This is a genomic window from Microbacterium sp. SCN 71-21, from assembly GCF_001725695.1.
In the GTDB taxonomy this organism is placed as follows: Bacteria; Actinomycetota; Actinomycetes; order Actinomycetales; family Microbacteriaceae; genus Microbacterium; species Microbacterium ginsengisoli.
The window spans coordinates 1-55,979 of the sequence record NZ_MEGA01000012.1 but is presented as its reverse complement, the minus strand read 5'-3'; the positions used below and the strand labels follow the sequence as shown (position 1 = coordinate 55,979).

Sequence of the window (55,979 nt, the reverse complement as noted above, 5' to 3'; positions counted from 1 at the left end):
GTCCCGGGGCCCTCGCCGTGCCCGAAGGCTACTTCTTGGGGTTCTCGTCGTCTTCCGCGAGGACCGAGGTCGGTCGAGCGGGGATCTCGCCGTGCTGCTCGTCAGCGGGGCGCAGCGGCGCCTCCGGGTGACCGGCACGCTCGTGCGAGGCCTGGATCTCGGCGTCCTCCTCGTGCGCGAGGTGCTCGAGCTCGTGGTGCTGATGCGCCACCGCCTCCTCGAGCTCGGTCTGGGTGACGGGCGCGAGCCGGTCCTCGAAGAACCAGCGCGACAGCGACGCACGGAACTTCTCGTGCCACGGGATCTGGCCCTGAGCGTTGGGACGCACCACCAGCGGCGCGGCCGTCTCGTAGCCCACGAGCTTCCAGCGCTCGTACTCGTCGAGCGGCTGGTGCACCTCGATGAACTCACCACCCGGGAGGCGGACGATTCGTCCGGACTCGTAGCCGTGGAGAGCGATCTCGCGGTCCTTCTTCTGCAGCGCGATGCAGGTGCGCTTCGTGACGAAGTACACGAGGATCGGGCCGAGGATCAGCAGCGCCTGGAGGGTGTGGATGACCCCCTCCATCGTGAGGGAGAAGTGCGTTGCGATGATGTCGGAGGATGCCGCTGCCCACAGCACCGCGTAGAACGTCACACCCGCCGCGCCGATCGCCGTGCGGGTCGCCGCGTTGCGGGGACGCTGAGCGATGTGGTGCTCGCGCTTGTCGCCGGTGATCCACGCCTCGATGAAGGGGTAGATGGCGACGAGCACGATGAAGACCACCAGCACCAACAGCGGCAGGATGATGTTGAACGACCAGGTGCGGTCGAGCCAGACGAACTCGAGGTGCGGCGGCACGAGACGCAGGGCGCCGTCGGCGAAGCCGATGTACCAGTCGGGCTGCGTGCCGGCCGACACGGGGGAGGGGTCGTACGGTCCGTAGTTCCAGATCGGGTTGATCGTGAACAGGGAGGCGATCAGCACGATCACGCCGAACGTGATGAAGAAGAACCCGCCCATCTTCGACGCGTACACCGGAAGCATCGGGAAGCCCACCACGTTGGAGTTCGTGCGTGCGGGGCCGGCGAACTGGGTGTGCTTGTTGATGATCATGAGCACGAGGTGCAGCGCCAGCAGACCCACCAGGATCGCCGGCAGCAGCAGGATGTGCAGCGTGTAGAGGCGTCCGACGATGGCCTCGCCCGGGAACTCGCCGCCGAACAGCAGGAACGAGATCCACGTGCCGATGAGGGGGATGCCCTTCACCATGCCGTCGATGATGCGCAGACCGTTGCCCGAGAGCAGGTCGTCGGGGAGCGAGTAGCCGGTGAATCCCTCGCCCATCGCCAGGACGAACAGGATGAATCCGATCACCCAGTTCAGCTCGCGGGGCTTGCGGAACGCCCCGGTGAAGAACACGCGCAGCATGTGCACGCCGATACCGGCGATGAACACGAGTGCTGCCCAGTGGTGGATCTGTCGGACCAGCAGACCGCCGCGCACGTCGAACGAGATGTGCAACGTCGAATCCAGCGCCGCGGACATCGAGATGCCCTTCAGCGGGATGTAGCTGCCGTTGTAGTGCACTTCGGCCATCGACGCCTGGAAGAAGAACGTCAGGAAGGTGCCGGACAGCAGCACCACCACGAAGCTCCACAGCGCGATCTCGCCGAGCATGAACGACCAGTGGTCGGGGAAGATCTTGCGACCGAGCTCCTTGACGAGGCCCGACAGGCTCGTGCGCTCGTCGATGTAGTTCGCCGCGGCGCCGACGAAGCGGCCGCCCAGAGGCTTCTCCTTGGACTCCGCCTGGAACTCAGTGGTTGCGGATGCGGTGCTCAATGACGCTCCCAGAAGCTCGGGCCGACGGGTTCGTGGAAGTCGCTCTGCGCGACGATGTAGCCCTCGCTGTCGACGGCGATCGGCAGCTGCGGCAGCGGACGCGCCGCCGGGCCGAAGATCACCGCGGCGCCGTTCGACACGTCGAACTGCGACTGGTGGCAGGGGCAGAGCAGGTGATGCGTGAGCTGCTCGTACAGCGCGACGGGGCAGCCGACGTGCGTGCAGACCTTGGAGTACGCGACGATGCCGTCGTACGACCAGGACTTGCGGTCATCGGCCTCGTGCAGCTGGTCGAGCGGAAGGCGCATGAGGAGCACGATCGCCTTGGCCTTCTCGTCGAGGTAGCCGTCGGCGTGCGACAGCTGTGCGAGGGGCTCGGGAATGACGTGGAAGGCGGAGCCGATGGTGACGTCCGACGCCTTGATCGGAACGCCGCTCGGGTCGTGCGCCAGACGCATGCCCTGCTTCCACATGGTGTGGCTGAGGGCCTCCACCGGGTCGACGTCCTGAGGTGCGAGCCCGCGGAAGAGGGTGATGCCCGGCAGGATCGAGGCGATGACGGCGGCGAACAGCGAGTTGCGGATCATCGCGCGCCGGCCGAAGCCGGACTCCTCGTTCGCGGCAGCGAATGCGGCGACCGCGCCCTCGCGCGTCGTGTCGCGACCGCGCGTGGCGTGACGGGGCTCGATGTGCTCCTTGTCCGACATGATCGCCTTGGACCAGTGGATCGCGCCGATGCCGATCGCGAGCAGGGCGAGGGCGATGCCCAGGCCGACGAAGAGGTTGTTGTCGCGCACCGCGATGAGCGAGTGGTCTTCGATCGGGAAGAGCATGTACGCCGCGATGGCCCAGATGGAGCCGGCGAGCGACAGATAGAACAGGATGTAGACCGTGCGGACGGCCCGCTTCAGCGCGGCCGGGTCCTTGTCGGTCATCCGCTCACGGTGCGGCGGGAGGCCCGGGTTGGTCACCGGGTCCGTCTCGGCCACGGCGAGACCGCTCGACGGCTTCCAGGAAGCCCTCTCGTGCTCGAGCGGATCGACCTCGTGTGCCATGGTGCTCCTCGTACGTTACGTCTGCTGTGCTGTGTTGGTGCGGGTCAGTTGGACTTCGCGGTGATCCACACCGTGATGGCAATCAGGGCGCCGATTCCGAAGATCCAGATGAACAGACCCTCAGAGACAGGGCCGAGCCCGCCCAGGTCGTAGCCGCCCGGCGAGTCGTTCTGCTGCAGGTAGAGCAGGGCGGAGATGATGTCGCGCTTGTCCTCGGGGCTCAGGTTCATGTTGTTGAAGACCGGCATGTTCTGCGGTCCCGTGACCATCGCCGCGTACATGTTGAGCGCCGTCGTGGAGTGCAGGCTCGGGGCGTACTTGCCCTCGGTGAGCGCGCCGCCGGCACCGGCCACGTTGTGGCACATGGCGCAGTTGATGCGGAACAGTTCCGCGCCGTGCGCGACATCGCCCTGACCGTCGAGGATCTGCGACTCGGGGTAGGTGGGGCCGGGGGAGACCGACTGCACATAGGCCGCGAGGGCTGCGATCTCGTCGTCGGTGAACTGCACCGGCTTCTGCGGAGCCTGCGGCGAGTTGGCCTGCATGGGCATGCGGCCGGTCGAGACCTGGAAGTGCACGGCGAGCTCGCCGACGCCGAGCAGCGACGGTCCGTTCGCGGTGCCCTGGAGGTCGAGACCGTGGCAGGTGGCGCAGTTCGCCTGGAAGAGCTTCTTGCCGTCGTCGACGGTGAGGGTCGACGCCTTGGCGCTCGTGCTGGTCTGGTCGGTGGTCGCGGCGACGGCTGCCGAGGCGCCGGCGTAGATGCCGCCGGTCAGCAGGAGTCCGATTCCGATCAGCGCGGCAGCGGCCAGGGGGCTGCGACGGCCTGCTTTGCGGGGCTTGGGGGTACGTGCCATGAAGGTGCCGCTCCAGTTACTTCAGGAAGTAGATGACGCCGAACAGCACGAGCCACACGACATCGACGAAGTGCCAGTAGTACGAGACGACGATCGCCGTCGTCATCTCCTTCCGGCCGAAGTTCTTGACCGCGTAGGCGCGACCGATCGTCAGCAGGAAGGCGATGAGGCCGCCCGTGACGTGCATGGCGTGGAAGCCGGTGGTCAGGTAGAACGCGGAGGCGTAGGCGTTGGCCGTGATGGGCATGCCCTCGGTGACGAGCTGGGCATACTCCCACACCTGACCGGAGACGAAGACCGCACCGAGCGCGAACGAGAGGAAGAACCACTCGGTCATGCCCCATCCAAGGATGCCGCGCTTCTTCGTCGAATACGGCTGCAGGCGCTCGGCGGCGAACACACCCATCTGGCAGGTCACCGACGAGAGCACGAGGATGACCGTGTTCACCGTCGCGAAGGGGATGTTCAGGTGAGCGCTGTTCTCGGCCCACAGCTCCGGCGACGTGCTGCGCAGCGTGAAGTAGATCGCGAACAGGCCGGCGAAGAACATGACCTCGCTACCGAGCCAGACGATGGTTCCGACGGCGACAGGGTCGGGGCGCTTCACTGTGCGCAGAGCCTGGGAGTACGTCGCTGGGGTCGTCACGCTCCCCATTATGACCGATGTTGCGGGCCGAGTATTGCACCCGCGAGGTTGGCGGAGCCCGTGGCGCGACTGAGGGAAACCTAAGTAGCAGCGGCGAAGCGCCTTCGGAAAACCGAGGTGCGGCGTGCACGCCGCCCGCCCTGCCGCGGCGGGGCCTGACCGGCCGCCTTCAGTAGGATCGAAGCCGTGTCGACCTCTCCCTCGTGGCCTTCGATCCTGACCGCCCTCCTCGCCGGCGAGAACCTCAGCGTGTCGGAGTCGACGTGGGCCATGCAGGAGATCATGGCGGGACGCGCGACCCCCTCCCAGCTCGCCGGATTCCTCGTCGCCCTGCGCGCGAAGGGTGAGACCGTCGACGAGGTCGTGGGCTTCCGCGACGCGATCCTCGACGCCGCCCTTCCGCTGCCCGTACCCGCCGCCGTGCTCGACATCGTCGGCACCGGCGGAGACCGTTGGGGCACGGTCAACATCTCGTCGATGTCGGCCGTCGTGGCCGCGGCATCCGGAGTGCCGGTGGTCAAGCACGGCAACAAGGCCGCCAGTTCCAAGTCGGGCTCGTCCGACGTGCTCTCGGCCCTCGGCGTCGATCTCACCCTCGCGCCCGACGAGGTCGCCGAGGTGCTCGGCGAGGCGGGCATCACGTTCGCCTTCGCGGCCGCCTTCCACCCCGGGTTCCGTCACGCCGGTCCGACGCGGGCGGAACTCGGCATCCCGACCGTCTTCAACTTCCTCGGACCGCTCTGCAACCCGGCGCGGGCCGAGGCGAACGCCGTCGGCGTCGCGACTCTCGACCGCGTGCCGCTGATCACGGGCGTCTTCCGCACCCGCGGCGCCACCGCGCTCGTGTTCCGCGGCGACGACGGGCTCGACGAACTCACCACGACCGGCCACAGCCGCATCTGGGAGGTCTCGCTCGGCGATGTGCACGAGCACGACCTCGACCCGCGCGACATCGGCATCCCGCGCGCTCGCATCGAGGACCTTCTGGGCGGCGACCCCGTGCACAACGCGGACGTCGTCCGCCGCACTCTCTCCGGTGAGACCGGTCCGGTGCGGGACATCGTGCTGCTGAACACGGCCGCCGGCATCGTCGCCTACCGTCTGTTCCAGCAGCCCACCGAGGCCCACCGGCCGATCCTCGACCGGCTCGCCGAGGCCGTGGAGCTCGCCGGAGCCGCCATCGACGACGGGCGCGCGACCGCGACGCTCGAGCGGTGGGTCGACGCGACGCAGCGTCGCTCGGCCTGACGGCGCGCCGCTCAGCCCGGTTCTGTGCCGGTCGGCTCCGCTCAGCCCGCGGTCGCCGCCAGGGCGTCCGCGGCGCGACGGAACGACGTACCGATGCGCCAGGTCTCCACGAACGCGGCGCTCTCGTCGGGGTCGGGAACGTGGAGTCGCTGCGGCCGGGGGAGGGGAAGGTCGCGGACGACCCGCACCACGGTAGGGGCGACGGCGAGGTAGTCGGCGCCCGCGAGCACCTTCTTCGCGACGCCGGGGGTCATGCCGCGTGTCTCGGCGGCGGCCGCGGTGATTCCGGCGAGGTCGCCGTGGGCCGCGAGCAGCGTCGCCGCCGATTTCTCCCCGATGCCGGCGACGCCGGGCAGCCCGTCCGAGGAATCGCCGCGCAGCGTCGCGAAATCCGCGTACTGGTCGGCGTGTACGCCGTAGCGCGCCACGATGTCCGCGTCGCGCAGCTGTTCGAGGTTCGACATGCCGCGTGCGGTGTAGACGACCGTCACGTCCGCGTCGTCGTCGATGAGCTGGAAGAGGTCGCGGTCGCCCGTGACGACGTCGACCGGCAGGCCCGCGCCGGTCGCGAGGGTGCCGATCACGTCGTCGGCCTCGTGCTCGGCCGCACCGACGATCGGGATGCCGAGGCGCGTGAGCGCCTCGCGGATGATCGGCACCTGGCGCTCGAGCGGATCGGGCACCTCCTCCACGTCGGTGCCGCCGGCCACCACCTCCACGACGCGGTGCGTCTTGTAGCTCGGAATCAGCTCGACGCGCCACTGCGGACGCCAGTCGTCGTCCCAGCAGGCGACGAGGTGCGTCGGAGAGTAGAGCGTCGCGAGGCGCGCAATCGAGTCGAGGAGGCCCCGCACGGCGTTCACCGGCGTGCCGTCGGCGGCGGTCACGGACTCCGGCACCCCGTAGAACGCGCGGAAGTAGAGGCTGGCGGTGTCCAGGAGCATGAGTCGATCGGATGCCGCGGCCACGTCGCGTCCCTTCGTCAGGCGCGCTCGGTCAGGGAGAGATGCACGCGCTTCAGATCCTCCAGCATGGCGCCGACCAGAATCCACTGCGGGCCCGGCTGCACCAGTTCCAGCGGCGCGGTCAGCGCGGGCTCCTCGGGCGCGGCATCCGCCTGCTCGCCCGTCAGGCGCACGTCGTGCGCGACCCGGCGCAGCTGCAGCGCGATCGCGGGCAGAGCGGGGTCGGGTGTGGCGTCGTCGCTCGCGTGGTCGTAGACGGCGCGGGTCATCCCGATCAGCTGCGTCACGATCGGGGTGAACACGTCGAGGTCATCGCGGAGGGCGGCGACCTGGGTGCGCAGGCTGCGTCCGCGCGGATTGAAGGTGAGCGATTCGGATGCCGCGGCGAGCGCGTCACTGGCCCGGCTCTGCACCGGGCGCAGCAGTCGGGCGCCGATCATGAGTTCTTCGCGACCCGCTGCCGTGGGTGGGTGATCGAGGGCGTCGGCGAGCCGCTCGAATGAGAGGGCGAGCTCTTCGCGCAGACGTCGCACCTGCTCCCGTGCCGGCGCGAGCGCCACCGGGGGCACGATGGCGAGGTTCGCGATGATGCCGACGATTGCGCCGATCACCGTCTCGATGATGCGGTCGACCGCGTACTCGGGTGTGGTCGCGCCGAGGGAGAGGACGAGAATCGCGCTGATCGCGATCTGGTTCGCCGTGCCGACGGTCATCCGCAGCGACCAGGCGAGGAGGAGGCCGACGGCGGCGGCGACAAGGACGACCGCGGTCGCACGGCCGAACGCGATGCCGAGCACCGAGGCGAGCACGACGCCCGCGATCACGCCGACCGAGCGCTCGATCGCGCGGGCGACCGACTGAGTGAGGCTCGGTTGCACCACGAGAAGCGCCGCGATCGCCGCGAACACGGGAGCGGGGCCGTGGACGAGCCAGCCCGCGAGCAGCCATGCGACGGCGACGGCGACGGCCGACTTGCCGACCTGCAGGAGGGACGGGCGGGTGGCTGAACGCACGTCGAAGGCGGTGGGCACGGGACGCATCACGGTTTGCGTGCGCGCACGGCGGCGGAGGCGGCCGTCGCCGTCATGCCGAGATCGCGCTCGGGGAGGACGATGTCGAATCCGTTCCAGGTGCGCCGAGTGGCCTGCAGCGACTCGACGGTCACCCCCCGAGGTCGTTGGGAGAGGTAGGCATCGGCGCTGCGCAGGCGGATGCCGAGCGCGGGCCCGGCGACACCGACACGGTCGATGTCCCGCCAGGCGAGGCTCGCGCCGTCGCCCAGACGGATGCCCGCGTCGTCGACGCGAAGCAGGCGACTGCGCCGCCATTGGCCGATGAGCGAGTAGCCGCCGCCGACGCCGAAGACACCGACCGCAGCGACGCCGACGACGAGGGCTGTCAGGTTCTGCTGGTTCAGCAGCACGATCACGATGCCCATCGCCGCCGCGATCGCGCAGGCGATCGCGAGGATCACGAGCCGTCCGCGGGGGCCGATGATGACGAGAGGAGGGCGGACGTCCGACACGAGTCCAGCATAGGCACGGTTGTGCATAAGTGTGTGACTTATATTTTCGCCATATAAGTTATAGACTTATGGCATGTCCTACGCGGTGACCATCGATATCGTCGGCTCACGATCGCTCCACGACCGTCCGGCAGCCCAGCGCGCCATCGATGACGCCCTCGAGTTCGTCGATCAGGACGTCCCGCCGCTCACCGCGGTGCGGCCCACCGTCGGCGACGAGCTGCAGGGCGTCTACGCCGGCCTCGACGACGCCCTCGCCGCGACCCTCATCCTGCGCCTCGCGCTGCCCGACGAGGTCGACTGCCGATTCGGTCTCGGTGCCGGAGACGCCGGCCGGGTACCCTCGCGCCGCGCGAGCGAGCCGGAGCTCGGCATCTCCGAGGGAAGTGCATGGTGGGCGGCTCGCCGTGCCATCGAACGTGCGCACGCTCTCCCGGCGTCGGGTGTGGCGGGCGGCCGATCGTGGTACGAGGGGCCGGGTGCGGCATCCGTCAACGCCTATCTGCTCACGCGCGACCAGATCGTGTCCACGATGACCGGCCGTGCGCGCCGTCTCGCCCTCGGGGCGTGGCGCGGCGAGCGCCAGGCCGACCTCGCTCGCCGTGAAGGCGTCAGCCAGTCCGCGGTGTCGCAGATGCTCGGCCGATCGGGCGGAGCGAGTCTGGTCGCCGGACTCCATCTCCTGCGCAGCGGGTCTAGCGTGGATCGCGACGCCTGACCCGCCGAGGAGCACCATGACCGTCGCACTCACCCCCGCTCAGCGCCGCCTGCTCGACGCGCCGAACTACGGGGCTCTCGGCACCGTGCGACCCGACGGCGTCGTGCAGGTGAACCCGATGTGGTTCCTGCTCGACGGAGACACGATCGCGTTCACGCACACCACACGCAGACAGAAGTTCCGCAACCTGCAGCAGAACCCCGCGATGGCGCTCATGGTGTTCGACCCCGACCACCCGTACTCCTACGTCGAGCTGCGCGGAGAGCTCGTCGAGGTGCGCCCCGACCCGGGCGGCGACTTCTTCGTGGTGCTCGGCAAGCGGTACGGGAACGCGGACCAGCAGCCGCCCGCCGATCGGGCCGACCGGGTCGTGCTGGTCATGCGCATAGACGCCGTCGGCGGGCAGTGACCCCGACACATCCTCGTCATCTGGGCGCGGCATGATGTCCGGGTGACTCTCCCCGCAACCTCCCTCGATGCCTCGCTGCCCGAGTGGCTGCTGACTCTGCTGCCCGAGCTCCCCGACGTCCTGCCGACCGCCGAGGAGCGGATGGACCTCGTCAACGACCTCGCCGACCGCAACTGGCGCGCCGGCAACGGCGGCCCGTTCGCCGCGATCGTCGTCGACGCCGACTCGGGCCGGCTGGTATCCGTCGGTGTCAACGTCGTGCTGAGTTCGGGCATCAGCGGGATGCATGCCGAGGTCATGGCGCTGGGGCTGGCACAGCGCACCCTCGGCCGCTGGGATCTGGGCGAGGGCGGCGCCGAGCTCGAGCTCGTGGTCAACTGGCGCCCGTGCGTCATGTGCTACGGCGCCACGATGTGGAGCGGCGTGCGCAGCCTCGTGGTCGCCGGCTCCGGTCCCGAACTCGAAGAGCTCACCGGTTTCGACGAGGGTCCTGTCGTCACCGACTGGGACGCGCAGTTCGAGGCGCGCGGCATCCGCGTGCGCGAGGGCGTGCGGCGCGCCGAGGCCCTCGACGTCTACCGCGCCTACGGCGCCGCCGACACCCTCGTCTACAACGCCCGCGGCCTCGCCGAGTAGCCGTCGGGCAGCCGGCGGTCGCCTGCGCCGGGCGTAGGCTCGGAACATGCTCGCCACCGTGATCCACGACGCCCGCGACATCCGCGTCGAGAACGTGCCCGACCCGACGCTCTCCACCGGAGGCGATGCCATCGTGCGGGTCGTCGCAGCCTGCGTCTGCGGCTCCGACCTCTGGCCGTACCGCGGTGTCGTGCCGACCTCCGAGCCGCATCGCATCGGACACGAGTTCATCGGCGTCGTCGAGGCCGTCGGCCCCGACGTCACGAGCGTCGCCGCCGGCGACTTCGTCATCGCGCCCTTCTACGTCTGTGACGGCACCTGCGTGAACTGCCGCAACGGCGTCAGCACCTCGTGCCTGCACGGAGGCTGGTGGGGCAGTGACGACCAGGTGGGCGGCTTCGCCGACGGCGGCCAGGGCGAGTACGTGCGCGTGCCGCTCGCCGACGGAACGCTCGCCGTCGTGCCCGGACCCGTCACGGAGGATGAGATCCCCGGACTCCTCACCCTCAGCGACGTCATGGGGACCGGCCACCACGCCGCCGTGTCGGCGGGCGTGCAGCCCGGGGACAGCGTCGCGGTCGTCGGCGACGGTGCCGTGGGTCTCTGCGCGATCATCGCGGCGAAGCGACTCGGGGCCACCACGATCATCGCGATGTCGCGTCACGCTGATCGGCAGGCGCTCGCCCGCGAGTTCGGTGCCACTCACATCGTCGAGGAGCGCGGCGACGCCGGGATCGAGGCCGTGCGTGCCCTGACCGGTGGGATCGGCGCGGACCGCGTGCTCGAGTGCGTCGGCACCAAGGAGTCGATGGACCAGGCGCTGCGCTCCGCGCGACCCGGGGGCATGGTCGGCTACGTCGGCGTTCCCAACGGCGGTCCGGAGCTCCCGGTGCGCACCATGTTCAACCGCAACGTCGGCGTGAACGGCGGTGTCGCCCCCGTGCGCGGCTACATCGACGAGCTGCTTCCCGACGTGCGCTCCGGAGCGATCCGACCGGGCAAGGTCTTCACCCTGCAGCTCCCGCTCTCGGAGGCCGCCGAGGCCTACGCCGCGATGGACGAGCGTCGCGCGGTCAAGGTGCTGCTGCGGCCGTGAGCCGCGGCATCCGATCGTCTCGAACCGACCCCGCGGGGTCAGGCACGCGCCGCGACCGCGGCGACGTCGACGCCTGACGGCAGTGCGCCGAACAGCGCGCCCGCGGCGGGTTCGTCGCCGAGACGGCCGGCGATGAACGCGTCGGCGACCGCGGCGGGGGAGTGCCGGGCGACGAGCGAGGCCTCAAGGCTGAGCGCGAGCGCGCCGACCAGGGCGCGCGCCGAGATGTCGGCCGAGGCCGGGTCGGCGACGGCCGCCCCCACGCGCGCGCGGGTGCGATCGAGGTGGGCATCGAGCAGCGCGGACGCCCCACGGGCGCGTCCCACCTCGTGGTCGAACGCCTCCCAGGTCTCGGGCTCGCGCACGAGCGCGCGCAGCACATCGAGGGCGATGACGTTGCCCGACCCCTCCCAGACCGCCATCACCGGCTGCTCCCGGTAGCGCCGCGCGAGCGGGAAGGCCTCCGTGTAGCCGTTGCCGCCGAGGCATTCGAGCGCCTCGTAGGCGTGGGCGGGGCCGCGCTTGCAGATCCAGTACTTGGCGACAGGGGTGGCGAGGCGGCGGAACGCGATGGCCGCGGCATCCGCGTCGTCGTCGTAGGCGCGCGCAAGGTGAAGTGCCGTGATGGTCGCGGCCTCGGTCTCGAGCTGCAGGTCGGCGATGACCGCGGTCATCGCGGGCTGGTCGATGAGCGTGCGGCCGAACGCCGCGCGGTGCCGCACGTGCCACGCCGCCTCGGCGACCGCCTGTCGCATGCCGGCGGTCGACCCGAGCACGCAGTCGAGGCGGGTGCCCGCGACCATGTCGATGATCGTGCGCACGCCGCGCCCCTCGTCGCCCACGAGCACCCCGACGGTGCCGTCGAACTCGATCTCGCTCGACGCGTTCGCGCGGTTGCCGAGCTTGTCCTTCAGGCGTTGGATCACGAACGGGTTGCGGGTGCCGTCCGGGAGCACGCGCGGCACGAGATAGCAGCTCAGTCCGCCCGGCGCCTGTGCGAGCACCAGGAAGCCGTCCGACATCGGTGCGCTGCAGAACCACTTGTGGCCGGTGAGTCGGGCGGTGCCGGAGGCTGCGGGCGTCGCCCGCGTCGTGCCGGCCCTCACATCCGAGCCGCCCTGCTTCTCGGTCATCGCCATGCCGAACAGCGCGCTCGACTTGCCCGCCCGAAGCTCCGGCTCGTACGCGCGGGAGTGCACCCGCGGCATCCAGTCGGCGCCCACCTCGGGATGCTGGGCGAGCACCGGCGCGACCGCGTGGGTCATCGACACCGGGCAGGCGTGGCCCGGCTCCACCTGCGCGTACAGCATGAACGTCGTGGGCCGGGCGACGTTCGCGCCGGGACCCGGACGAGCGGATGCCGCGGTGTGCGCGCCGTCCGCGACGGCCGCCGCGATCACCCGGTGGTACGCCTCGTCGTAGACGACCTCGTCGACGCGGTTGCCCCACCGGTCGTGGGTGACCAGCTGCGGCTCCCGCACGTTCGCCCGTTCGGCGTCGGCCTGGAAGGAGGCGGCGCCCACGCGGCATCCGGTCGTGTGCAGGTCGTCGACGTGCGCGCCCGCATCGAAACGGACCACGGCCTCGACGAGAGCGACGTTCGTGCCGAACTCGTCGAGATCCGTGCGCGGCGGCGCCTGATTCGTCACGGTGTGGGTGGCCACGGTGTCTCCTTCGCCTCGTCGCGTCGGTCGTGCGAGTCGAGGCTATCGGGGTCGGTCGCCGCCCGCGCCGCGCGGGTCGGTCAGTGCCCGCGCGACGTCGTCAGGAGGCGGGCGTCCAGGTGGAGACGCGGTCGAGCTCCGCGACCTCGGCCGCGGTCAGCTCCACACGGGCGCCGTCGAGCAGGTCGGGCACCTGCGCGACCTGCGATGCGCTCGCGATCGGCGCGACGACCGTCGGTTGCGCACGCAGCCAGGCCAGTGCCGTCGCCGCGATCGAGACGCCGTGGGCGGCGCCGATGCCCTCGAGCGCGTCGATGATCGCGAGACCCTGCGTCGTCGCATACTTCGCCGCGCCCTGCGCGCGGGGCGAGGCCTGGCCCGCGGCATCCGTCGACCGGTACTTGCCCGTCAGGAATCCGCTCGCGAGCGCGTAGTACGGCACGAGACCGAGGTGGTTGCGCTCGGCGACCGGGATGATGCCCGCCTCGACGTCGTTGCGATGCACGAGGTTGTAGTGCGGCTGCACCGCGACGGGCAGGGCGACGCCGGTCTCTGTGGCGATGTCGATCCACTGCTGGATGCGCTCGGGCGAGTAGTTCGAGACGGCGACGTAGCGCACGAGACCGTCGCTGACGAGCGCGCCGAAGGCCGCGACCGTCTCCTCGAGCGGCACGGTCTCGTCGTCGAAGTGCGCGTAGTAGAGGTCGATCGCCTCGACGCCGAGTCGGCCCAGCGACGCCTCGGCGGCGGCGCGGACGGTACTCGCGGCGAGTCCGCGGAAGTCGGGGTGCTGGCTGACCTTCGTCGCGACGGTCACGCCCTCGGGCTTCCGGTCGGCGAGCCACGCGCCGATGATCGTCTCGCTCTCGCCGCCGCTGTTGCCGGGCACCCAGGCGCTGTACGAGTCGGCGGTGTCGATGAAGTCGCCGCCGCCTGCGCTGAACGCGTCGAGCACGGCGAATGAGGCGTCGCGGTCGGCCGTCCAGCCGAACACGTTGCCGCCGAGGGCGAGGGGGAGGATGTCGAGGTCGCTGGTTCCGATGCGCGTCATACTCGCGACAAGGCGGGCGGGCCGGGCGGTATTCCCGGGATGTCTCCACGATGACGCCGGATGTCGCGGCCGCCCCGGCGCCGTACGATGGCTCGGTGCCCCACGCCAAGATCCTCCTCTTCTACCGGTTCGCGCCGCTCGCGGACCCGGAGGCCGTGCGTCTGTGGCAGCGCGACCTGTGCGAGTCGCTCGGGCTGCGCGGGCGCATCCTGCTCTCGACCCAGGGCATCAACGGCACCGTCGGCGGCGATCTCGCCGCGATGAAGCGCTACGCGCGCAAGCTCAAGGAGTATGCGCCCTTCCGCGGCATCGACCTGAAGTGGTCGGAGGGCACCGGCCTCGACGCCGACGGCCGCAGCCTCGACTTCCCGCGCCTGTCGGTGAAGGTGCGCGACGAGATCGTCACGTTCGGCGCGCCGGGAGAGCTGCGGGTCGACGCGGACGGCGTGATCGGCGGCGGCACCCACCTCACGCCCGGCGCCCTGCACGACCTGGTGGCGCGGCGCGGAGACGACGTCGTGTTCTTCGACGGACGCAATGCCTTCGAGGCAGAGATCGGCCGATTCCGTGGGGCGATCGTGCCGGATGTCACCACCACCCGCGACTTCGTCGCCGAGCTCGACTCCGGTCGCTACGACCACCTCAAAGGCAAACCCGTGGTGACGTACTGCACCGGCGGCATCCGCTGCGAGGTGCTGTCGAGCCTGATGGTCGCCCGCGGATTCGGCGAGGTGTACCAGCTCGACGGCGGCATCGTGCGCTACGGCGAGAGCTTCGGCAACACCGGCCTGTGGGACGGATCGCTCTACGTCTTCGACGGGCGCGGATCGGTCGCGTTCGGCGAGCGGCCCGCCGTGATCGGCGCATGCGCCACCTGCGGCGCGCCGGAGTCCCGCATGGTCAACTGCGCCGACGACGCCTGCAAGGTGCGGGTCGTGCAGTGCGCCGCCTGCAGCGAGACGGATGCCGCGCGGTGCGCGTCGCACGCCGTCGTCGCCGCCCGCTGAGCTTCCTCGTCCACCCCCACAAGGAGAACCATGACCACTCAGAACCTCGCCCGCTACGTCGATCACACGCTGCTCAAGCCCGAGGCGACGTCCGCTGATGTGGCGGCGACCATCGCGGAGGCGGCCGAGCTCGGCACCTACAGCGTGTGCCTGTCGCCGTCGGTTATCCCGGTCGAGGTGCCCGAGGGTCTCAAGCTCGCGGTCGTGGTCGGATTCCCGAGCGGCAAGCACCACTCGTCGATCAAGGCGGCCGAGGCTCGGCTCGCCGCGTCGCAGGGCGTCGACGAGATCGACATGGTGATCGACGTGGGTGCCGCGATCGAAGGCCGCTACGACGCCGTCGAGGGCGACATCCGTGCGGTTCGGGATGCCGCGCCCCGGCCGGTGGTGCTGAAGGTCATCATCGAGTCGGCAGCGTTGTCCGATGACGCGATCGTGGCCGTGTGCCAGGCGGCAGAGCGGGCCGGGGCCGACTTCGTGAAGACGTCGACCGGCTTCCACCCGACCGGGGGCGCGACGGTGCATGCCGTGCGCCTCATGAAGCAGACGGTCGGCGATCGCCTCGAAGTCAAGGCGTCGGGCGGCATCCGCACGCGCGAGGACGCTGAGGCCATGATCGCGGCCGGCGCGACGCGTCTCGGGCTCTCGAGCACGCGCGCGATCCTCGCCGACGAGACCGCGGCGGCCGGCTACTGAGTCCGGGCGCTGCGCGGGTCCGGCGGGGGAGTCAGAGCTCGATCTCGTAGTGCACGAATCCGGTGTCGGCGGCAACGCGGTCGTAGAGGGTGCGCGCGGTCGTGTTGCCCTCGGCGGTGAGCCAGTAGACCTTCGCGGCGCCGTGTTCTGCGGCCCAGTCGCGCACGTGCGCGATCAGTGCGCGGCCGGCGCCCGTGCCGCGGGCGTCAGGTGAGACGTAGAGGTCTTCGAGGTAGCAGTAGTCCCCGAGAGCCCAGGTCGAGGCGTGGGTGAGCCAGTGCACGATGCCGATCGGCGTGCCGTCGTCGTCTCGCGCCATCGCGCCGTGCACGGTGGTGCCGGGTGTCGTAAGGGCGGTGAAGGTGGCGTCGCTCACGTCGGCGGCGAGGTCGGTCTCGTAGAACTCCAGGTAGCCGGCCCAGAGCGGCTCCCACGCGGGGCGGTCGTCGGGATGCAGCGGGGAGATCGTGACCATGGCGCCAGCCTAAGGGGGCGCGGCGTGTGGGAACGGAGGGCCTGCAAGACTGGAAGGCGTGCCTGACGAGAACTCCGAGACATCCGCCCGTCGATACGTCGTCGCCACCGACGGCGCGTGCAAAGGGAACCCCGGCCCCACGGGGTGGGCGTGGGTCGGCGAGGACGGCGAGTGGGCCGCGGGTTCGCTGCCGGAGGGAACCAACAACATCGGCGAGCTGCTCGCGCTGTTGAACGCGATCGTCGCGCACGCGGATGTCGACGAACTGATCGTGCAGGCGGATTCGAAGTATGCGATCGACACCTATGTGTCGTGGATGGACGGCCACCGCCGTCGCGGCTGGGTCACGAGTGCGAAGAAGCCGGTCGCCAATCGCGACATCCTCGAGCAGCTCATCGCGGCGCGCGACGCCCGCCGGTCGGCCGGCCGCCCGGACGTCGTGCTGGAGCATGTGCGCGGCCACGCCGGCCACCGGCTCAACAGCTGGGCGGACGAGTGGGCGGACGAGCGTGCGGTGCGTGCGTCGCAGCACGGCGCGGCCGGGGAGCAGCTGGTGTGGACCTCGCATCGGGGTCTCGACCGGTTGGATGTCTCGGTCGACCCGCCGCGCGCCGCCGCGGACCGCGTGCGCCGCTGATCGGCGCGCCCCGCGATCACGGTGCGGGAACGGCGCGTTCTGCCGCATCTTCGGCGGTTTTCGGTCATGTCCGAAAACCGCCAGCGTTCTCCCAGCATGGAGTTACAGTCTTACTGAAGGTTCGCCCCTATCGTCGACACGCGGCCCGATGCCGGCGCAGGGTCTGCGGCGGTGACGAACGACGGCCGTTCATCTGACACCGCCGGGGGAGCCGCACGGTCTTCGCCCCGGCCATCTATCGAACGAGGCAACTGTGAAGAGAACATCCCTTCGCGCACGCATCGGGCTCGTGGTGACCGCCGTGGTGGTCGCCGCGGTCGCCGTCCCGATCGTCGCGACATCCGCCTTCGCGGACACGACCTGCGCCCCGGCCTGGAGTGCGACCGCGACCTATGTCGGCGGGAACACCGCCAGCAGCAACGGCGTCACCTACCGTGCGAACTGGTGGACCCGGGGCGACGACCCGGTGACGAACAACGGCGCGTCCGGCACCGGCCAGCCCTGGACGTCCCAGGGTGCCTGTGGCGGGAGCACGACGCCCGTCCCGACGTCCTCGCCGACGGCGAGCCCGACTCCCACGCCGAGCCCGACCGGCGCGGCGTGCGTCGCTGCCTGGTCGGCGACCGACACCTACACCGGCGGCCAGACGGCATCCGAAGGCGGCATCGTGTACCGGGCCAACTGGTGGACCCGCGGCGACGAGCCCGCGACCCACAACGGCACCGTCGGCACCGGCCAGCCCTGGACGGCCACAGGCAGCTGCGGTGGCAGCACGCCGACCCCGACGCCGACCTCCAGTCCGACGGCCTCTCCGACGCCGACCCCGACGCCCACGGTGACCCCGACGCCCACACCGTCGACCGGCACGGCGCCCGGCTTCCTGTTCAGCCCGTACAAGGACGCCACCATCTCGATGAACTGGAACACGCTGAAGCTCCAGACGGCTGTCACCGGCACCGCGCGACCGCTGATCGGCGCGGGTGGTGTGCTCGGCAGTTCGGCGACCTCCCTCCGGGCGGTCACCCTGGGCTTTGCGACCGGCACCTGCACGGGCGAGAACTGGGGAGGGGTGGATGCGGCATCCTTCGCGGCCGCGAACATCGCATCCCTCGATGCGGCCGGCGTCGACTACGTCATCTCGACCGGTGGCGCGGCCGGCACCTTCACGTGCGGCAGTGCGGCGGGTCTCACGTCGTTCATCGCGCGCTACGCGTCAAGCCACCTCGTCGGCATCGACTTCGACATCGAGGGCGGTCAGTCGCCGGCGCAGATCTCGAGCCTGGTGGCGTCGGCGGCCGGCGCGCAGAGCGCCTACCCGAACCTGCGCTTCTCGTTCACCCTCGCGACCCTCGCGGCGAGCGACGGCAGCTACGGCGGCCTGAACTCGACCGGAGCCGCGGTGGTGCAGGCCATCCAGGCGTCGTCGCTGACGAACTACACGGTCAACCTCATGACCATGGACTTCGGCTCCGCCTCGGCGACCAACTGCGTCGTCGTCTCCGGCAGCTGCGACATGGGTCGCTCGGCGGTGCAGGCCGCGGTCAACCTGAACCACAGCTACGGGGTGCCGTTCTCGAAGATCGAGCTCACGCCGATGATCGGGGTCAACGACGTGTCCAGCGAGGTGTTCACCCTTGCCGACATCACGACGGTCGCGAACTACGCCAAGAGCGCGGGCCTCGCCGGCGTGCACTTCTGGTTGCTCGACCGGGATGTCCCGTGCGCGACGCCGACCTCGACCGCGTCTGCCACGTGCAACTCGGTGTCGTCGGGCACGTCGTCGCTGGCCTACACCAACGGGTTCCTCAGCGCCTTGAGCTGAGAGACAAGGGGGTGTCCGTGCGCCGGCACGGGCACCCCCTTCCCTCCCGCACTGCGCACGCATACGCGCCGGTCTGGTGGGAGGATCACCGCATGGTCGATCCCCTGGACCCCGGACCCTACTTCCACGGCACGACGGCAGACCTGCAGCCGGGTGATCTCCTCACGGCCGGGCATCGCTCGAACTACCGTCCCGAGGTGGTCATGAACCACGTCTACTTCACGGCGCTCGTCGACGGCGCCGGGCTCGCGGCGGAGATCGCCGCCGAACTCTCCGGCGACGGCGCGACGCCGAGGGTCTATGCGGTCGAGCCGACGGGAGCGTTCGAGAACGATCCGAACGTCACCGACAAGAAGTTCCCCGGTAACCCCACGCGCTCCTTCCGCAGCGCTTCGTCGCTGCGGGTGCTCGACGAGGTCGCCGACTGGAATCGACTCGCCCCCGACGCGCGTGCCGCGTGGCGGGAGCGGCTCGCGGTGATCCGTGCCGGAGGCGGCGGCGAGATCCTCAACTGAGTCGCGACCTGAGCTCAAACCTCCGCGACCTGAGCTCAGACCGTCGCGACGGTCGGCTCCCACCCGAGCGCGGGTGCGATATACGTCGCGAACGACTCCATGAGGCGCAGATTGAACGCGACGCCGAGTTGGCTCGGGATCGTGATCATGAGAGAGTCCGCGCTTTGCAGGGCCTCGTCCTGCCGCAGCTGCTCGACGAGCACGTCGGGCTCTGCCGCGTACGTCTTGCCGAACGTCGAGCGGATGCCGTCGATGACGCCGATCTGGTCATCGCCCGCGCCGCCCCCGAAGTAGCGCGCCTCTTCCGCGGTCGTGATCGGGAAGATGCTGCGGGAGACGGAGACACGCGGCTCGCCGGGGTGACCGGCCGCCGTCCATGCGCCGCGGAACGCGTCGATCTGCTGCGCCTGCAGCACGTCGAACGGCGTGCCGTCGGCCTCGGTGAGAAGTGTCGACGACATGAGGTTCACGCCGACGGTTCCGGCCCACTCTGCACTGTCGCGGTTGCCGGCGCCCCACCAGATGCGTGAGCGCAGGCCGGGGGAGTGCGGCTCGATGCGCTGCAGCCCGGTGCCGCCGCCGAACGGGCTGTACGGGTCGCGCTCGGCGAGTCCTTCGCCCTCGATGGCGCGCAGGAACAGCGAGAAGTGCTCCCGCGCGATGTCGGCCCCGCGCGGATCCTCCGACCCGGTGTAGCCGAACGCCTCGTACCCGCGCACAACGGTCTCGGGTGAGCCGCGGCTTACTCCGAGGGCGAGTCGGCCGTCGCTGATGAGATCGACGGCCGCCGCCTCCTCGGCGAGGTAGAGCGGGTTCTCGTACCGCATGTCGATGACGCCCGTGCCGACCTCGATGCGCGAGGTGCGCGCCGCGATGGCGGCGAGCAGCGGCATGGGAGAGGCCTGCTGGCGCGCAAAGTGATGCACGCGGAACGCGATGCCGTTCACCCCCAACTCGTCCAGTCCCTGGGCGAGGTCGATCGCCTGGAGCAGCGAGTCCTGGGCGCTCAGCTGGTGGCCGCCGCCGAGCGGGCCGTAGTGACCGAACGAGAGTGTGCCGAAGCTCTTCATGTCTGACGCAACCTCCGAGGTGCGGTTTCTATTCCGACGAATGGATGCCGCGGCTTGCCCGGACATCCCGTACGACGAGCGACGCGCGGTGAGCCGTGATCACGACCGCGAGCCACGCGCCACCGAGGAGCCATCCGGCGATCACGTCGGTGAGCCAGTGGTGGCCGAGGAACGCGCGACTGAGACCGACCAGCACCGCGAACGCCGCCGCTCCGATCCCGAGGGCGAGCTTCGCGCCTCGCGTGCGCCGCCGGAGGATGAGGAGGTAGGCGATGACTCCCACGACCACGACCGCGTTGAGCGTGTGACCGCTGGGGAACGACGGCGTGTACTCATACGGCGGCACGGCCTGTTCGAGCGGCGGTCGCTCCCGACCGATCACCTGCTTCCCGGCGACGGTCATCAGCAGCGATCCGACTCCGGCGGCGACGATCAGGATCACCGGCGTCCAGGAACGGCGCCGCAGGCCGAGCACAAGCGCAGCGACCGCTGCGATGATCGGCATCACGATCGGGCCGGCGAGATCGGTGAACAGCGTCACGACGGTGTCGACGACCGGCGAGCGGAGTGTCAGGGCGACGTCGAGCGCCGGCCGGTCGATGCCCGCGATCCCCTCGCCGTTGCCCACGGCGACGGAGTCGTACACCTCTTCCGCCAGCCAGCTCAGCGCGTAGGCGAGCAGCCCCCCGATCACCAGGGTGAGGAGAAGGGCCGTGTACGGGTGCACCTCCGCTGCCGCCCGCCGCAGCGGAGCAGGAAGGCGCGTGCGGGTGGGGTGCGGCATCCGATGTCCTTCCTCGCCGGTTCGACGCGTCGCTGTCGATTCTCGCAAAGCCGCTCGGTACGCTCGGCCCATGAGCGAGCACACGCTGGGGGACGGGGCCGTGCTGCGCGGGGGGCGGCCGGGCGATGAGGCGGGGATACTCGCGAGCATCCATGCGCTCGCGGTCTACGAGAACGAGCCCGACGCCGTCGAGACCACGCTCGCCGACCTCACCGGCACCCTCTTCGGCGCGCAGCCCCAGGCCTTCGCGCATGTCGTCGAGAAGGACGGCGTGATCGTCGGTATCGCCCTCTGGTTCGTCACCTTCTCGACGTGGACAGGTCGTCACGGGATCTGGCTGGAAGACCTGTTCGTCGACGAGGCGCACCGCGGGAGCGGGTACGGTACGGCACTCATCGCCGCGCTCGCCGCCGTGTGCGAGGAGCGGGGCTACACCCGCCTCGAGTGGACGGTGCTCGACTGGAACGAACCGTCGATCCGCTTCTATCGGGAACTGGGGGCCGTGGCGATGGACGAATGGACGACGCAGCGCCTGTCGGGCGCCGCTCTGCACGCGGTGGCGACGCGATGAGGGTCGCGGTCTTCGGGGCCACGGGTGCCGCGGGTCGACGGATCGTGGATGCCGCCACCCGCCGTGGGCACGACGTGTTCGCCCTGTCGCGGGCGACGGGTGTCGACGTGCTCGTCCTCGGCCAGGTGCGTGAGGCGCTCGCCGGAGCGGATGCGGTCATCGATGCGGTGAACACGCCGACCTTGCACGCGCAGGAGGCGACGGAGTTCTTCCGGGCAGCGGCCGCGAACATCGTGCGCGCGTCGGCCGAGCACGGTGTGACGCGTGTCGTCGCGCTCTCGATCGTCGGCATCGACCGCAACCCCCACGGCTACTACGCCGGCAAGCTCGCACAGGAACGGGTCTACGCAGACGCGTCCGTGTCGCACACGATCGTCCGCGCGACACAGTTCCACGAGTTCGCCGGGCAGATCTGGTCGTCAGGCGGATGGGGCCCGGTGCACGCGGTGTTCCCGGCGCGCCTGCAGCCTGTCGATCTGGGAGAGCTCGCCGAGATCCTGGTGGACGCCGTCGAGGACGCGGAGGCGGGTGGCATCCGTCACGTCGCCGGCCCCCGCGTCGAGGAGCTTCCGCGTCTCGTGAAGGCGTGGGCGCGCGCGACCGGTCACCGGGGGATCCGGTTTCCGATCCCCGCGGCGACCGATCAGCTCAAGGGCATGCGCGACGGTGCGAACCTGCCGGACGCGGCGCTCGACGCGCCGCTGATCGTCGGCACGATCGACTTCGACGCCTGGCTCGCGACGCAGCGCACCCGCTGAGTCGGCCCACCCCTCAGCGACTCGCGACTTCGCGTACGAACGCGTCGACGTGCGCGCGCAGCGCGGTGATGCGCTCGGTGCGGGCGAGCTCGGGGTCGAACCCGGCGAACGAGCGAGAGGGGCGTCGGCGCACGTTCGCGGAGCACTCGAATCGTGCGCACACGAGCGTGCCGATCCCGTCGCCGCGACGCCCGGCCGCACCCGCTCGGCGTGCGGTGAAGAGCACCACGTCGTTCGGAAGTTCGACGTCGGAGCACCATGAGCACTGCGGGCGGCTGCGCGTGCGGGTCTCGGCCTCACGCAGCAGAACCCCGACGGGCTCGCCGTCGATGTCGGCGACGACGCAGCCGACGAGGGGCGCTCGGCGGTCGCGCCAGCCGAGGAAGTCGAGCGAGGACCAGTCTCGGCCGGCGAGATCGTCGGGGAGCACGAGGCTCTTCCGCTCGGAGAGGGAGGCATTGACAAGACACGCGCGCAGGCGCGCGTCGTCGAGGGGACGCATGGAGAAGACCTTTCGAGATTGACGATCCGGCGAGCCGGCGGAAGAGGTGCGCACTCGCAGAGGTGCGCGCGACGAAGGCGCTCAGCGCGCCGTCGATGCCGATGCACGGGGCATCGGCGACCTCCTCACGCCCGAGGGCGTCGTCTTCCCGTTGTTCACGGCGGCAGTCTATGCCCGCCGGTGTCCGCGCGGATCAGAGCGAGGGGACGGCGGCGAGCACGCCGTGGATGGCCAGCTCCACCCCGATCGCGAGGATGAGGAAGCCCATCACCCGGGTGAGCGCCCCGATCCCCGTCGGTCCGAGCTTGTCCACCAGCGGGGTGCCGTAGCGCAGCACGAGGGCGACGACCACGGCGATCACGACGGATGCCGCGGCGATCGCGACCCGGTCGAGGACGTCGGGGTTGCGCGCGGCGAGCCCGATCACGACGCCGATGGCACCTGGCCCGGCGACCAGCGGCAGGGCCATGGGGGAGAAGCTGATGTCGGCCTTGGTCTGGGCTTCGGTCTGCTCGTCGGGGGTCGCGACGACCCGGGGCACGATCATGCCGAATCCGGCGTGCATCACCACCAGTCCGCCGGCGATCTGCAGGGCCGCGAGGCTGATTCCGAGCACCGAGAGCAGCACGGTGCCGATCGCCGTGAAGACCACGAGGATGCCGCCGACGTAGAGGCCCGTGCGCCACGCCTGCGCGTGCTGCGTGCGTGCGTCGAATCTCGACGTGAGTCCGGCGAACGCGGCGACGGCGCCGACGGGGTTCGTGATCGGCAGGAGGGCGGCGAGCGTCGCGATGAAGACGGTGATCACCCCCACATTGTGGCCGATGGGAGGTCGAGCTCGCGGCATCGGCGGTCATTGGCGCCATGATGGGTGGATGGCCGACGACCCCCGCCAGGTGCGCACCCGCGCCGCGCTCGACGCGGCGCTGCGCGCCCTGCTGCGAGAGCGGCGCCTTGACCAGATCACCGTCTCCGATCTGTGCCGCGAGGCCGGCGTGCACCGCACCACCTTCTACGGGCACGCGACCGATGTGCTCGACTTCGCGATGCGCTCTTTCGCCGGCGAGATCGACCGACTCGGCACCGTCGACGCCGACGCCCAGGGCGGCGACGCCGAGGCGCTGGCGGTCGTCTACACCTCGGCACTCGTCGACACACTCGACGCGGTCGTCGCCGAGCGCGACGTCTACCGGGCGCTCTTCGGGGGCCCGACCGGCGCTGTGTTCGGGGGGATGCTCGCACAGCGGCTCGCCGACCGCGCCGAGATCGCGCTGCACTCCTTCACCGCCCGCGCGGTCGCGGGTGCGCCGACGGATGCCGCGGCCCGCCGTGAGGCGGCCGCGTACATCGGAGCCGGCGTCGCCGCGTTCATCCGCGCCTTCGCGGGTGTCGACGACCGCGAGACGGCGGAGGCCGCCGAGCGGGCCAGAGCGCTCCTACCGGCGTGGTGGCCCGGCACCTCTGCGGCATCCGATCGCTTCTGATATCCTGAGGCGTCACCCACGTGACGCGCGTTTGCGCGCGCGCCCGTGAGGACGCCAACAATCCGCTTCGCTCCGGCTCGAAGCATCCGCTCGCACTCTCGTGGCGTGCGGCGTCGCGAAAACTCTCCGCTTCTCGTGGGCAGACACGCGTGCCGGGGCCAGAACACCCTCCACTAGGACACCCCACTACATGACTACTGCAACGACCGCCCCGGCCACCAAGCAGGTCGCGATCAACGACATCGGATCTGCCGAGGACTTCCTGGCCGCGGTCGAGAAGACCCTGAAGTTCTTCAACGACGGCGACCTCATCGAAGGCACCGTGGTGAAGATCGACCGCGACGAGGTTCTCCTCGACGTCGGCTACAAGACCGAGGGCGTCATCCCCTCGCGCGAGCTTTCCATCAAGCACGACGTCGACCCCAACGAGGTCGTCGAGGTCGGCGACCACGTCGAGGCGCTCGTCCTCCAGAAGGAGGACAAGGAAGGTCGCCTCATCCTGTCCAAGAAGCGCGCGCAGTACGAGCGCGCCTGGGGCGACGTGGAGAGGATCAAGGAGAACGACGGTGTCGTGACCGGTCAGGTCATCGAGGTCGTCAAGGGCGGCCTCATCGTCGACATCGGCCTCCGCGGCTTCCTCCCCGCCTCGCTCATCGAGCTGCGCCGCGTGCGCGACCTGACGCCGTACCTCGGCCAGGAGCTCGAGGCGAAGATCCTCGAACTCGACAAGAACCGCAACAACGTCGTGCTGTCGCGCCGCGCCCTGCTCGAGCAGACGCAGTCGGAGTCGCGCACCACGTTCCTCAACAACCTGCACAAGGGTCAGGTCCGCAAGGGCGTCGTCTCGTCGATCGTCAACTTCGGTGCGTTCGTCGACCTCGGCGGTGTGGACGGTCTCGTTCACGTGTCCGAGCTGTCGTGGAAGCACATCGAGCACGCGAGCGAGGTCGTGGAGGTGGGCCAGGAGGTCACCGTCGAGATCCTCGAGGTCGACCTCGACCGCGAGCGCGTGTCGCTCTCGCTCAAGGCGACCCAGGAGGACCCGTGGCAGGTCTTCGCCCGCACGCACGCGATCGGCCAGGTCACGCCCGGTAAGGTCACCAAGCTCGTGCCGTTCGGTGCGTTCGTGCGCGTCGCTGACGGCATCGAGGGCCTCGTGCACATCTCGGAGCTCTCCGGCAAGCACGTCGAGCTCGCCGAGCAGGTCGTGTCGGTCGGCGAAGAGGTCTTCGTCAAGGTCATCGACATCGACCTCGAGCGTCGTCGCATCTCGCTCTCGCTGAAGCAGGCGAACGAGTCGGTCGACCCGTACGGCACTGAGTTCGACCCGGCCCTGTACGGCATGGCCACCGAGTACGACGAGAACGGGGAGTACAAGTTCCCCGAGGGCTTCGACCCGGAGACCAACGCCTGGAAGGAAGGCTTCGAGGAGCAGCGCGAGAAGTGGGAGCAGGAATACGCTGCCGCCCAGTCGCGCTGGGAGGCGCACAAGTCCCAGGTCGCGAAGACGCTCGAGGCCGAGGCCGCCGGCTTCGGCTCGGTCGACGCCGCACCGTCCTCCTTCTCGAGCGATGAGGGCCCCTCGGGCACTCTCGCCGACGACGAGGCTCTCGCCGCGCTTCGTGAGAAGCTCGCCGGCAACTGACCTGCACCATTCCGCAGCACGACGCGGGCCGGAGCCTACGGGCTCCGGCCCGCGTCGTCGTCCGGGGCACCGAGACGGGTAGCGTGAAGGGGTGACGGACTTCTCGGGGCACCTTCCCGGGAGCAGGTCCTACCGGCGCCTGCTCGCCGGGCTCTTCTTCGCCGGCGTCGCCACCTTCGCCCAGCTCTACTCGCCGCAGGCCGTGCTCCCGTTCATCGCCGCCGACTTCTCCGTGTCGGCCGCGGGCGCCGCACTGTCGGTGTCCGCGGCCACTCTCGGCCTCGCGGTCGCGGTTCTTCCCTGGTCGATCGTCGCCGACCGCATCGGCCGCGTGCCGGCTATGGCCGCAGGCGTGTCCGCGGCGACCCTGTTCGGACTGCTTGCGCCGCTGCTGCCCACGCTGCCGCTGCTGCTCGCCGCGCGCCTCGTCGAGGGCATCGCTCTCGGAGCGGTGCCCGCCCTCGCGCTCGCGTACCTCGCCGAGGAGGTCGACGCCCGGCATACGGCCGCGGCGGCGGGATCGTACGTGGCCGGCACGACGATCGGCGGACTCGCCGGACGCATCATCGCCGGTCCCTTCGGGGAGCTCGGTCACTGGCGCATCGGGGTGTTCGTGGTCGCGCTCGTGTGCGCCGGCTCGGCGGTGCTCTTCCTCGTGCTCGCGCCCCGTGCGCGCGGGTTCGCCGCGGCATCCGCTCTGACCCTCACCCGTGTGCGCGCGGCACTCGTCGGCAACCTGCGCTCCCGCATGCAATGGGCGCTCTACGCGCAGGGATTCCTGTTGATGGGCGGGTTCGTCGCGCTGTTCAACTATCTCGGCTTCGAGCTCGCGGGTCCGGCGTACGGCGTGCCCGCCTGGCTCGTGAGCCTGATCTTCGTGGCCTACCTCGCCGGCACGGCCTCCTCGCCGTGGGCGGGCCGGCTGGCGTCACGGCACGGCCGGCGTCGGGTGCTCGTCGCCTCGATCGGCATGTTCGTGGTCGGCATCGCGCTCACCGTCGTTCCGTCGCTGCCGGTGGTGATCGTCGGGCTCCTCGTGTTCACGGCAGGTTTCTTCGCGGCGCACGCGATCGCGTCGGGTTGGGCGCCCGTGTCAGCGGCGCCCGGTGGTCGCGCGCAGGCATCCGCGCTCTACAACCTCGGCTACTACATCGGGTCGAGTCTGTTCGGCTGGGCACTCGGACTGGTGTTCGCGGGTCTCGGCTGGCCGGCCCTCGCGGCCGCCGTGATCGCGCTGGAGCTGACCGCCGCCCTCATCGCTCTGACGCTCCTCCCGGGCCGCGGCGCCCGCCCGGTGCAGGCGGCGTCATGACGCGCCCGTCGGATCGGTCGGCACGGAGGGTCTCGGGGCGGTAACGTCGCACTATGCCGTCAACTGGCGCAGGAGAGGGGTCGACTCCGCCGGGGAGCCAGGCGAACGACGTCCTGCAGGTCATCCTGCATCGGGCGGTCACGATGTTCAGTCTGCCTCCGCTGCTGGAGAGCGCTCGCGCGCGCACAGTGATCGTCTTGCAGACGACGCTGTTCGCGGCGATCGGCCTGCTCGCGCTCTGGACGTTCCTGTTCCCGCTGCCGGGAGACGTGGGCCTGTTCGCCGTCGGCCTCGTGCTGCTGTTCGGGGCCACGTGCGCCGCGTTCATCGTTCCGTGGGGGAGTCTGAACGCGTGGGCGAGCCTTGCGCTTCCGCTGCTGGACGTCGTCGCCATCTATGTGATGCGGCAGGCGGCGCCCACCGCCGGTATCGGCGGCATGCTCGTGCTGCCGGTGATCTGGCTGTCGGTGTTCTTCGGGGCTGCCGGGTATCTCGTCTCCCTCGTCTCGGTGCTGGGGCTGTTCGTGATCCTCCCCACGATCGACGCGAGACAGACCCTCGGGTTCGCGACCATCACGACACCGCTCGTCTTCCTGATCGTGGCGACGCTCAGCCTCGTCGGTGCCCGACAGCTCGCGGCTCAGCGTCGGCTGTTCTCCCGTCAGCGCGATGCGATGTCCATCACCCTGCAGCGCTCCCTCCGACAGGAGGTGTTGCTGGCGGAGGTGCTCGACACCATCGACTTCGGCGTGCTCCGACTCGGCGCCGACGGCTCGATCACCGTCGCGAACGAGGCGCACGACCGGTTGCAGCGCGCGGCGCGGGTCGCCGACAGCGCGACCCCGAGCGGGACCGCATCGGTCTACGCCGCCGACGGTGCCACCCCGCTCGATGCGCACGACATCCCGTTCGCGCGCGCCGCGCGGGGCGAGGTGTTCGACAACCAGGTGGTGTGGTTCGGCGCACCGGGGTCGCGCCGGCGTGCGCTGAGCGTGTCGGTGCGCCGCACCTTCGCCGCCGACGGAGCCGACTCGGGGGCGGTCATCGTCTCCCGCGACGTCACGAGCGAGCTCACGGCTCTGCGCGCCCGCGACTCGCTCGTCGCGTCCGTCTCGCACGAGCTGCGCACGCCGCTCACCTCGATCATCGGATACCTCGAGCTCGCCATCGACGACCCCGACGTCCCGGCGCACGCGCGCGGCAGTCTGGAGGTCGCGGAGCGCAACGCCGAGCGACTCCTCGGCATCGTGTCGGACATCCTCACGGCCTCGAGTCGATCGGAGATGTCGGCGGACCTGACCGTGGCGCAGCAGGACATCGACGTCGCCGAGATGCTGCGGGCCAGCGGCGTCGCCTATCGCCCGAGCGCCGCCGAGCGAGGCATCGAGATCGAGATCGACGAGATCGCCCACGTGCGCGCCTACGCCGACCCCCTCCGCATGCGTCAGGTGCTCGACAACCTCGTGAGCAACGCCGTGAAGTACAACCGCGACGGCGGCACCGTCTCGCTCGCGGCGACATCCGACGGCCTCTCGACCTGGCTGACCGTCACCGACACCGGCATCGGGATGTCGCGGGACGCCCTCGGTCGCCTGTTCGAACGGTTCTTCCGCGCCGACGCCAGCCGCACGGGCGGTACAGGACTGGGCCTGTCGATCGCGCGTGACCTGGTGCGCGCCCACGGTGGCGACATCACCGTTGAATCGACGCCCGGAATCGGAAGCGTCTTCACGGTGCGCCTGCCCGCATCGGCCGAGGCGCTCGACTCTCCGGCACCCGCAGACCTGACCGAACTCGCCCAGCGCTCCCCGCGCGCGGCGGAGGTCGGATCGGTCTGGAAGGAGCGTGGAGCATGATCCTGGATGCTTTCACCGCGTCGTTCGTCTCAGGTCTGATCTTCCTGACGGCCGCCGCCATCTTCGTGGTCACGTCGCTGGTGCGTCGGGACCGCGGTCCCGTGCAGCTCTGGTCCCTCGGCTACCTGCTCAGCGCGATCGGCGTGATCGCGTACGTCGTCTGGAACGCCCTGATCGGCTCCGGCTGGGCGAGCACGGCGGCCCTCGCCGTCGGCAACGCGACGATGGTCGCCGCGGCCGCCGCGCTCGCAATCGGATGCCGCGTCGCCGACGGCCGGCGCGCGGGCGGGCCGCTCCTGCTCGGTCTCGGGCTCGGCGTGGCGACGGCGATCTCCACGCTCGTCGACGGGCCGGACGCGGGAGCGTGGGCCGGGGGCGCGTGGCTGTTCCTCAGCATCGGGATCTTCGCCGCGGTGGGATCGTGGTACTGCCTGCGCGGCCGGCTCTCACGGTTCGGATTCGGCAAGGTGCTGGGCATCGCGTTCCTCGCCGAGGCTGTCGTGTACATCCTGCGCGGCGTCGTGGTCATCACCGTCGGCTCCGGGCAGCCGCTGTTCCAACTCTGGCTCGGCAGTGGCCCCGTGAGCGCGTTCTTCATCGTGTTCACCGTCGTCGTGCTGGTCGCGACATCCATCCTCCGCTACGAGCTCGGTCCCCGTGAGACGCTGCTCTCGGCGGGAGCCGTGATGCCCGGGATGCGCGAGGGGTACCTCGACGCCGAAGGATTCCGCCGCATGGTGGACCTGCTGCTGCGCAAGGGATCCGAGCGCACCGAGTTCGTCGTCGTGTGCGCGGTGCACATCGACGCGGCCGAGGACATCTCCGCCTCCTTCGGCGGTGACGTCCTCGCGGAGCTGCGGGCGAGCGTCGCGGCCGCTGCTCGTCGATACAGCGTCGCGAACGCGCTGCTCGCCATCGAGCATGGTGTCGTGCTCACGTGCGCGATGGCCGCGAGCCCGCCCGACGCGCGTCGCCAGGCGGCGCTGCTGTACCGCGGCGTGATCGAGACGCTCGTGCAGGAGGACGGCGTCGTGCTTCCTGCGATCGGCGTCGGGGCGGCGCTGAGCACCACCGTCGGCTTCGAGACGTCCGCGATGGTCGACGGTGCGCGCGCGGCGGCGGCTCGCGCGGCCGCGACCGACGAGTCATCCGTCGTCTTCGCGCCGAGCGTGTCGCACGCGTCATCGCGGTAACGTCGTCGAATGGCCGCCACCGAGGATCGTGACGCCGACCTTCGCGGTCGGGTGGCGATGCTCAACCAGCTGCTGCTGTGCGTGATCCTGGTCGTGATCGTGCTGGCGGTCGCGATCACCGACCGTGCGGCCGACCACTCACTCCTCCTCGTCGCGACGGTGATCGTGCTGGCCGGGGGAGCGGCGACCCTGGTGGTGCCGTGGGCGCGGATCGCCCGTGCGTGGGTCTACGTGATCCCGCTCGCGGACATCGTCGCGATCGGCCTCGCGCGTTCCGAGCAGCACCTGCTCGGGATCGAGCTGCTGTGGGCGTTCCCGGTGATGTGGATGGCAACCCTCGGTCTCACCGCGTTCCTCACCGCCGCAGCGCTCGTGCTCGTCGAATTCGGGGCGATCATCGCGCTGGCGGGAGCCTCCGGCAGCGCGGTGAGCTACCTGCTCCCGGCCGCCGTCATCGTCGCCATCGGGGTGACGAGCTACGTGAGCAGCCGCCGCTACCGCGCCCAGCGGGTGCTGCTGGACAAGCAGACCGCTCTGCTGTCGGGTGCGCTGTCGCGTGCGCAGGGCCACGAGGAGCTGATGACCGACGTGCTCGATGCCGTCGACTTCGGCGTGATCCGCATCACCGCGGACGGCGAGGTCTCGGTCTTCAACGAGGCGCTCGGGCGCATCCAACGCTCGATCCCCGGCTTCGGTCGCCTCGATCGTCCGATCGGGGACGCCTACGCGGCCGACGGCGTCACCCTCATCGAGGAGCCGGACCGCCCGCTGCGGCGCGCGCTGCGCGGCGAGCTGTTCGAGAACGAGGTCATCTGGTTCGGTCCCCCCGACCAGCCGCGAACGGCGCTGTCGATGACGGCGCGCCAGCTGCGCTCGGGTGACGGCGCGCCCGCCGGGTGCGTCATCGTCGCGCGCGACGTCACCGCCGAGCTCACTGCACTCCGGGCGCGCGATCGACTCGTGTCGTCGATCTCGCACGAGCTGCGCACGCCCCTCACCTCTGTGCTCGGATACATCGACCTCGCCATCGACCACCTCGACCGGCCCGACGACGCCGCCCGCGATCTCGACGTCGCCGCCAAGAACGGCGAGCGTCTGCTGGAGATCATCGCGGACATCCTCGCCGCGTCGAGCACCTCGCGCGGATCCATCGACCTCACCATCTCGCCGAAGCAGATCGACGTGGCCGAGCTCGTGCAGCAGGCGGCCGAGGCGTGGCGCGCCCGGGCGGCCTACACGTCGATCTCCATCGACGCGACAGACGTGCTGCCGGCGAGCGCCTGGGCGGATGCCGCGCGCATCCGGCAGGTGGTCGACAACCTCGTCAGCAACGCGGTGAAGTACAACGTCGATGGCGGCAGCATCGCCGTGCGCACGTCGTCGGATGGCACCTCGACCTTCATCGACGTGCAGGACACGGGCGTCGGCATCTCCGCCGAGGACCAGCGTCGTCTGTTCGAGCAGTACTTCCGGGCGAGGCGCGATGTCGAGGGCTCCGGGCTCGGACTGTCGATCAGCCGGGACATCGTGCGCGCCCACGGGGGCGACATCACCGTGCGGAGCGCCCCGGGGACGGGATCGACCTTCACCGTCCGGCTTCCCGCCCAGCCTCGAGGTCAGGGCGATCGCGAGTTGCACGCATGACCCTCGATCTGGCCAGTGTCTCGGTCATGACCGCGCTCGTCGTCGCGGTCGCCGGCATCCTGTTCGTCTCCGAGACGCTGCTGCGCCGCGACGAGGCGGTCGGCGCGTTCTGGGCGATCGCCTTCCTCTCCGGCATCGGCACGAGCACGGCCTACCTGGTCTGGGCGGTCGGCGTCGGCGGGTTCGTGCCGATCGCCATCGGCAACGCCCTGTTCGTGTCCTCCGCGGGCTGCATGTGGCTCGGCGCCCGGGCGTTCAACCAGAGGGCCGTACGCGGACCCGTGCTGCTGGTCGCACTGTGCGTCGCGGTGAGCGCAGCGGCGGTGATCGTGCGCGGTCCGGCTGGAGGGGACTGGGCGGGCGCCTTCGTGATGTTCGTGAACATCGCGGGGTTCGCCGCACTCGGAGCCGTCGAGATGCGACGGCGACCGGTCGGGCGGCTGCGGTCATCCGTCTCGCTGGCGGTCGTGCTCGGCATCCAGTCCGCGTACTACGTCGCGCGCACCGTCGTGTTCGTCGCGTCGGGACCCGACTCGGATCTGTTCCGGGTGGGGTTCGGAACGATCTCGACGAGCGTCCTGACGGTCACCCTGACGATCGTCGCCGTCGTCGTGACCTCCGTGCTCCGCGCGAGCCGCAGTCAGCTGCGCGGGTACGGGTGGGTGTCCGACAGCGGCATCGCCGGCGACGGTGTGTTCCTGTACCCGACGTTCTTGCGCGCTCTCGACGATCTGCTCGAGCGCGCGAGGTGGGAGGGGCGACTCGTCGCCGTGATCTCGGTGCGCATCGACGATCTGCGTCGCATCGGCGACGCGTTCGGCGAGGAGGTCCGCACGAGCGCGCTGCACCTGCTGCGGGATGGTGTGCGTCGGCACGCGCCGCTCGCCTCTCTGATCGGCGAGGACGACGATCCCGGCCTGCTGTTCACGGTGCTCGCTCCCGATCCGATGGCCGTGCGCCGGGTCGCGGTGGGTGCGCACCGAGCGCTGTTCGATGCCCTCGGTCGCAGCGGCCAGGGCGTGCTCCCCGTGGTCGGTGTCGGCGTCGCGTTGAGCGAGACGATCGGCTACGACACCGAGCGTCTGGTCGCGGGGGCCCGCGCGGCGGCGCGCAAGGCGCCGACCATGCCGGATTCGTCGGTGATGTTCGCGGGCGTCGACGACGCCGGTGGGGCGGAGTAGGACGGCGGATGCCGCGGCCCGTGCCATGCTCGTGACATGCCACTCATCGCGCTGACCGGCGGTATCGCCTCGGGGAAGTCCACGATCGCCGCGCGGCTGCGGGAGCACGGCGCGGTCGTCGTCGATGCCGACGCACTGGTGCGCGAAGTGCAGGCGCCGGGGAGCGCGGTGCTCGCACGCATCGCCGATGTGTTCGGCGCCGATGTGCTGGATGCGTCCGGAGCGCTCGACCGCCCCGCGCTCGGCGCACGGGTGTTCGGCGACCGTTCCGCGCTCGCCCGGTTGAATGCGATCGTGCATCCGGCAGTGCGCGCGGAGTCTGCGGCGCGGTTCGCCGCGGCCTTCGCCGAGGACCCCGCCGCGGTCGTGGTCTACGACGTGCCGCTGCTCGTCGAGGCCCGCGTCGACGATCCGTGGGAGCGCATCGTCGTGGCGCACGCTCCGGCGGCTCTGCGCGAGCAGCGCCTGGTCGAGCTTCGGGGGCTCTCGCCCGACGATGCCCGTGCGCGCATCGCGTCGCAGGTCTCCGATGAGGCCCGGCTCGCGATCGCCGACGACGTCATCGACACGAGCGGCACAGTGGGGGAGACGATCGCCCAGGTGGACGCCCTCTGGAGCCGGCTACGCGGCTGACCCCGTCGGCCGGTGGCCGGACCACGCCCCGATGTCGGCGGCCGCGCCTACCCTGGAGACGTGCAGACCACACGTTCCGTCCGACCCTTCGAGGTCGTCTCCGAGTACGAGCCGTCGGGCGACCAGCCTCAGGCGATCGCCGATCTCGCGGCCCGCATCAACGCGGGGGAGACTGACATCGTGCTGCTGGGCGCCACCGGAACCGGCAAGTCCGCGACCACGGCGTGGTTGATCGAGCAGGTGCAGCGACCGACGCTCGTCCTCGCCCACAACAAGACGTTGGCGGCGCAGCTCGCGAACGAGTTCCGCGAACTCATGCCGCACAACGCGGTCGAGTACTTCGTCTCGTACTACGACTACTACCAGCCCGAGGCCTACGTCCCGCAGACTGACACCTTCATCGAGAAGGACAGCTCGATCAACGCGGAGGTGGAGCGGCTGCGGCACTCCACCACCAACTCGCTGCTGTCGCGCCGTGATGTCATCGTGGTCTCCACGGTGTCGTGCATCTACGGTCTCGGTGCCCCCGAGGAATATCTGCGCGCGATGGTCGCGCTGCAGGTGGGGGAGCGATACGACCGTGACGCCCTGATCCGACAGTTCATCGCGATGCAGTACAACCGCAATGACGTCGACTTCTCGCGGGGCAACTTCCGGGTGCGCGGCGACACGATCGAGATCATCCCGGTCTACGAGGAGTACGCGATCCGCATCGAGCTGTTCGGCGACGAGATCGAGGCGCTCTACATGCTGCATCCGCTCACCGGCGACGTGGTGCAGAAGCTCGACTCGGTGCCCATCTTCCCGGCGTCGCACTACGTGGCGGGCACCGACGTCGTGCAGCGTGCGATCGGCACGATCGAAGACGAGCTGACCGATCGTCTCGCCGAGCTCGAGAAGCAGAACAAGCTCCTCGAGGCGCAGCGCCTGCGCATGCGCACGACGTTCGATCTCGAGATGCTGCAGCAGCTCGGCTTCTGCTCGGGCATCGAGAACTACTCGCGTCATCTCGACCAGCGTGAGGCGGGCGAGCCGCCGCACACGCTGCTCGACTTCTTCCCCGACGACTTCCTCCTCGTCATCGATGAATCGCACGTGACGGTTCCCCAGATCGGTGCGATGTACGAGGGGGATGCCTCGCGCAAGCGCACACTCGTCGAGCACGGGTTCCGCCTGCCGAGCGCCCTCGACAACCGGCCGCTGAGGTGGGATGAGTTCAAGGGGCGGATCGGCCAGACCGTGTATCTCTCGGCCACGCCCGGTCGCTATGAGATGGGCATCGCCGATGGCGTCGTCGAGCAGATCATCCGACCGACCGGTCTCGTGGATCCCGAGATCGTCGTGAAGCCGTCGAAGGGGCAGATCGACGATCTGCTGTAGCAGATCCGTCTGCGGGTCGAGCGCGACGAGCGCGTGCTGGTGACCACGCTCACGAAGAAGATGGCGGAGGAGTTGACCGACTTCCTCGGCGAGCACGGTGTGCGCGTGCGCTATCTGCACTCCGACGTCGACACGTTGCGGCGCGTCGAGCTGCTCACCGAGCTCCGCGCCGGCGTCTACGACGTGCTTGTCGGCATCAACCTGCTGCGCGAGGGTCTCGACCTCCCCGAGGTCTCTCTCGTGGCGATCCTTGACGCCGACAAAGAAGGCTTCCTTCGCAGCGGCACCTCGCTCATCCAGACGATCGGGCGCGCGGCCCGCAACGTCTCGGGGGAGGTGCACATGTACGCCGATACAGTCACCGACTCGATGCGCTCGGCGATCGATGAGACCGCCCGTCGTCGCGAACTGCAGGTCGCGTACAACACGGAGAGGGGCATCGATCCGCAGCCATTGCGCAAGAAGATCGCCGACATCACCGACGCACTCGCCCGGGAAGGGGCGGACACCAAGGCGATGCTCGCCCGCGGCGGCCGCGATCAGGGTCGCGGCAAGGCGCCGACGCCCAACCTTCGGCGCGAGGGAATCGCGGCAGAGGGGGCGGCCCAGCTCGAGTCGACGATCTCGGATCTGAGCGATCAGATGCTCGCGGCAGCATCCGAGCTGAAGTTCGAGCTGGCGGCGCGGCTGCGCGACGAGGTGCAGGAGCTCAAGCGCGAGCTGCGGGCGATGGAGAAGGCCGGTCACGCCTGATCTGCGGGTGATGCCCCATGCTCTCGATGCACATCCCGGTCGCGTCCGCCCTGCTCGGCCGCGATCAGGGGCAGCGCAGCAGCGGTTTGGGTCCGTTGCGGTCGATGCGATGATCGCGCATCGGCTGGCGGCACAGCGGGCAGGGCTGGATGTCGCGGGCGGGCGGCTCGTCGTCGGTGTAGGGTCCGACGGCGGCCGGTCCGGCGGCGCGGACGAGCGCGGCGTTCACGAAGGCGTACCATCCGCCCGCGGCGTTCACACGGTCGCGCAGCGGGGGGCGCCTTTTCTTTCGTGGCATAAGAGTTAGTGTACTAAGGAACGCGGAGAGAGTGACCACCACCGACATCCTCGCGCTGGAGAACCAGCTGTGCTTCGCCGCCGTCACAGCCGCCCGCAACATCGTGCAGGCGTACCGTCCGGTGCTCGAGCCGCTCGGGCTGACCCACCCCCAGTACCTCGTCATGCTCGCGCTGTGGGAGCGCGATCCGCGCTCCCTCGGCGAGCTCGCCGCCGCGCTCGCGCTCGAACCGGCGACGGTGTCCCCCCTGGTCAAGCGACTCGAGGCGCAGGGGCTTCTCGTCCGCACGCGGCGTCCGGGTGACGAGCGCACGCTCGACATCGCGGTGACGGACACCGGGCGCGCCCTTCGTGCACAGGCCCTCGAGGTGCCCGCGCAGGTGCTCGCACGCACCGGGCTCACGGTCGATGAGGCGGTCGCCCTCCGCGACGCGCTCGCCCGGTTCGCCGGGGCCAAGCCCACCGCGTGATCCGCGCGGAGCCGGTGTCGGAGGTCGCTCCTACACTTGACGGGTGCCCATCGTCCCCGTGTCCAACCTCGGCCCCCACACCTCCACGCTCACGGTGCGCGGCGCCCGCGTGCACAACCTCAAGAACGTCGACCTCGACATCCCGCGCGACGCGCTCGTGGTCTTCACCGGGCTCTCGGGCTCCGGCAAGTCGAGCCTCGCGTTCGACACGATCTTCGCCGAGGGTCAGCGTCGCTACGTCGAGTCGCTGAGCGCCTACGCCCGGCAGTTCCTCGGTCAGGTCGACCGACCCGACGTCGATTTCATCGAGGGCCTGAGTCCCGCTGTCTCGATCGATCAGAAGTCGACGAACCGCAACCCGCGCTCGACCGTCGGCACGATCACGGAGATCCACGACTACATGCGTCTGCTCTGGGCGCGTATCGGGGTCCCTCACTGCCCCGAGTGCGGCGAGCAGATCCAACGCCAGACCGTGCAGCAGATCGCCGACCAGCTGATGGAACTGCCCGAGCGCACCCGCTATCAGATCGTCGCTCCGGTCGTGACCCAGAAGAAGGGGGAGTTCGTCGACCTCTTCAAAGAGCTCTCCGCCAAGGGCTACGCGCGCGCGGTCGTCGACGGCGATCTGGTGCAGCTCTCCGAGCCGCCGACGCTGAAGAAGAGCTACAAGCACGACATCGCCGTCGTCGTCGACCGCCTCGTCGCCTCGCCCGACATCCTCAGCCGGGTCACCGACTCGGTCGAGACGGCCCTCGGGCTCGCCGGCGGCGTCGTGCAGATCAACTTCGTCGACGAAGAGGGGGATGCCGCGTGGCAGTCCTTCTCTGAGAAGCTCGCCTGTCCGAACGGCCACCCCCTGCAGCTCACCGAGATCGAGCCGCGAACCTTCTCGTTCAACGCCCCGTTCGGTGCCTGCCCGGCGTGCTCCGGCCTCGGCACCCGCATGTCCGTCGACCCCGAGCTCATGCTCGGCGACGAGGAGCTCTCGATCCGCGAGGGTGTCATCATCCCGTGGACGACGCAGGGCAAGGGGCTGTTCCAGTACTACGAGCGACTGCTCGAGGGGCTCGCCGACGACCTCGGCTTCTCACTCGACACCCCGTGGAAGAAGCTGACGCCCGACGTGCGAGAGGCGGTGCTGCGCGGTGAGAACTACAAGGTGACCGTCAAGTTCCGCAACCGCTACGGCCGGGAGATGCGCTACTCGTCCGGCTTCGAGGGCGTCGCGCCCTACATCGAGCGCCAGTACGTGCAGGCGGAGTCCGACACGCAGCGACAGCGGTGGTCGGAGTTCCTGCGGGAGGTGCCGTGCCCGGTCTGCAACGGCGACCGTCTCAAGCCCGAGGTGCTCGCCGTGCTCGTCCACGGCAGCTCGATCGCCGACGCATCCCGGCTCAGCCTCTCCGACGCGCAGGCGTTCTTCGCCGACCTCGAGCTCACCGACCGCGAGGCGAAGATCGCGGCCGCGGTGCTGCGCGAGATCCGTGCTCGACTCGACTTCCTCATCCAGGTCGGGCTCACCTACCTCAACCTCAGCCGTTCGGCCGGCTCCCTCTCGGGCGGCGAGGCGCAGCGCATCCGGCTCGCGACCCAGATCGGGTCGGGGCTGACCGGTGTGCTCTACGTCCTCGACGAGCCGTCGATCGGTCTTCACCAGCGCGACAACCGGCGTCTGATCGAGACGCTCCTCACCCTCAAGAGCCTCGGCAACACGCTCATCGTCGTCGAGCATGACGAGGAGACCATCCACGCCGCCGACTGGATCGTCGACATCGGTCCCCGCGCCGGCGTCGACGGCGGGCATGTCGTGCACTCGGGTCCGCTTGCGCAACTCCTGGGCGAGGAGGCATCCCTCACCGGCGACTACCTCTCCGGCCGCCGGGCGATCCCGACGCCCGAGAAGCGCCGCAAGATCGACAAGAAGCGCATGCTCAGCGTGGTCGGGGCGCGGGAGAACAACCTGCGCAATGTGACGGCCGACTTCCCGCTCGGGGTGCTCACGGCCGTCACCGGCGTGAGCGGGTCGGGCAAGTCGTCGCTCGTGAACGACATCCTGTACGAGGTGCTCGCCCAGAAGCTCAACGGCGCGCGCACGGTCCCGGGCAAGCACACACGGGTGACCGGGCTCGACAACCTCGACAAGGTCGTGCACGTCGATCAGGCGCCCATCGGCCGCACTCCGCGCTCGAACCCTGCGACCTACACCGGGGTGTTCGACCGCATCCGCACGCTCTTCAGCGAGACCCCCGAGGCGAAGGCCCGCGGCTACCAGCCGGGACGCTTCTCGTTCAACGTCAAGGGCGGGCGCTGCGAGGCGTGCTCCGGTGACGGCACGATCAAGATCGAGATGAACTTCCTGCCCGACGTCTACGTCGACTGCGAGGTCTGCCACGGCAAGCGCTACAACCGCGACACGCTGAGCGTGCACTACAAGGGGCGCAACATCGCCGAGGTGCTGGAGATGCCGATCGCCGAGGCGGCCGACTTCTTCGAGCCGATCCAGGCGATCCATCGCTACCTGCGCACCCTCGTCGACGTGGGCCTGGGCTATGTTCGGCTCGGCCAGTCCGCGACGACGCTCTCGGGCGGCGAGGCGCAGCGCGTGAAACTGGCGACCGAGTTGCAGCGACGCAGCAACGGTCGCAGCATCTACGTGCTCGACGAGCCGACGACCGGCCTGCACTTCGAGGACGTCCGCCGACTGCTCGAGGTGCTCGGCGGCCTCGTGGACAAGGGCAACACCGTCATCGTCATCGAGCACAACCTCGACGTCATCAAGTCCTCGGACTGGATCATCGACCTCGGACCCGAGGGTGGCTCCGGCGGCGGCCAGATCATTGCCACGGGCACGCCGGAGCAGGTCGCGCGCGCCGAGGGCAGCCACACCGGCGCCTTCCTCGCCGAGATCCTCGAACAGGACGCGGAGCGCAAGGCGAGCTGACGTGGCATCCGATCTGCCCTATCGCCCGAAGCAGGGCGAGATCCCGACGACCCCGGGCGTCTACCGGTTCCGCGACGCCCAGGGGCGCATCCTGTACGTCGGCAAGGCGAAGAACCTGCGCGCGCGCCTGTCGAACTACTTCGCGCCGCTGCACACCATGCACGAGCGCACGCGGCGCATGGTCACCACGGCGGCGAGCGTCGAATGGACCGTCGTCTCCAGCGACGTCGAGGCCCTGCAGCTCGAGTACATGTGGATTCAGGAGTTCACGCCGCCCTTCAACGTGCGCTACAAGGACGACAAGTCCTACCCCTACATGGCCATCACCCTCGCCGACGAGGCGCCGCGGGTGATCGTCACCCGCAACCGCAAGATCCGCGGTGCGAAGTACTTCGGTCCCTACCCCAAGGTGTGGGCGGTGCACGAGGTCATCGACCTCATGATCAAGGTCTTCCCGATCCGCACGTGCTCGGATGCCTCCTACAAGAAGGCCATGGCGACGGGTCGCCCGTGCTTCCCCGGGCAGATCGGGCGCTGCGGCGGCCCGTGCTCGATGCGGGTGAGCATCGAGGAGCACCGTGCGATCGTCGACGACTTCGTCGCCTTCATGGCCGGTGGTGATCAGCGGGTCACCCGCCAGCTCACCGCGCGCATGCGCGAGGCCGCGGCAGCCATGGACTACGAGTCGGCCGCCGTCTACCGTGACCGCCTCAGCGCGGTCGAGGCGGTGCTCGGCAAGAGCGCGCTCGTGCTCAGCGACGACACCGACGCCGATCTGTTCGGCATCGCCGAGGACGAGCTCGCGGCGGCGGTGCAGCACTTCGTGATCCGCGGCGGTCGTGTACGCGGGGTGCGCGCGACGACCATCGAGAAAGAACTCGACATCGCGGGCGCCGAGCTCGTCGACCAGGTGCTGCAGCGCACCTACGGCGGCGCGGATGCCGCGGACATCCCGCGCCAGGTGCTCGTGCCGCAGTTGCCCGACGACGCCGCCGACCTCGAGGCGTGGCTGCGCGAGCGGCGCGGGAAGAACGTGACCGTCGGCATCGCGCAGCGCGGCCCGAAGGCCGACCTCATGCGCACGGCGACGATCAACGCCCAACAGGCGCTGCTGCTCCACAAGACCCGGCGCTCGAGCGACTACGTCGCACGCACACAGGCGCTCACCGATCTGCAGGAGGCGCTCGGACTCGCTGAGGCGCCGTTGCGGATCGAGTGCTACGACGTCTCCCACCTGTCCGGCACCAACGTCGTCGCATCCATGGTCGTGTTCGAGGACGGCTTGCCGCGCAAAGACCAGTACCGCTCGTTCGGCATCGCCGAGACATCCGACGACACCGACTCCATCTACCAGGTGCTCACTCGCCGGCTCGCGCACGTCGACGACGCTCCCGACGACTCCGTGCCCGAGGCGACCGACCAGGGCGAGGATGTCGTCGTGACGCGGCAGAAGCCCCGATTCGCCTACCGTCCCCAGCTGCTCATCGTCGACGGCGGCAGACCTCAGGTCGCGGCGGCGGAACGGGCCCTTCGGGACAGCGGCCACAGCGAGATCGCTCTCTGCGGCATCGCCAAGCGCCTCGAAGAGGTGTGGCTGCCCGGAGAGGAGTACCCGGTCATCCTGCCCCGTACATCGGAGGCTCTCTACCTCGTGCAGCGCCTGCGCGACGAGGCCCACCGGTTCGCGATCACCCACCAGCGAAAGCGCCGCAAGCGCGACATCACCACGGTGCTCGCCGAAGTGCCCGGCCTCGGCGACGCGCGCATCAAGGCGCTGCTGCGACACTTCGGCTCGGTCACCGCTCTCCGCGGCGCGAGCCCCGAGGAGATCGCACACCTGCCCGGCATCGGGCCGAAGCTCGCCGCGGCCGTCCATTCCCGCCTCATCGCTCGATAGGGTGGAGACGACGGGGAGGCGCGGATGGACCAGACGGCACCGGGTGTGACCGGCGAAGTGCTGGTCGTGACCGGGATGTCCGGTGCGGGGCGCTCGACCGTCGCCAACGCGCTCGAGGATCTCGGGTGGTATGTCGTCGACAACCTCCCGCCCCAGATGATCAAGCCGATGCTCGAGCTGTCCGAGCTCGCTCAGGAGGCGGTTCCGCGGGTTGCCGTCGTGCTCGATGTGCGCGGGCGCGACCTCTTCGAGCGCCTGCCCGAGGTCACGCGATCGCTGCGTGATGCCCGCCACCTGCGCGTCATGTTCCTGGATGCGTCGGACGATGTGCTCGTACGCCGGTTCGAGGCCGTGCGTCGCCCGCATCCGCTGCAGGGGGACGGCACGCTGGTCGACGGAATCCGTCGCGAGCGCGCGCGCCTGTCCCGGGTGAGGGAGAGCGCCGACCTCGTGGTCGACACCTCGCACTCGAACGTGCATCAGCTCACGACGAAGATCGCCGACCTCTTCGCCGAGTCCGGTGCGGCGCGGCACTCCGTGACGGTGATGAGCTTCGGCTTCAAGTACGGGCTCCCGGCCGATGCCGACCTCGTCGCCGACATGCGCTTTCTGCCCAACCCGTTCTGGGTCGAGGACCTCCGCTCCCTCACCGGGGAGGACGAGTCGGTGCGGGACTACGTGCTCTCCCAGCCCGGTGCGCGCGAGTTCCTCGACGCCTACACGGCAGCATTGCGCCCCGTGCTCGAGGGGTACCAGCGCGAGAACAAAAGGCATTCGACGGTGGCGATCGGATGCACCGGGGGAAAGCACCGCTCGGTCGTCATGGCTCGCGAGATCGCCCAGCGCCTCGACGACGTCCCGGGCGTGACGACACGCGTGGCGCACCGCGACCTCGGTCGCGAGTAGGCTGGAACGTCGTTCTCGAGCCCAGAAGGAGTGCCGTGCCGCTGACGGTCGATGTGAAGTCCGAACTCGTCTCGCTGCGTGACCCCCGCCCGACGGCGAGGGTCGCGGAGCTCACCGCACTGCTGCGGTTCGCGGGGGGACTGCACTCCATCGCCGGCCGGGTCGCGGTGGAGGCCGAGGTCGATTCCGAACGCCTCGCGCGCCGCGTCGCCCGCGAACTCGCCGAGATCTACGGCGTGCGGCCCGAGCTGGCGCACGTGCAGGCGTCGGGTGGGCGCACCGGGATCGCCGTGGCCGTGCGGGTCATCGATCAGGGGGAGACACTCGCACGCCAGACCGGGCTCCTGGACCAACGTCGACGTCCCGTGCGCGGGCTTCCCAACAAGCTGACGACCGGCAGCCGCGGTGACCTCGCCGCGGTGTGGCGGGGCGCGTTCCTCGCGACCGGCACTCTTACCGACCCCGGTCGGTCCGCATCTCTCGAGATCGCCTGCCCGTCGTCCGAGGCGGCCATGGCGCTCGTCGGAGCCGGCGCCCGCATCGGCATCGCGTCCAAGGCGCGAGAGGTGCGCGGCGTGCACCGCGTGGTCGTCCGCGAGGGCGACGCGATCCGACTCGCGCTCTTCGAGATGGGCGCGCGCAAGGCGGCGTCGGAGTGGGAGCAGCTGCGGCAGCGCCGTGAGGTGCGCGCCGACGTGAACCGACTCGTTAACTTCGACGACGCGAATCTGCGCCGTTCGGCGCAGGCCGCGGTCGCCGCGTGCGCGCGTGTGGAGCGCGCGCTGGAACTCCTCGGCGACGACGTGCCCGAGCATCTGCGCTCCGCCGGCGATCTTCGCCTCGCGCATCGGGACGCGAGCCTCGACGAGCTCGGCCACCACGCCGACCCGCCGCTCACGAAGGACGCCGTCGCCGGTCGCATCCGCCGCCTGCTCGCGATGGCCGACAAGAAGGCCGAGCAGCTCGGCGTCCCGGGCACCGAAGCGGCGGTGCCCGCCGACGCCATCGAGTGACCGACCGGGGCGCGAGGCGCCCCGCGAGCCGCACGCGTACGGTTACACCGCGTCATCCCGGGAATCAACCCGACGTGCGGCGTCGTTGCCCCTCAATAGGATGAACTCGTCACCCTCGCCGCGCCGAGGACACGGCCGGCGCCGATTCGGAAGAAGAGAACATGGCAACGTACTCCCTGCCCGACCTCCCCTACGACTACGCAGCACTCGAGCCGCACATCAGCGCGACGATCATGCAGCTGCACCACGACAAGCACCACCAGGCGTACGTCACGGGAGCCAACACCGCCCTCGAGCAGCTCGCCGAAGCGCGTGACAAGGGCGACTTCGCCTACGTCAACAAGCTCGAGAAGGACCTCGCGTTCAACCTCGGCGGACACACCAACCACTCGATCTTCTGGACCAACCTGTCACCGGACGGGGGCGACAAGCCCACCGGCGAGCTCGAGTCGGCCATCACCGACCACTTCGGGTCGTTCGACAAGTTCCAGGCGCACTTCTCAGCGGCCGCCCTCGGCGTGCAGGGCTCGGGCTGGGCGGGTCTGTTCTGGGACTCGATCGGTCAGAACCTGATCATCCAGCAGTTCTTCGACCAGCAGGCGCAGTTCGCCGCCGGCACCGTGCCGCTGCTCCTCCTCGACGTCTGGGAGCACGCGTACTACCTCGACTACAAGAACGTGCGCGCCGACTACGTGAAGGCGTTCTGGAACATCGCCAACTGGGCCGACGTGCAGCAGCGCTTCACCACCGCCCGTGAGAAGACTGCGGGTCTGCTGGTAGTGTCGTGACCAGGTGAGGATGCCTCGGAGCCCTCGCTCTGGCGGGGGCTCCGGCATCCTCTTCCCATGGGATCGGCGCCCAGGGCCGACCCCGTTCCGCGACCCGATCGCGGATGGAAACATGCGCGTCAGCGCGACGAGAAAACGGGAGACACCGTGTCTGTCAAGATCGGCATCAACGGCTTCGGCCGTATCGGACGCAACTACCTTCGCGCGGCTCTCGCGCAGGGTGCGGACCTCGACATCGTGGCGGTGAACGACCTCACCGACACCAAGACCCTCGCCCACCTGCTCAAGTACGACTCGGTGGGCGGACGCCTCGACGCCGAGGTCTCGTACACCGAGGACTCCGTCATCGTGAACGGCACCGCCATCAAGGTGTTCGCCGAGCGCGACCCCGCCAACCTCCCGTGGGGCGAGGTCGGCGCGGAGATCGTCATCGAGTCGACCGGCCGCTTCACCAAGGCCGACGACGCCCGCAAGCACATCCAGGGCGGCGCCAAGAAGGTGCTCATCTCGGCTCCGGCCACCGGCGAGGACGGCACGTTCGTCATCGGCGTGAACGAGGACCTCTACGACCCCGAGACGATGCACATCATCTCGAACGCGTCGTGCACCACGAACTGCCTCGCCCCCCTCGCGAAGGTCTTCAACGACAACTTCGGCATCGAGCGCGGCTTCATGATGACCGCTCACGCCTACACCGCGGACCAGAACCTGCAGGACGGCCCGCACGGCGACCTGCACCGCGCCCGCGCCGCGGCGATCAACATCGTTCCGGCCTCGACCGGCGCCGCCAAGGCCATCGGCCTCGTGCTGCCCGAGCTCAACGGCAAGCTGAGCGGCTCGTCCTACCGCGTGCCGGTTCCCACCGGCTCGATCGTCGACCTGACGATCATCACCCCGACCGAGGGCCTCACCAAGGAGGCCATCAACGCCGCCTACGAGGCGGCGGCGGCCGAGGGTCGCCTCGCCGGCATCCTGAAGTACAACGTCGACCCGATCGTCTCCAGCGACATCCAGCAGGACCCGCACTCGTCGGTGTTCGACGCCGGTCTCACGAACGTCTCGGGCAACCTGGTCAAGGTGTCGTCCTGGTACGACAACGAGTGGGGCTACTCGAACCGCCTCGTCGACCTGACCGAGTACGTCGCCGAGCGTCTGTAATCGTCATGGCCCTGCGCACCCTCGCATCGCTGGGTTCGCTGGCCGGCAAGCGCGTCATCGTCCGTGCTGACCTCAATGTCCCCCTGCGGGACGGGGTCATCACGGACGATGGCCGTGTGCGGGCCACGCTGCCGACCCTCAACGCCCTGATCGATCAGGGCGCTCGCGTCGTCGTCGTCTCCCACTTGGGACGTCCCGACGGCGCCCCCGACCCCGCCTACAGCCTGCAGCCCGTCGCTCAGCGTCTCTCCGAACTGCTGGGAGCGCCGGTCGCGTTCGCGCAGGACACGGTGGGGGAGTCGGCGGCCGAAGCGGTCGCCGCTCTCGCAGACGGTGACGTCGCGGTGCTCGAGAACCTGCGGTTCAACGCCGGTGAGACGGCGAAGGATGACGCGACCCGTCGTGCGTTCGCCGAGCAGCTCGCGGCGCTCGGCGACGTGCTCGTCTCCGACGGCTTCGGTGTCGTGCACCGCAAGCAGGCGAGCGTCTATGACCTCGCCGAGCTGCTGCCGTCCGCGGCGGGCTTCCTGATCGAGAAGGAGGTCGAGGTTCTCGATCGCCTGACCGAGAACCCGGAGCGGCCCTACACCGTCGTGCTCGGTGGCTCGAAGGTCAGCGACAAGCTGGGCGTCATCGACCACCTGCTGCCGCGCGTCGACCGCGTGCTCGTGGGCGGCGGCATGCTGTTCACCTTCCTCGTCGCGCTCGGACACCCGGTGGGCTCGAGCCTGCTGGAGAAGGACCAGATCGAGACGGTCAAGGGCTACATCGCCCGCGCCCAGGAGCTGGGCGTCGAGCTCGTCCTCCCGGTGGACGCGGTGGTCGCGGCATCCTTCTCGGGCGACGCCGACCATGTGGTCGCCGCGGCCGACGCTCTCGAGGACACCCCGTTCGGGGCCTCGGGGCTCGGTCTCGACATCGGTCCTAAGACGGCGGAGCAGTTCGCGGAGCTCATCCGGTCGAGCCGCACCGTGTTCTGGAACGGCCCGATGGGCGTCTTCGAGCTCGCCCCGTTCGCGGCCGGCACGAAGGCCGTCGCGCAGGCGCTCACCGAGGTCGACGGCCTCAGTGTCGTCGGCGGTGGCGACTCCGCCGCGGCCGTGCGCCAGCTCGGCTTCTCCGACGACGCGTTCGGTCACATCTCGACCGGCGGCGGCGCCAGCCTCGAGTTCCTCGAGGGCAAGAAACTCCCCGGACTGGAGGTGCTCGGATGGGCGCAGTGACCCGTACCCCGTTCATCGCGGGCAACTGGAAGATGAACCTCGACCACCTGCAGGCGGTCGCACTCGTGCAGAAGCTCCACTGGACGCTGCGCGACGCGAAGCACGAGTCGGGTTCGGTCGAGGTCGCGCTCTTCCCGCCGTTCACGGATCTGCGCCCCGTGCAGACCCTCATCGACGCCGACAAGATCCCGTTCGCGCTCGGCGCGCAGGACATCTCCACCCACGACTCCGGTGCGTACACCGGTGAGGTGTCGGGCCAGTTCCTCGCGAAGCTGGATGTCTCGTACGTGATCATCGGTCACTCCGAGCGCCGCGAGTACCACCACGAGGGCGACGACATCGTGGCCGCCAAGACCCGGGCGGCCCTGCGCCACGGTCTCGTGCCGGTGATCTGCGTGGGCGAGACGGCCGCCGACCTCGAGGAGTACGGCGCCTCTGCCGTTCCCGTGAAGCAGCTCGGCATCGCACTCGAGGGGCTGTCCGCAGACGCGGACATCGTCGTCGCATACGAGCCGGTCTGGGCGATCGGCTCGGGCCAGGCGGCGACGCCGGAGCAGGCGCAGGAGGTCGCTGCCGCCCTGCGTGCGGTGATCGCCGACGCGCTCGGGGCCGATGCGGCCGCGCGCACGCGCATCCTCTACGGCGGATCGGTGAAGTCCTCGAACATCGCCAGCTTCCTGCGTGAGCCCGACGTCGACGGCGCTCTCGTCGGCGGTGCGAGCCTGGTGGCCGACGAGTTCGCGGCGATCATCCGCTTCCAGAAGCACGTCGGGGTCTGACCCCGACGACGCGCGGTGACGCCCGCCACCTGGCGGGCGTCACCGCGCCGTTATACTGAACGTCTGTGCGTCCCGACGGGTCGCTTCGGAAAGGTTGTCTCGAAAGTGCAGATCCTCGAGTTCGTGCTCCAGGTGCTCCTCGGCATCACGAGCCTGCTGCTGACCCTCCTCATCCTGCTCCACAAGGGCCGCGGTGGCGGACTGTCCGACATGTTCGGCGGCGGCATGAGCTCGGCGCTCGGTTCGTCGGGTCTGGCGGAGCGCAACCTGAACCGCTTCACCGTCGTGCTGGCGCTCGTCTGGTTCGTGTCGATCGTGGCACTGGGCCTTCTCACCAAGTTCAACTCGGGACTGTAGGACAACATGGCCGCTGGGGGTAACGCCATCCGGGGTACGCGCGTCGGCGCGGGCCCGATGGGCGAGCAGGATCACGGATACCACGCGGAGCGCGTCGCGGTGTCGTACTGGGACGCGCTGGGCAACGAGACCGTGCGCTACTTCGCGGCGGGCATCGCCCCCGAGGAGATCCCCGACACGATCGACTCGCCGCATTCGGGGCTTCCTGCCGGCCGCGACAAGGCGAACCCGCCGGAGCTGGCCCGTACCGAGCCCTACAAGACCCACCTGGCCTACGTGAAGGAGCGTCGCTCCGACGAAGAGGCCGAGCAGATCCTCGATGACGCGCTGCGTCAGCTGCGCGAGCGCCGAGGCGAGTCCTGACTCGGCCGCATCCGTTCACGAACGACGACGCCCCGCCCCGGATCCGGGAGCGGGGCGTCGTCGTTGAGCGTCAGTATTCGCGGTCGATGAGCTGCGCAGGCACCTTGGCGGCGGCGGCCTCATCGACGAAGAACACGGTGCGCTTGCGGCCCTTCGCGCCTGCGGCGGGGACACTCGCGTAGCTCGCGCCCGCGAGGGCGAGGCCGAGTGCGGACGCCTTCTCGCTTCCGGTCATGACGAGCCAGACCCGCTTCGACGAGTTGATCACGGGACGGGTCACCGTGACGCGCAGCGGCGGTGGCTTGGGCGAGTCGCGCACCGGGAGGGTGGCGGTATCCGTCACGAGGATCTCGGGACGATCGGGGAACAGAGATGCCACGTGGCCGTCGGGTCCGACGCCCAGGAAGCAGATGTCGAAGCTCGGCCAGGCGCCGACCGCGGGGTCCGCGAAGCGAGCGAGTTCCGCCGCGTAGGCACGGGATGCCTCATCCAGGTCGAGCCCGCTGTCGCTCGGCGCGATCGCGTGGATGCTCTCGCGGGGGATTTCGAGGGCGTCGAAGAACACCGGGTAGACCGGAGTGTCGTTGCGCTCCGGATCGCCGGCGGGCACGAATCGCTCGTCCGACCACCAGAAATGCACGCGGCTCCAGTCGACCGTTGCCGCTGCCGGAAGCTGCGCGGCGGCCGAGAGGACCGCCGGACCCATCGATCCCCCTGTCAGGGAGATGTGGGCGAGCTTGCCGGGGTTCTCCGTGCGCGCAACCACCCGCGCGACGAAGCGCTCGGCGACGGCCGCGGCCACCTCGGCCGGGGTGGCGCGGACGACCACGCGCTTGTCGACGGCGGTATCGACCACGATTTCTCCTAAGACGCGGGAGAGCTCAGCAGTTCGAGCCCCTCAGTGACCACTCGACCATACAGGACGTCCGCGTCGAGGCGACGGAGCTCCTCGGCCAGGCACTCGCGCAGCGAGCGGCGGGGGAACGCGAGCTCGTGGCTGGGCTGATCGGGCTGCGTGAGGGTGGCCACCGCGGACTCGGGGCGCTCGAGCAGGATGTCGCCGCCGGGCCGCCGCAGTCGCACCGACTTAATACCCGACGCCCACTCGCTCTCGGGCAGGTACGCCCAGGCGACGTCCACGTCGAGCGCGAGTCGCAGCCAGGCTGCGAGCAGCGGCGTCGAGGGCGAATCCTCGAACGGGGGCTGGTCGAGCACGGCGGCCAGCTGTTCCCGCCAGCGCGTCAGTCGCGTCCAGGACAGGTCGGTGTCGCCGGGGGAGTAGCTGCCGCCGAGACGGGCGACGGCCGCCGCCGGGTCCGCCTGGGAGGCGGCATCCGTGATGCGACGCTGTGCGATCTTGCCGATCTCCGACGAGGCCGGGTCGCCGGGCGTGCGTCCCGGCCACCATGCGACGACGGGGGCGTCGGGCAGGAGCAGACCGGTCACGAGGCTTTCCGCATTGGATGCCGCGGCCCCGTAGGCGCGAAGCAGCACGACCTCGCTCGCACCGGCGTCGCCGCCCACGCGGATCTGCGCGTCGAGACGGGGCTCGGCGGCGTCCGGCTCCGCGACCAGCACGATGACGCGCATCGGGTGCTCGCGGGACGCGTCGTTCGCGGCTTCGATCGCCTCTTCGGCGACGCCGCCGGAGGAGACGATGATGAGGGTCAGCACGCGGCCGAGCGCGACAGCGCCGCCCTCCTCGCGCACGTCGACGAGCGACCGCGAGATCTTGCTGACGGTGGTCTCGGGGAGATCGATGATCACGGCCGCCTCCAGGTGCGTCCATCGCGGGTGAGGAGTTCGTCGGCGGACGGCGGTCCCCATGAACCGGGGCTGTACTGCTCGAGCGGTCCGCCCTGGGCCGCCCAGAACTGCTCGATCGGATCGAGGATCTTCCAGCTGAGCTCGACCTCCTCGTGACGGGGGAACAGCGGCGGGTCGCCGAGGAGCACGTCGAGGATGAGGCGCTCATAGGCCTCGGGGCTCGCCTCGGTGAAGGCGTGGCCGTAGCCGAAGTCCATCGTGACGTCGCGCACCTGGGTGCCGGCACCCGGAACCTTCGATCCGAAGCGGATGGTGACGCCCTCGTCGGGCTGCACGCGGATCACGAGCGCGTTCTGACCGAGACCGGAGGTCTGGCTGCGACTGAACAGGTGCTCGGGCGCGGTCTTGAAGACGACCGCGATCTCGGTGACGCGGCGACCGAGCCGCTTGCCGGTGCGCAGGTAGAACGGCACGCCGGCCCAACGCCGCGTGTTGATCTCGAGCTTGATCGCGGCGTAGGTCTCCGTCGTGGACTCGGGGTTCATCCCGTCTTCCTCGAGGAAACCGAGCACCCGCTCGCCGCCCTGCCACCCGCCGCCGTACTGGCCGCGGGCCGTCGCCGACGCGAGGTCGGCGGGCAGGGTGACCGCCGCCAGCACCTTCTCCTTCTCGGCGCGCAGCTGCGCTGCGTCGAAGGTGATCGGCTCCTCCATCGCCGTGAGGGCGAGGAGCTGCAGGAGGTGGTTCTGGATGACGTCGCGTGCCGCGCCGATGCCGTCGTAGTAGCCCGCGCGTCCGCCGACGCCGATGTCCTCGGCCATCGTGATCTGCACGTGGTCGACGTAGTTGCGGTTCCACAGCGGCTCGTACAGCTCGTTGGCGAAACGGAGCGCGAGGATGTTCTGCACCGTCTCCTTGCCGAGGTAGTGGTCAATGCGGAAGATCGAGTCAGCGGGGAACGCGCTGCGCAGTGATTCGTTGAGCTCGCGCGCCGACTCGAGGTCGTGGCCGAACGGCTTCTCGATGACCACGCGACGCCAGCGGTCGGGCGCATCGGCCGTGTCGTCCACGAGGCCGGAGGCCTTCAGCTTCTGCGCGACCACGGCGAAGTTCTTCGGCGGGATCGACAGGTAGTAGGCGTGGTTGCCCATCGTGCCGCGCTCGACGTCGAGCTGCTCGACGGTCTCGCGCAGGCGGTGGAACGCCTCGAGGTCGTCGAACTCGCCCTGCACGAACCGGATGCCCTGCAGCAGCTGCTGCCATGTCTCATCGCGGAACTCGGTGCGGGCGTATTGACGCACGGCGTCATGGACGACCTGAGCGAAGTCCTCGTCCGCCCAGTCGCGGCGAGCGAACCCGACGAGGCCGAACCCCGGGGGAAGTAGACCGCGGTTCGCGAGGTCGTAGACGGCGGGCATGAGCTTCTTGCGGGACAGATCGCCGGTCACGCCGAAGATCACGAGGGCGCTGGGCCCCGCGATGCGGTTGAGGCGACGATCGTCGGGGTCGCGCAGCGGATTGTGGTCGCGCGAGATGGTCACGGTCACGTGAGGGGTCCTCCGGGTACAGAAAGGGATGTCGCTACTGCGCGGCTTCGAACAGCGCGAGCACGTCGGCCTGCGCGTCCGTGAGCGTGAGCGTCACGACCGGACGCCCGTGCTCGGCGAGCACGGCGGCGTCTCCGGCCGCCTGCGCCGCGATGAGCTGGGCGAAGGTGAAGGGGCGGCCGGGGATCTCCACGTCGACGTCGGTCGACTCGGTGATCTGCAGGAAAACGCCCACAGCGGGACCGCCCTTGTGGAACTGGCCGGTCGAGTGAAGGAAGCGCGGACCCCAGCCGAAGGTGGTGGGGCGCGCGGAATCCGCGGCGACCAGTTCGCGCAGGCCCGCGAGCTGGGGCGACGCGAGTCGGTCGACGTACGCCTGGATGGCGACGTAGCCGTCGGGTGAGAGGCGCTGCCACAGAGCGTCGAGCGTGCCCGCCACCGTGCCGGAGGCCGCGAGCGACGGGTCGGTGGCGCGCACCTCGATGCCGTTCTCGGTGAACAGTGCGGGCGTGGCATCCGGCGCACCGTCCAGCAGCGCGCGCGTCGCCGACTTGGCGGCCTCGACGTCGGGCTGGTCGAACGGGTTGATGCCGAGAATGCGACCGGCGATCGCCGTCGCATACTCCCAGACGATGAACTGGGCACCGAGCGAGCCGCTCACGAGGATCTCCCCGTGATGGTGCTCGAACAGGCGGTCGCCGTCGGCCTCGTCGACGAAGCGCACGATGCGCAGGTCGGCGGGACGGCTCTCGAGCTCGGGGGAGACGGGCAGCAGCACGACGGGGAGAATGCCCGTGCCCTGCTTGCCGGTCGATTCTGCGACGAGCTGCTCGATCCAGTCGGGCAGACCCTGCAGATGGGTGCCGTCGGAGATCAGACCGAGCTTGTCCTGGCGCACCTCGCCGGCGGCGATCGCCGCGGCCAGCACGAGCGCCGGGTTGCGTGGATCGTCGATCGCGACCTCGAGCAGCGTGGCCTCCGCCTCATCGAGCAGCTCGGTCAGGTCGATGCCGGCGAGGCCGGCGGGGACCAGTCCGAACGCCGTGAGCGCCGAGTACCGGCCGCCGACCGTGGGGTCTGCCGCGAACACGCGGTAGCCCGCGGCATCCGCACTCTGGTGCAGGGGGGAGCCCGGGTCGGTGACGACGACGATCCGCTCGGCCGGGTCGATGCCGAGGTCGCCGAAGGCCGCCTCGAACGCGCGCAGCGCCGAGTCGGTCTCGACGGTCGATCCGGACTTCGACGAGACGACGAGGGCCGTCTGGGCGAGACCGCCCGCCTCGGCGTCCCCGTCGATCGCCGCCAGCACCTGACCCGGTGCGGTCGAGTCGAGGATCACGAGCGGCGCCCCGAGGGTCGCGGCGATCACCTCGGGGGCTAGCGAGGAACCGCCCATGCCGGCCAGCACGATGCGGGGCACTCCGCGCTCGGCGAGCTCGGCGCGCAGCGCCTCGATCTCGGCGACGAGCGGCCGCGAGACCGAGACCGCCTGCACCCAGCCCAGGCGACGGGATGCCTCATCCTCCGCCGCCGGGCCCCACAGTGTGGGGTCCCCGGCGGTGATGCCCGAGGCGACCAGGCTCTCGACGAGACCGGGGAGCGTCTGGGCGACGATCCTCTCGACCTCGCCGGACAGGCGGATGTCGAAGCTCACCGTGCGACCTGAGCGGACTCCGCGAGGGCGGTGCGCACGGTCTCCTGGAGCTCGTGCCAGGAGATGATGAACTTCTCGACGCCCTCGTCCTCGAGCACCTGCGTGGCGTCCGCGAAGTCGACGCCCACGGCCGCGAGGTCGGCGAAGACGGCGTGCGCGTCCGCATAGTTCGAGGTGATGGTGTCACCCGTCACGACTCCGTGGTCGAAGGTCGCCTCGAGGGTCTTCTCGGGCATCGTGTTCACGGTGCCGGCGGCCACGAGCTCGGTGACGTACAGGGTGTCGGGGAGTGACGGGTCCTTGACACCGGTCGACGCCCAGAGGGGGCGCTGCACGTTGGCGCCGGCGGCGACGAGCTCGGTGGCGCGCGCCGTGGCGAACTCGCCCTCGTAGAGCTCGTACGCGAGTCGGGCGTTCGCGACACCGGACTTCGAGACCAGCGCGAGGGCCTCGTCGGTGCCGATCGCCTTGAGACGCTTGTCGACCTCGGTGTCGACGCGCGACACGAAGAACGAGGCGACCGAGTGGATCGTCGAGATGTCGATGCCGGCGGCCTTCGCCTCGGCGAGACCGGTCAGGTACGCGTCGATGACCTCGGCGTAGCGCTCGAGGCTGAAGATGAGCGTGACGTTGACCGAGATGCCCGCGCCGATGACGGCCGCGATGGCGGGGAGGCCCGCCTTGGTCGCCGGGATCTTGATGAGCGCGTTGGCTCGGTCGACGGTCGCCCAGAGCTGCTTCGCCTGCGCGATGGTGCCCTCGGTGTCGTGGGCGAGCTCGGGGGAGACCTCGATCGAGACGCGTCCGTCGACGCCGCCGGTCGCGTCGAACACCGGACGGAAGATGTCCGTCGCGTCGCGCACGTCGTCGGTCGTGATGCGGAAGATGGCCTCATCGACGGATGCCCCGGCCGCGGCGAGGTCGGCGACCTGAGCTGCGTACGCCTCACCCTTCGAGAGGGCGCCCGCGAAGATCGTCGGGTTGGTCGTGACGCCCGAGACCGTGCGCGTCTGGATGAGCTCGGCGAGGTTGCCGGTCACGATGCGCTCGCGCGACAGGTCGTCGAGCCAGATGCTGACGCCCGCGGCGGCGAGCTGTTCGGTGGGGGTGCTCATGCGTTGTTCTCCTGGATGGTCTGACGGGCGGCCTCGACGACCGCCTCTGCGGTGAACCCGAACTTCGCGTACAGGGTCTTGTAGTCGGCCGAGGCGCCGAAGTGGTCGATCGCCACGGTGCGGCCGGTGGTGCCGACGATCGCGTGCCAGCTGAGGGCGGAGCCTGCCTCGACGGATACGCGGGCTTTGACGGCGGCGGGTAGTACGTGTTCGCGGTAGGTGTCGTCTTGTTCGGCGAACCATTCGAGGCTGGGGGCGGAGACGACGCGGGCGGCGATGCCGTCGGTGGCGAGCTGGTCGCGGGCGGCGAGGGCGAGCTGCACTTCGGAGCCGGTCGCGATGAGGATGACGTCGGGGGTGTCGTCGGTGTCGGCGAGGATGTAGGCGCCCTTGACGACGCCGGCGGCGGAGGCGAGCTCGGTTGCTGTCGCGTCGCCTTCTCCGCGTGCGAACACGGGGAGGTTCTGGCGGGAGAGGGCGATGCACGGGGAGGTTCTGGCGGGAGAGGGCGATGCCGGCGGGCCCGGTGTGGCGGGTGAGGAGTTCGAGCCAGGCGGTGGCGGTTTCGTTGGCGTCGGCGGGGCGGACGAGGGTGAAGTTGGGGATGGCTCGGAGGGTGGCGAGTTGTTCGATGGGTTGGTGGGTGGGTCCGTCTTCGCCGAGGGCGATGGAGTCGTGGGTCCAGACGAACAGGGTGGGGATGTTCATGAGGGCGGCGAGGCGGACGGGGGGTCGCATGTAGTCGCTGAAGATCAGGAACGTGCCGCCGAAGGGGCGGGTGGGGCCGTGGAGGGTGATGCCGTTGAGGATCGCGCCCATGGCGTGTTCGCGGATTCCGAAGTGGAGGACGCGGCCGTATTCGGTGCCGGACCATTCGTGGGTGGACCACTGGGGGGGCAGGAAGGAGGGGGCGGTGGTGATGGTGGTGAGGTTGGATTCGGCGAGGTCGGCGGATCCGCCCCAGAGTTCGGGGAGGTGGGGGGCGAGGGCGTTGATGACTTTCCCGGACGCGGCGCGGGTGGAGATCTCGGTGCCGGCCTCGAACACGGGCAGGGTGTCGGCGATGCCGGTGGGGAGGGTGCGGGCTTCGAGGCGGTCCAGGAGGGCTTTGCGGTCGGGGTTCGCGGCCGCCCAGGCGTCGAATTGTTCCTGCCAGGCGGTGTGGGCGTCGTGGCCGCGGGTGATGAGCTCACGGGTGTGGGTGAGCAGTTCCGGGGCGATCACGAAGGACTGGTCGGGGTCGTAGCCGAGGACCTTCTTCGTCGCGGCGAGTTCGGCCGCGCCGAGCGCGGAGCCGTGGATCTTGCCGGTGTTCTGCTTGCCGGGGGAGGGCCAGCCGATGATGGTGCGCAGGATGATCAGCGACGGGCGGGTCACATCGCCCTTCGCGGCCTCGATCGCGGCGTGGAGCTCGGCGACGTCTTCGACGTACTGGCCGGTCTTCTTCCAGTCCACGACCTGCACCTGCCACCCGTACGCCTCGTACCGTTTCGCGACGTCTTCGGTGAACGCGACGTTGGTGTCGTCTTCGATGGAGATCTGGTTCGAGTCGTAGATCGCGATCAGGTTGCCCAGCTGCTGATGCCCGGCCAGCGACGACGCTTCCGCGGTCACGCCTTCCTGCAGGTCCCCGTCACCGGCGATCACGTAGATGTGGTGATCGAACGGGGACGTGCCCGCGGGCGCGTCCGGGTCGAACAGGCCCCGCTCGTAGCGGGCCGCGTACGCGAACCCGACCGCGGACGCCAACCCCTGACCCAGAGGGCCCGTCGTGATCTCCACACCCTTGGTGTGTCCGTACTCCGGGTGCCCGGGCGTCAACGACCCCCACGTCCGCAACGCTTCCAGGTCCGACAACTCCAACCCGAACCCGCCCAGGAACAACTGCACATACTGCGTCAAAGACGAATGCCCCACCGACAGGATGAACCGGTCACGACCAATCCACGACGTGTCCGACGGGTCATGACGCAACACCCGCTGATACAGCAGATACGCCACCGGCGCCAGGCTCATCGCCGTCCCCGGATGACCGTTCCCGACCCTCTCCACCGCATCCGCCGCCAACACCCGCGCCGCATCCACCGCACG

The 55,979-nt window shown here is 69.9% G+C and carries 50 protein-coding genes and 3 pseudogenes; 32 read left to right on the top strand and 21 right to left on the bottom strand.

Annotation, left to right across the window (positions count from 1 at the left end; genetic code table 11):
* Positions 1 to 28 precede the first annotated feature (28 nt).
* Genes qcrB through ctaE form a run of 4 tightly spaced genes read right to left on the bottom strand, consistent with a single transcriptional unit; the run spans position 29 to position 4,392 of the window.
* Positions 29 to 1,825 carry a cytochrome bc1 complex cytochrome b subunit gene (gene qcrB, locus ABT08_RS03045; protein ID WP_056209930.1) on the bottom strand — a complete coding sequence of 599 codons (1,797 nt, stop codon included), beginning with the start codon at positions 1,823 to 1,825 and terminating at the stop codon, positions 29 to 31.
* Positions 1,822 to 2,880, bottom strand: a complete 1,059-nt coding sequence (gene qcrA, locus ABT08_RS03040; protein ID WP_045247256.1) for a cytochrome bc1 complex Rieske iron-sulfur subunit — start codon at positions 2,878 to 2,880, stop codon at positions 1,822 to 1,824. Before qcrA ends, qcrB begins: the two co-directional genes overlap by 4 nt.
* A 44-nt stretch (positions 2,881 to 2,924) precedes the next feature.
* Positions 2,925 to 3,737: a cytochrome bc1 complex diheme cytochrome c subunit gene (qcrC, locus tag ABT08_RS03035; protein WP_056209929.1), complete on the bottom strand. Its 813-nt coding sequence runs from the start codon at positions 3,735 to 3,737 to the stop codon at positions 2,925 to 2,927.
* Positions 3,738 to 3,753: 16 nt separating this feature from the next.
* A complete protein-coding gene (ctaE, locus tag ABT08_RS03030; protein WP_045247258.1) occupies positions 3,754 to 4,392 on the bottom strand; it encodes an aa3-type cytochrome oxidase subunit III in 639 nt (212 codons plus the stop codon).
* 177 nt (positions 4,393 to 4,569) lie between these two features.
* Here ctaE and trpD point away from each other — a divergent pair, with 177 nt between their 5' ends.
* Positions 4,570 to 5,631 carry an anthranilate phosphoribosyltransferase gene (gene trpD / locus ABT08_RS03025; RefSeq protein WP_045247259.1) on the top strand — a complete coding sequence of 354 codons (1,062 nt, stop codon included), beginning with the start codon at positions 4,570 to 4,572 and terminating at the stop codon, positions 5,629 to 5,631.
* 41 nt (positions 5,632 to 5,672) lie between these two features.
* On the opposite strand, the gene ABT08_RS03020 is transcribed toward trpD, so the two are convergent.
* From ABT08_RS03020 to ABT08_RS03010, 3 genes are read right to left on the bottom strand one after another with little or no spacing between them, the layout of a single operon-like run.
* Positions 5,673 to 6,575, bottom strand: a complete 903-nt coding sequence (locus ABT08_RS03020; RefSeq protein ID WP_056520084.1) for a 5'-3' exonuclease — start codon at positions 6,573 to 6,575, stop codon at positions 5,673 to 5,675.
* A 38-nt stretch (positions 6,576 to 6,613) separates the two neighbouring features.
* Positions 6,614 to 7,636 carry an FUSC family protein gene (locus ABT08_RS03015; protein ID WP_288113956.1) on the bottom strand — a complete coding sequence of 341 codons (1,023 nt, stop codon included), beginning with the start codon at positions 7,634 to 7,636 and terminating at the stop codon, positions 6,614 to 6,616.
* Positions 7,636 to 8,121, bottom strand: coding sequence for a hypothetical protein (locus ABT08_RS03010; protein ID WP_156454840.1), 486 nt, complete (start codon positions 8,119 to 8,121; stop codon positions 7,636 to 7,638). The genes ABT08_RS03015 and ABT08_RS03010 overlap by 1 nt, the downstream gene beginning before the upstream one ends.
* A gap of 73 nt (positions 8,122 to 8,194) precedes the next feature.
* Between ABT08_RS03010 and ABT08_RS03005 the strand changes: the two genes are divergently transcribed.
* From ABT08_RS03005 to ABT08_RS02990, 4 genes are read left to right on the top strand one after another with little or no spacing between them, the layout of a single operon-like run.
* Positions 8,195 to 8,839 (top strand): SatD family protein, encoded by a 645-nt coding sequence (locus ABT08_RS03005; protein WP_056209925.1) that lies wholly within the window; start codon positions 8,195 to 8,197, stop codon positions 8,837 to 8,839.
* 16 nt (positions 8,840 to 8,855) lie between these two features.
* Positions 8,856 to 9,248: a PPOX class F420-dependent oxidoreductase gene (locus tag ABT08_RS03000; RefSeq protein ID WP_045247263.1), complete on the top strand. Its 393-nt coding sequence runs from the start codon at positions 8,856 to 8,858 to the stop codon at positions 9,246 to 9,248.
* A 42-nt stretch (positions 9,249 to 9,290) separates the two neighbouring features.
* Positions 9,291 to 9,884 carry a nucleoside deaminase gene (locus tag ABT08_RS02995; protein WP_045247264.1) on the top strand — a complete coding sequence of 198 codons (594 nt, stop codon included), beginning with the start codon at positions 9,291 to 9,293 and terminating at the stop codon, positions 9,882 to 9,884.
* A gap of 46 nt (positions 9,885 to 9,930) precedes the next feature.
* Positions 9,931 to 10,980: a zinc-dependent alcohol dehydrogenase family protein gene (locus tag ABT08_RS02990; protein ID WP_056209924.1), complete on the top strand. Its 1,050-nt coding sequence runs from the start codon at positions 9,931 to 9,933 to the stop codon at positions 10,978 to 10,980.
* 38 nt (positions 10,981 to 11,018) lie between these two features.
* On the opposite strand, the gene ABT08_RS02985 is transcribed toward ABT08_RS02990, so the two are convergent.
* Positions 11,019 to 12,644, bottom strand: a complete 1,626-nt coding sequence (locus tag ABT08_RS02985; protein WP_288113955.1) for an acyl-CoA dehydrogenase family protein — start codon at positions 12,642 to 12,644, stop codon at positions 11,019 to 11,021.
* 100 nt (positions 12,645 to 12,744) lie between these two features.
* Positions 12,745 to 13,695, bottom strand: coding sequence for an aldo/keto reductase (locus ABT08_RS02980; protein WP_288113953.1), 951 nt, complete (start codon positions 13,693 to 13,695; stop codon positions 12,745 to 12,747).
* 50 nt (positions 13,696 to 13,745) lie between these two features.
* Here ABT08_RS02980 and trhO point away from each other — a divergent pair, with 50 nt between their 5' ends.
* Both trhO and deoC read left to right on the top strand, forming a co-directional pair.
* Positions 13,746 to 14,702, top strand: a complete 957-nt coding sequence (gene trhO, locus ABT08_RS02975) for an oxygen-dependent tRNA uridine(34) hydroxylase TrhO (protein ID WP_056209920.1) — start codon at positions 13,746 to 13,748, stop codon at positions 14,700 to 14,702.
* Positions 14,703 to 14,732: 30 nt separating this feature from the next.
* Positions 14,733 to 15,398 carry a deoxyribose-phosphate aldolase gene (gene deoC, locus ABT08_RS02970; protein ID WP_056209919.1) on the top strand — a complete coding sequence of 222 codons (666 nt, stop codon included), beginning with the start codon at positions 14,733 to 14,735 and terminating at the stop codon, positions 15,396 to 15,398.
* Positions 15,399 to 15,429: 31 nt separating this feature from the next.
* On the opposite strand, the gene ABT08_RS02965 is transcribed toward deoC, so the two are convergent.
* The gene (locus ABT08_RS02965) at positions 15,430 to 15,873 is read right to left on the bottom strand and encodes a GNAT family N-acetyltransferase (protein ID WP_137878124.1); all 444 of its coding nucleotides are present in this window, start codon (positions 15,871 to 15,873) and stop codon (positions 15,430 to 15,432) included.
* Positions 15,874 to 15,931: 58 nt separating this feature from the next.
* On the opposite strand from ABT08_RS02965, the gene ABT08_RS02960 reads away from it, so the two are divergent.
* The 3 genes from ABT08_RS02960 (at position 15,932) to arr (ending at position 18,847) form a co-directional block, all read left to right on the top strand.
* Complete coding sequence (locus tag ABT08_RS02960; RefSeq protein WP_288113950.1) at positions 15,932 to 16,510, top strand: ribonuclease H family protein; 579 nt, start codon at positions 15,932 to 15,934, stop codon at positions 16,508 to 16,510.
* 253 nt (positions 16,511 to 16,763) lie between these two features.
* Positions 16,764 to 18,332, top strand: a complete 1,569-nt coding sequence (locus ABT08_RS02955; protein WP_288113948.1) for a carbohydrate-binding protein — start codon at positions 16,764 to 16,766, stop codon at positions 18,330 to 18,332.
* A gap of 92 nt (positions 18,333 to 18,424) precedes the next feature.
* Complete coding sequence (gene arr, locus ABT08_RS02950) at positions 18,425 to 18,847, top strand: NAD(+)--rifampin ADP-ribosyltransferase (RefSeq protein WP_056209915.1); 423 nt, start codon at positions 18,425 to 18,427, stop codon at positions 18,845 to 18,847.
* A 35-nt stretch (positions 18,848 to 18,882) separates the two neighbouring features.
* On the opposite strand, the gene ABT08_RS02945 is transcribed toward arr, so the two are convergent.
* Both ABT08_RS02945 and ABT08_RS02940 read right to left on the bottom strand, forming a co-directional pair.
* The gene (locus tag ABT08_RS02945; protein ID WP_288113946.1) at positions 18,883 to 19,917 is read right to left on the bottom strand and encodes an LLM class flavin-dependent oxidoreductase; all 1,035 of its coding nucleotides are present in this window, start codon (positions 19,915 to 19,917) and stop codon (positions 18,883 to 18,885) included.
* 28 nt (positions 19,918 to 19,945) lie between these two features.
* Positions 19,946 to 20,701 carry a phosphatase PAP2 family protein gene (locus ABT08_RS02940; RefSeq protein ID WP_045246507.1) on the bottom strand — a complete coding sequence of 252 codons (756 nt, stop codon included), beginning with the start codon at positions 20,699 to 20,701 and terminating at the stop codon, positions 19,946 to 19,948.
* A gap of 70 nt (positions 20,702 to 20,771) precedes the next feature.
* On the opposite strand from ABT08_RS02940, the gene ABT08_RS02935 reads away from it, so the two are divergent.
* A complete protein-coding gene (locus tag ABT08_RS02935; protein WP_200930926.1) occupies positions 20,772 to 21,272 on the top strand; it encodes a GNAT family N-acetyltransferase in 501 nt (166 codons plus the stop codon).
* Positions 21,269 to 22,030, top strand: a complete 762-nt coding sequence (locus tag ABT08_RS02930; protein ID WP_288113945.1) for an SDR family oxidoreductase — start codon at positions 21,269 to 21,271, stop codon at positions 22,028 to 22,030. Before ABT08_RS02935 ends, ABT08_RS02930 begins: the two co-directional genes overlap by 4 nt.
* 13 nt (positions 22,031 to 22,043) lie before the next feature.
* Here ABT08_RS02930 and ABT08_RS02925 read toward each other — a convergent pair whose 3' ends face one another.
* The gene (locus ABT08_RS02925) at positions 22,044 to 22,532 is read right to left on the bottom strand and encodes an FBP domain-containing protein (RefSeq protein WP_056209908.1); all 489 of its coding nucleotides are present in this window, start codon (positions 22,530 to 22,532) and stop codon (positions 22,044 to 22,046) included.
* 193 nt (positions 22,533 to 22,725) lie between these two features.
* Entirely contained in the window at positions 22,726 to 23,340 is a 615-nt protein-coding gene (locus tag ABT08_RS02920) for a MarC family protein (protein WP_082483240.1), read from the bottom strand.
* Positions 23,341 to 23,407: 67 nt separating this feature from the next.
* Between ABT08_RS02920 and ABT08_RS02915 the strand changes: the two genes are divergently transcribed.
* From ABT08_RS02915 to uvrB, 9 genes and pseudogenes are all read left to right on the top strand, one after another.
* Positions 23,408 to 24,016: a hypothetical protein gene (locus ABT08_RS02915; RefSeq protein WP_056209904.1), complete on the top strand. Its 609-nt coding sequence runs from the start codon at positions 23,408 to 23,410 to the stop codon at positions 24,014 to 24,016.
* Between the two features lie 190 nt (positions 24,017 to 24,206).
* Positions 24,207 to 25,661 carry a 30S ribosomal protein S1 gene (rpsA, locus tag ABT08_RS02910; RefSeq protein WP_288113942.1) on the top strand — a complete coding sequence of 485 codons (1,455 nt, stop codon included), beginning with the start codon at positions 24,207 to 24,209 and terminating at the stop codon, positions 25,659 to 25,661.
* Positions 25,662 to 25,752: 91 nt separating this feature from the next.
* Entirely contained in the window at positions 25,753 to 26,973 is a 1,221-nt protein-coding gene (locus ABT08_RS02905; RefSeq protein ID WP_056209900.1) for an MFS transporter, read from the top strand.
* Positions 26,974 to 27,026: 53 nt separating this feature from the next.
* On the top strand, positions 27,027 to 28,829 hold the full coding sequence (locus tag ABT08_RS02900; RefSeq protein ID WP_288113940.1) for an ATP-binding protein: 1,803 nt from the start codon (positions 27,027 to 27,029) through the stop codon (positions 28,827 to 28,829).
* On the top strand, positions 28,826 to 30,022 hold the full coding sequence (locus tag ABT08_RS02895; RefSeq protein ID WP_288113938.1) for a UbiA prenyltransferase family protein: 1,197 nt from the start codon (positions 28,826 to 28,828) through the stop codon (positions 30,020 to 30,022). Before ABT08_RS02900 ends, ABT08_RS02895 begins: the two co-directional genes overlap by 4 nt.
* Positions 30,023 to 30,031: 9 nt before the next feature.
* A complete protein-coding gene (locus ABT08_RS02890) occupies positions 30,032 to 31,666 on the top strand; it encodes a sensor histidine kinase (RefSeq protein ID WP_288113937.1) in 1,635 nt (544 codons plus the stop codon).
* Entirely contained in the window at positions 31,663 to 32,847 is a 1,185-nt protein-coding gene (locus tag ABT08_RS02885) for a nucleotidyl cyclase domain-containing protein (protein WP_056520024.1), read from the top strand. Before ABT08_RS02890 ends, ABT08_RS02885 begins: the two co-directional genes overlap by 4 nt.
* A 36-nt stretch (positions 32,848 to 32,883) precedes the next feature.
* Positions 32,884 to 33,480, top strand: a complete 597-nt coding sequence (coaE, locus tag ABT08_RS02880) for a dephospho-CoA kinase (protein ID WP_056209882.1) — start codon at positions 32,884 to 32,886, stop codon at positions 33,478 to 33,480.
* Positions 33,481 to 33,540: 60 nt separating this feature from the next.
* Positions 33,541 to 35,613 (top strand): annotated as a pseudogene (uvrB, locus tag ABT08_RS02875) (excinuclease ABC subunit UvrB).
* A gap of 64 nt (positions 35,614 to 35,677) precedes the next feature.
* On the opposite strand, the gene ABT08_RS02870 reads toward uvrB, so the two are convergent.
* Positions 35,678 to 35,911 carry a hypothetical protein gene (locus ABT08_RS02870; RefSeq protein ID WP_045246529.1) on the bottom strand — a complete coding sequence of 78 codons (234 nt, stop codon included), beginning with the start codon at positions 35,909 to 35,911 and terminating at the stop codon, positions 35,678 to 35,680.
* Positions 35,912 to 35,942: 31 nt separating this feature from the next.
* On the opposite strand from ABT08_RS02870, the gene ABT08_RS02865 reads away from it, so the two are divergent.
* The 11 genes from ABT08_RS02865 to ABT08_RS02815 all read left to right on the top strand — a co-directional run bounded on the left by ABT08_RS02865 (position 35,943) and on the right by ABT08_RS02815 (position 47,805).
* Complete coding sequence (locus ABT08_RS02865) at positions 35,943 to 36,380, top strand: MarR family winged helix-turn-helix transcriptional regulator (protein ID WP_056209879.1); 438 nt, start codon at positions 35,943 to 35,945, stop codon at positions 36,378 to 36,380.
* Positions 36,381 to 36,423: 43 nt separating this feature from the next.
* Complete coding sequence (gene uvrA / locus ABT08_RS02860) at positions 36,424 to 39,321, top strand: excinuclease ABC subunit UvrA (protein ID WP_288113935.1); 2,898 nt, start codon at positions 36,424 to 36,426, stop codon at positions 39,319 to 39,321.
* 1 nt (position 39,322) lies between these two features.
* Entirely contained in the window at positions 39,323 to 41,218 is a 1,896-nt protein-coding gene (uvrC, locus tag ABT08_RS02855) for an excinuclease ABC subunit UvrC (RefSeq protein ID WP_288113934.1), read from the top strand.
* Between the two features lie 24 nt (positions 41,219 to 41,242).
* Entirely contained in the window at positions 41,243 to 42,124 is an 882-nt protein-coding gene (rapZ, locus tag ABT08_RS02850; RefSeq protein ID WP_045246537.1) for an RNase adapter RapZ, read from the top strand.
* Between the two features lie 35 nt (positions 42,125 to 42,159).
* Positions 42,160 to 43,137 carry a DNA-binding protein WhiA gene (whiA, locus tag ABT08_RS02845; RefSeq protein WP_045246539.1) on the top strand — a complete coding sequence of 326 codons (978 nt, stop codon included), beginning with the start codon at positions 42,160 to 42,162 and terminating at the stop codon, positions 43,135 to 43,137.
* A gap of 161 nt (positions 43,138 to 43,298) precedes the next feature.
* On the top strand, positions 43,299 to 43,925 hold the full coding sequence (locus tag ABT08_RS02840; protein WP_045246541.1) for a superoxide dismutase: 627 nt from the start codon (positions 43,299 to 43,301) through the stop codon (positions 43,923 to 43,925).
* Between the two features lie 147 nt (positions 43,926 to 44,072).
* Positions 44,073 to 45,083, top strand: coding sequence for a type I glyceraldehyde-3-phosphate dehydrogenase (gap, locus tag ABT08_RS02835; protein ID WP_045246543.1), 1,011 nt, complete (start codon positions 44,073 to 44,075; stop codon positions 45,081 to 45,083).
* Positions 45,084 to 45,088: 5 nt separating this feature from the next.
* A complete protein-coding gene (locus tag ABT08_RS02830) occupies positions 45,089 to 46,306 on the top strand; it encodes a phosphoglycerate kinase (protein ID WP_056209877.1) in 1,218 nt (405 codons plus the stop codon).
* Positions 46,294 to 47,085, top strand: coding sequence for a triose-phosphate isomerase (gene tpiA / locus ABT08_RS02825; protein ID WP_056209875.1), 792 nt, complete (start codon positions 46,294 to 46,296; stop codon positions 47,083 to 47,085). Before ABT08_RS02830 ends, tpiA begins: the two co-directional genes overlap by 13 nt.
* A gap of 105 nt (positions 47,086 to 47,190) precedes the next feature.
* Positions 47,191 to 47,442 (top strand): preprotein translocase subunit SecG, encoded by a 252-nt coding sequence (gene secG, locus ABT08_RS02820; protein WP_045246548.1) that lies wholly within the window; start codon positions 47,191 to 47,193, stop codon positions 47,440 to 47,442.
* 6 nt (positions 47,443 to 47,448) lie between these two features.
* The gene (locus ABT08_RS02815) at positions 47,449 to 47,805 is read left to right on the top strand and encodes an RNA polymerase-binding protein RbpA (protein ID WP_045246550.1); all 357 of its coding nucleotides are present in this window, start codon (positions 47,449 to 47,451) and stop codon (positions 47,803 to 47,805) included.
* Positions 47,806 to 47,875: 70 nt separating this feature from the next.
* Here ABT08_RS02815 and pgl read toward each other — a convergent pair whose 3' ends face one another.
* From pgl to tkt, 6 genes and pseudogenes are all read right to left on the bottom strand, one after another.
* The gene (gene pgl / locus ABT08_RS02810; protein ID WP_288113932.1) at positions 47,876 to 48,661 is read right to left on the bottom strand and encodes a 6-phosphogluconolactonase; all 786 of its coding nucleotides are present in this window, start codon (positions 48,659 to 48,661) and stop codon (positions 47,876 to 47,878) included.
* An 8-nt stretch (positions 48,662 to 48,669) separates the two neighbouring features.
* On the bottom strand, positions 48,670 to 49,572 hold the full coding sequence (locus ABT08_RS02805; RefSeq protein WP_288113931.1) for a glucose-6-phosphate dehydrogenase assembly protein OpcA: 903 nt from the start codon (positions 49,570 to 49,572) through the stop codon (positions 48,670 to 48,672).
* Positions 49,569 to 51,119, bottom strand: a complete 1,551-nt coding sequence (gene zwf, locus ABT08_RS02800; protein WP_045246556.1) for a glucose-6-phosphate dehydrogenase — start codon at positions 51,117 to 51,119, stop codon at positions 49,569 to 49,571. Before zwf ends, ABT08_RS02805 begins: the two co-directional genes overlap by 4 nt.
* 34 nt (positions 51,120 to 51,153) lie before the next feature.
* Positions 51,154 to 52,773 (bottom strand): glucose-6-phosphate isomerase, encoded by a 1,620-nt coding sequence (locus tag ABT08_RS02795; RefSeq protein ID WP_288113929.1) that lies wholly within the window; start codon positions 52,771 to 52,773, stop codon positions 51,154 to 51,156.
* Positions 52,770 to 53,846, bottom strand: a pseudogene (tal, locus tag ABT08_RS02790) (transaldolase); the annotation flags it as partial. The gene ABT08_RS02795 and the pseudogene tal, both read right to left, overlap by 4 nt.
* Before the next feature lie 38 nt (positions 53,847 to 53,884).
* Positions 53,885 to 55,979, bottom strand: a pseudogene (gene tkt / locus ABT08_RS02785) (transketolase); the annotation flags it as partial.

What these genes read in the sequence shown, in the direction of transcription:
- qcrA (WP_045247256.1), bottom strand. Translation starts at nt 2,880, where the DNA reads ATGGCACACGAGGTCGATCCGCTCGAGCACGAGAGGGCTTCCTGGAAG.
- qcrC (WP_056209929.1), bottom strand. Translation starts at nt 3,737, where the DNA reads ATGGCACGTACCCCCAAGCCCCGCAAAGCAGGCCGTCGCAGCCCCCTG.
- ctaE (WP_045247258.1), bottom strand. Translation starts at nt 4,392, where the DNA reads ATGGGGAGCGTGACGACCCCAGCGACGTACTCCCAGGCTCTGCGCACA.
- ABT08_RS03020 (WP_056520084.1), bottom strand. Translation starts at nt 6,575, where the DNA reads ATGCTCCTGGACACCGCCAGCCTCTACTTCCGCGCGTTCTACGGGGTG.
- ABT08_RS03015 (WP_288113956.1), bottom strand. Translation starts at nt 7,636, where the DNA reads ATGCGTCCCGTGCCCACCGCCTTCGACGTGCGTTCAGCCACCCGCCCG.
- ABT08_RS03005 (WP_056209925.1), top strand. Translation starts at nt 8,195, where the DNA reads ATGTCCTACGCGGTGACCATCGATATCGTCGGCTCACGATCGCTCCAC.
- ABT08_RS03000 (WP_045247263.1), top strand. Translation starts at nt 8,856, where the DNA reads ATGACCGTCGCACTCACCCCCGCTCAGCGCCGCCTGCTCGACGCGCCG.
- ABT08_RS02990 (WP_056209924.1), top strand. Translation starts at nt 9,931, where the DNA reads ATGCTCGCCACCGTGATCCACGACGCCCGCGACATCCGCGTCGAGAAC.
- ABT08_RS02980 (WP_288113953.1), bottom strand. Translation starts at nt 13,695, where the DNA reads ATGACGCGCATCGGAACCAGCGACCTCGACATCCTCCCCCTCGCCCTC.
- trhO (WP_056209920.1), top strand. Translation starts at nt 13,746, where the DNA reads ATGACGCCGGATGTCGCGGCCGCCCCGGCGCCGTACGATGGCTCGGTG.
- deoC (WP_056209919.1), top strand. Translation starts at nt 14,733, where the DNA reads ATGACCACTCAGAACCTCGCCCGCTACGTCGATCACACGCTGCTCAAG.
- ABT08_RS02965 (WP_137878124.1), bottom strand. Translation starts at nt 15,873, where the DNA reads ATGGTCACGATCTCCCCGCTGCATCCCGACGACCGCCCCGCGTGGGAG.
- arr (WP_056209915.1), top strand. Translation starts at nt 18,425, where the DNA reads ATGGTCGATCCCCTGGACCCCGGACCCTACTTCCACGGCACGACGGCA.
- ABT08_RS02945 (WP_288113946.1), bottom strand. Translation starts at nt 19,917, where the DNA reads ATGAAGAGCTTCGGCACACTCTCGTTCGGTCACTACGGCCCGCTCGGC.
- ABT08_RS02940 (WP_045246507.1), bottom strand. Translation starts at nt 20,701, where the DNA reads ATGCCGCACCCCACCCGCACGCGCCTTCCTGCTCCGCTGCGGCGGGCG.
- ABT08_RS02935 (WP_200930926.1), top strand. Translation starts at nt 20,772, where the DNA reads ATGAGCGAGCACACGCTGGGGGACGGGGCCGTGCTGCGCGGGGGGCGG.
- ABT08_RS02930 (WP_288113945.1), top strand. Translation starts at nt 21,269, where the DNA reads ATGAGGGTCGCGGTCTTCGGGGCCACGGGTGCCGCGGGTCGACGGATC.
- ABT08_RS02925 (WP_056209908.1), bottom strand. Translation starts at nt 22,532, where the DNA reads ATGCGTCCCCTCGACGACGCGCGCCTGCGCGCGTGTCTTGTCAATGCC.
- ABT08_RS02915 (WP_056209904.1), top strand. Translation starts at nt 23,408, where the DNA reads ATGGCCGACGACCCCCGCCAGGTGCGCACCCGCGCCGCGCTCGACGCG.
- rpsA (WP_288113942.1), top strand. Translation starts at nt 24,207, where the DNA reads ATGACTACTGCAACGACCGCCCCGGCCACCAAGCAGGTCGCGATCAAC.
- ABT08_RS02900 (WP_288113940.1), top strand. Translation starts at nt 27,027, where the DNA reads ATGCCGTCAACTGGCGCAGGAGAGGGGTCGACTCCGCCGGGGAGCCAG.
- ABT08_RS02895 (WP_288113938.1), top strand. Translation starts at nt 28,826, where the DNA reads ATGATCCTGGATGCTTTCACCGCGTCGTTCGTCTCAGGTCTGATCTTC.
- ABT08_RS02890 (WP_288113937.1), top strand. Translation starts at nt 30,032, where the DNA reads ATGGCCGCCACCGAGGATCGTGACGCCGACCTTCGCGGTCGGGTGGCG.
- ABT08_RS02885 (WP_056520024.1), top strand. Translation starts at nt 31,663, where the DNA reads ATGACCCTCGATCTGGCCAGTGTCTCGGTCATGACCGCGCTCGTCGTC.
- coaE (WP_056209882.1), top strand. Translation starts at nt 32,884, where the DNA reads ATGCCACTCATCGCGCTGACCGGCGGTATCGCCTCGGGGAAGTCCACG.
- ABT08_RS02870 (WP_045246529.1), bottom strand. Translation starts at nt 35,911, where the DNA reads ATGCCACGAAAGAAAAGGCGCCCCCCGCTGCGCGACCGTGTGAACGCC.
- rapZ (WP_045246537.1), top strand. Translation starts at nt 41,243, where the DNA reads ATGGACCAGACGGCACCGGGTGTGACCGGCGAAGTGCTGGTCGTGACC.
- ABT08_RS02840 (WP_045246541.1), top strand. Translation starts at nt 43,299, where the DNA reads ATGGCAACGTACTCCCTGCCCGACCTCCCCTACGACTACGCAGCACTC.
- ABT08_RS02830 (WP_056209877.1), top strand. Translation starts at nt 45,089, where the DNA reads ATGGCCCTGCGCACCCTCGCATCGCTGGGTTCGCTGGCCGGCAAGCGC.
- tpiA (WP_056209875.1), top strand. Translation starts at nt 46,294, where the DNA reads ATGGGCGCAGTGACCCGTACCCCGTTCATCGCGGGCAACTGGAAGATG.
- ABT08_RS02815 (WP_045246550.1), top strand. Translation starts at nt 47,449, where the DNA reads ATGGCCGCTGGGGGTAACGCCATCCGGGGTACGCGCGTCGGCGCGGGC.